The sequence below is a fragment of the Bacillus sp. CH_70 genome (assembly GCF_038007045.1).
GTDB lineage: Bacteria > Bacillota > Bacilli > Bacillales > Bacillaceae_G > Bacillus_A > Bacillus_A cereus.
This window is the reverse complement of sequence record NZ_JBBOWL010000001.1, coordinates 152,501-210,171: the sequence shown is the minus strand read 5'-3', so window position 1 is coordinate 210,171 and position 57,671 is coordinate 152,501. Positions and strand designations below refer to the sequence as shown.

The following is a 57,671-nucleotide window of genomic DNA, read 5'->3' as shown; positions in this document are numbered from 1 at the left end:
AGAAGACGTAAAAATACAACTAGCGGAGTATTTCACAAAATGACACGATTATCAAAAAAAATAGAGTAGGTTAAAACCTACTCTTTTATTACACCTTTATTTCGATAGTACACATCTTCTAATCCGATGTTATACTTCATGTTATTATCCGTCCACTCTGGCCCTAAATTCCCTGGCCATCCAGATGTATTCGCTATATATTTCAGTAATGCAAAATCAGTCAAACCTTTTTGCACCCCGCGCTTATATCCTTTCAGTAAATGCGGCATTGCAATTTGTGCATTTGTACGTGGATCTTTTAGCTCATCATCAGTTAAATGTTCTGGTGCAAGCCCGCCGCCGCGGTGCAGTTGAAACAATCCGAATGAAGTTCCATTATCTCCAACACTCCTTGGATTTAATCGACTTTCATGCTCAGCAATTGCAAGAGGTATCCATTCCGGAAGATTTACTTTCTTCGCTTCCTCTATAATGATTTGTTTCACCTGTTTTGCTTCTTCTGAATCAACATAGCTTGTTCCATTCACTAGCTTATCCATTCCTTCAGACTTTCCTTGGAAATATAAATATACTCCAAGAACAACTAAAAATCCTACAAAGAATTTCTTCACTACCTCTACCTCTTTCTCCGCTGAAATTTTTCCCCTTTCAGCCTTCCCTTTACAATTACCTACATTCTATTACTCTTTTATCATAGCAAATAACTATACATATTATCATCATGCTTTAGACCGATTTTGTGAAAAAACAGCTGGTAAATACGTGCAAAAATGTAACTTTCATAGACTATAACGCATTTATTGTATATAATTGTAAATTGAATTCTAAATATAAACTAGGAGAATAATAATATGAAAAAATGGCTGTTACTCTTATTTAGTTTACTACTATTAATTCCTGTCCCTATTTCCGCACAAAAAACTGAACAACCAAAAACCCTTATTTTATATAGTTCAAACGATGATCAAATTACAAGCGATATCCAAATACTTAATACACAAGTAGGGCATTTCACTAATAATATAACAATTAAAAACATAAAACAGTTAGCTGAAATAACTGATAAATCTTCGTATACACATGTTATTTACATGGGTGAAAAACAAGAAGAACTTTCTACTGAAGCAAAGGAATTTCTAGAAGGCTTCCCAGGACCATTACTAGTTTTAGGTCAAAATATAGAACAGTTATCTACTCGTTTTTCATTTATCACACTTAAAAATGAAGATATAAACTCTGATACAATTGAATATCCAACACGTAAACTAAAGAATATATTAGAAGAAGAAAGATCAATTAAACAACTTGATACAAACGGAACAATTCTCGCACATGCTTTAAGAGGAAATAATACTTATCCATTAATTGTACAGCAAAATAATTCTTATTATGTAGCTACTTCTAACCTCTTTGATTGGATATCTTATTATATTGGCGAAAGCCTATTTTCTTATTTTCAGCAAAAACCCGAAACCAATAAAAAATTAGCTTATTTACGTCTTGAGGATGTTCACCCAGCAGCAGATATAAATCAATTGAAAGAAATTGCTGAATTACTAAAAGAGAAGAAGATCCCTTACATGATCACTGTTATTCCTGTATATACAGATCCAGATACAGGTAAAACACTACATTTAAAAGATAAACCCGAACTAGTCGATCTTTTACGCTCTATGCAAGATGATGGCGCAGCGATTATTATGCATGGTTACACTCACCAATTTTATGATAGTGAAACTGGGGAAGGTTTTGAATTTTGGGACGTAAAGACGGATCAACCAATTCGCCAATCGAAACATGAAAAACCGAAGAGAAAAGATGAATTTCCAAATATAGAGTCATATAACCAATATGTAAAAAAAGGGGAAGAGTTTGAGGAAAAATATACGACAGATCATATCGAAAAGGGGATTCAAGAACTTGTAGATGCTAAACTATATCCTGTCGCCTTTGAAGCACCTCATTACACAATGTCTCAAAAAGGGTATGAAATATTATCAAGATACTTTTCAACTTATGTAGGACAACTACAGTTAAGTGATACAACTTGGAAATCCATGCACTCTCCAGCATATAGAAGTACACCATCATTTCTACATGGAATGAAATTAATGCCTGAAACAGTCGGTTTTATTGAAGAAGATAAGCCACAAGCTATTGCTAAAATGAAAGCAAATGCTTTATCCGTTGCTAAATTATCCGATGGGATTATTGGAGCATTCTATCATCCTTACTTAGGTGTGAAACCATTAAAAGAAGTGTTAAAGGATCTAGAGAGTATTCCAAATATAGAATGGATTGATTTACAAAAGGAAAAGAATGAAGTAAAAATGAAAGATATTCATATTACTACGAATAAAGACGGCATTCACGTTAAAAAACCAACAAGTGCAAATGACATAATTGATTATATAAAGCAATATGGCTTCTTCCTTATACTAGGATTCGTTATCATTGTCTTTCTTTTATTATTAAAACGTGCGAAAAAATTAGAATCCTAATACAAAACCACCGAGCGGAACGCTTGGTGGTTTTTTGTCATATATCAAACCGTGGCATTTTACTAAATAAATTCAACTTTTACTTTTTCCGTTACATGATTAAAACTATAATTCCCCTATCCTTTCAAATAAAATTGACTTGTATTTTCATATATTGTTTTTGCGACCTTATCAATGGATATGTTTTTTATAGAACTAATTTCCTTTAATACCTCTCGAATCATTCTTGGGTGCGTTATAACATCCTCTTGAAATTCCCACGGACCATCTGTTTCTACCATCATATATTCAAGCGGATAATACGAAACGATTTTTCTAATCTTCTCCTTATGTAAAACATCCGGTGTAATCGAAATATAATAACCATTTCTCATCATCCGTTTCATTGTTTCATCGCTTCCTTTAAACCAATGGAAGTGTGCACGTGAAACTTTATATTTCTCTAGCAAATCACATACAATGTCAGCATCTTCATAAACTGCGTGTAATACAATCGGCAAATTATACTTACTAGCTAGTTCTATAAATTTTTTCAATACAGCTATGTATGGATCTGCAGCAATTCTTTCATCTTCTTTTCTCAAATAATAGGGCAAACCTACTTCACCAATCGCAACAATTTCCTCTGCGTTCTGTTCAATAAGTTGATAAATCTGTTCACACTCTTCTTTATGAATCTGTTGCTCTGGATGAAACCCTATCGCTGGATATATAAAGGGATACTTCTTCGCTAAAGATAACGTTTCCTTACAAGATTGATAATTCATAGATACCGCAATAAGCCCCTTTATTTCTTTACTATTTTCCACCTCTTTTAGTAATCTGCTCTTCTCTTCATCCTTATATTGATCAACATGTATATGACTATCAATCCATTTCATCTTTATGCCCCCATAAAAAAAACAAGAAAGGACTTCCTTTCTTGTTTTAGCATCTATATTATTTAACAATTAAGTTTGTTATGATATCAAATAATCCAATACACACTACGGCAACAGTAAAGTAGCTACAGAAATCTTTAATTGGTAACTTCACTACTTCTTCTTTACGCATCCCATTTTTCTCCCTTCTTACTAGATCCCTAATTATTTTTCTATCTGTATCTATTATGCAAAAAATATGACAAATTTACTATCGAATTAACTTACGTAAACCTTACAATGTTGTAAGGTTTAAAAAAGATCCCCATCTTTATTCAGATGAGGATTATTAAAAATTAGTTGGTTTTTCATTCTTCATTACAAACAGAAAGTAATACATTGATACTTTCTAGTTACACTATATGAAAATTACTATCTTTTAACTATCGAATTACATTACAGAAGGCTTACATGTTTGTAAGTTATGTGTAATGTAATTCGATAGTTCTCCTTACTTATATTTCGTACAATAAAGTTAGAAAGTAAGCCAAATAAGAAGAACAATCACATAACCAAATTACATTGCTAGTAGCTACTCTTCTTATACCTTTCACCCATGCTACTACAATGTACCCCCTTCCCCTTTATATAACAAAAAAGCCTTAGTCTATATAGACTAAGGCTTTTTTGTTAACCTTAAAAATACCCTTACCCAGTATTTTTATTTTCGACAAAAAATAGCTGGGGGTATATTTCGCTATCTCACCGTTAAAAGTTTACTCTTCGCATTTATAGGAATATTTGCAACCTCAATCTCTTCAATGGACTCACCGTAACGCCCTTTTGCAAAAACCTTTAATGCTTCATCTCTCTTTAACATATGCTTAACCGTTTTCTTTATTTTCTGCTCTCTACCACGTTCATCGAATGCAATAAATTCATATTCATACCACTCATCACCGATATGCTGACCAATCGTATTCACAACCGTATAGTATTCTTTCGTCTTATAAAATGGATTATATTTATCGATAACCGGTCCAAGTTTCGTAGGCAGTAACATTACTACTATCACTATCATCGCTATTATAGTAGTGATGATTTTTTTCTTCATAATAAACATTCCTCCTCTGCAGGATATATATACATCCATTTTAAAAAGGGGGAATAAAATCTACTATTGAATCTCATTACATTACACTTACATTTTTGTAAGAATTAAAAAAGGTGAACGAATTTACTCGTTCACCTTTTAGCTCGCTTTAAAGCCACCGCCAAGTACATCACGTACATCATGTATAACAACGAAAGCATCTTCATCTACCCGGCTAATAACTTGTTTTAACTTAACAAGCTCTTGTTTATTAATAACAACATATAAAACTTCTTTATTTTTACCAGTATATCCGCCGCGCCCTTCTAATACAGTAACACCGCGTGTCATATTTTTCGTAATAGCTTCACGAATTAAATCTGGTTGATTCGAAATAATCGTAACAGCCGTTTTTGTGTCCATTCCTTCTACAATGAAATCAATCACCTTCGCTCCAATGAACACAGCCACAAGTGTATACATCGCCTTTTCTTGCCCTATTATAAATACAGAACCAGCAATTACAACAATATCAATAATTAGTACGCCTTTACCTACACTCCAACCTAAATATTGATTTGCTAACTGAGCTAAAATTGCTGATCCTCCCGATGTACCTCCGGCTTTGAACATACAGCCTAATCCAATACCCACAAATAAACCAGCAAATAAAGCTGCTAATAATGTATCACTATTTACATGATACTCAATATGTTCTGTAACGTATAAAAACAAAGATGTTTCTACAATCCCTAAAATTGTATAAATCATTGTTTTCTTATCAAAAAATTTATAACCAACAGCTAGTAAAATTGCATTTATAGCAAAGTTCACAATTCCTGGTGACCAATCAAATAAGTAGTACGTAACAACCGTTAAACCAATAATTCCACCTTCCGATAAACGGTTTGGAATTGCAAAGTAATTAATACCAATTGCGAATAATAATGAACCAATTGTAATTAGTGTTATTTCCTTTATACGTTGATTAACCATAGTTCATACCCTCCCCCCATTTGACATTGTATCACTATCTCCTAGAGGTTTAGAAGTGGTTTTTATTCCGCATTTTCCCTCTTAAAAATTGAAATATTATGTTTAAACAGAGGGTTGATTAATTATTCATATTTGCTCTAACTGCACGGACAAATCGCTCCACATTCCCTTTCTGAATATACTTAGCGCGAATGGTTTCATGACTACAAGTAAATTCAAAATACGGATGAAAATCTATGCTATCTATATGCAAATATGAATACTCTTTAAATGTTGAAGAATAGTACGGAAATTTCCCGTAAAAAAGGAGACGTCTAGTAGTGGCAACAAAAACCCCATGTTGATACGATAATATAAAATTATCCTTCTCAAATATCCCTACCACAAAAGCCAGAATCTTTTCATCATCATCTACATACTTTTTCATACTCGATAAAAGTTCATTCATGCATATTCCTCCAAATTCTATTCACTGCATTAACACTTGAAAAGAATCCATGGATTATTACAGACCGGTTTAACTCCTTTATAAAGTATGAAACGCGTTTCCTGTCAAAGATATTTCAAAAAAATAATCCGTTATGCGATTATACACATAACGGATTACGATTAAACTGTAGAGCGTTCCACAAGTTCGTATGGAATTTCCAGCTTTTCTTGTTCAGAACTCTCGTCATTCACTTTTCTATGCAACATTTCAAAAGCAGTTTTCCCTATCTCCTTTAAATTTTGATCAATAGTTGTCAATTGTAACACTTGCGAGATAGGTTGATTATCAAAGCCAATAATCGCTAAATCCTCAGGAACTTGAATCCCTAATTTTTCAACCTCTGTCATAACCCCAATCGCAACTTCATCACCTGCTACTATTAATGCTTCAGGAAGATCCTGCATCTCTTTTAACTTATGAGCCACTTTTACACCATCTTCTAGTGTAAAACATTCTGTAAAAATCCATTCTTCATTAACCTCTTCGTCTATAGATTGCAATTGCTGTTTATAAACATCAAAACGTTTTTGGCTACTTGGCCCTAATTTCCTTCCCGTGCAATAACCAATTTTTTTATAACCTTTCTCAATCAAATAATCCATTCCTAATTGAAAGGCCGCTGAATGATTCGTATATACACTTGAGATGTTTGAAATATCATTGTCTTCACAAGCAATTATTGCGCCGTAAGAAGCATACGGTTCTATCGTTTCCCAATCATTTGCACGTGAACAAATAATAAGACCATCCAATTGTTTTGTTTTTAACATATGTAAACTTTTCATTTCTTCTTTTTTATTATAATTCGTTTGGCAAAGTAGCACCCTGTAATTATGCGCTAACGCAGTCTCCATCATTCCGCTCACCATCGCATCAAAACACGGATGATTAATATACGGTAAAATCACACCAACAATATTCGTTTTTCCTTTTGATAAATGAACAGCATTTGCGTTTTGCGAGTAATTCAATTTCTCAACTATCTCTATAACCGCTTTCCTTTTTTCTTCACTTACATATGGGTGATCATTCAACACTCTCGAAACAGTCGTAACTGAAACTCCCGCCATCTTTGCAATATCTTTAATATTAGCCATACACTCACCTCTACCTTTAACTTAATGAATCTCATGAACATATGTCAAATCTTCTTATCATTACACCTTCATTCGTTTCTCTTACAAAAGTGTAATTTTTCTGTAAGCTAATTCGATAGTTACTTTCCGCAACATTTCATACAATTGAGTCAGAAACAGGGTAACAACTATTCGAAAAGGAGCGGATTAATATGCTGAACAAAATGAAAACGAACAATTTCTTAAATACAATGGGCATGGTATTTTCCGCTCTTATCGACGCAAAAGCTGTTGCTTCTACATTAAACAAGTAAGGAGAATATATTATGAATAACATCACTTTTAACAAATTAGATTTTTTAGGACTAGCTAGTGGCTCGCTTCTTCTTACTGCTTTTATTTACGCCGCTACGCTTGTATAACTTTGTGTCCCCTTTCCCCTTTATTATAAATAGTAATAGAAAAGACGACCGTCTATGCCCGGTCGTCTTTTCTTATTTTTGATTTGATTGCAAAGCTTCCTTTAACTCCTCAAACTTCTCATTTAATTGATCTGTCATCATTTTCATAGCGGTTTTTCGATCTATTTGTTCTCCAGCCTCAATTTGAATTGGATCTCCAAAAATCAATTGTGCCTTTTTCCCCTTTATTAATTCTTTTACACTTGATGGACCAACATAAGCTGCTGGTACTAACGGAACATTAGAACGCATCGCAATTGTCACAGCACCCGCTTTTAATGAAACATCTTCCGCTGATCTTGTTCCACTCGGAAAAATCCCTACTACCTTTCCTTCTTTTAATAAACGTGATGGAATTTTAAGTGTACTTGGTCCTGGATTCGCACGATCTACAGGGAATGCATTTACATTTTTAAAGAACCAATTTTTGAATTTCCCTTCAAATAATTCTTTTTTGGCCATGTAATGAATTTGAGTTGGATACATCCCTGTAGCTAACATTAATACATCCATAAAACTTGTATGTGTACATGCAACAACATACGGTCCACCTTCTGGTAGCTTTTCTCTTCCTTGTACTTCTACTTTCCCAGCTGTTTTAAATATATATTTCAACAAAAATGTAATTGGTTTATACATTTATTTCGTTCCTTTCTAAACATCCGAAGTATAATCATATTCTTACAATAATTATAACACTAAGTTTTAGGAGTTGGTAATAAAATTAAGGATGAATTGTTAAATTTCAATTCTTACAAAAGTGTAATTTTCTTGTAAGCTAATTCGATAGTTACTTCTTACTATATTTCATACAATTAAGTCAGAAACAGGGCAACAATTATTCGAAAAGGAGTGGATCAATATGATGAACAAAATGAAAACGAACAATTTCTTAAATACAATGGGCATGGTATTATCGGCTCTTTTCGATGCAAAAGCTGTTGCTTCTACATTAAACAAGTAAGGAGAATGTATTATGAATAACATTACTTTTAACAAATTAGATTTTTTAGGATTAGCTAGCGGCTCTCTTCTTCTTACTGCTTTCATTTACGCTGCTACGCTTGTATAACTTTGTGTCCCCTTTCCCCTTTATATAGAAAAAGACGACCGTCTATGCCCGGTCGTCTTTTTAATTTTTTCTTTCTTTCAATTCTTTTAAAAGCTGTATCAGCTCAGCTTGTTGTTTTATCTTTTTACGACCATTTCGATTAATTGCTGCAAGCTCACAGGCAACTCCGACGGCGAAGAAAAACAATAAACTTTCTAACATGTGAAATCCTCCATTTGCCTATTAAACAGCTTGACGTAATTGCTCTTCTTGTAAAACTCTCTTATTTATATTTTCTTCTTTTCTCTGACAAACGTTATTGCGAATAAGCGCTGCAATAACAAGTACAGTCCCTATAATATCAAACATTGTGATCTGATACCCTTGCATCATCATAATAACTAAAGTCGTAATTGGTACAAAATTAATAAATAAAATCCCATTAATGGATGATAAAATTTTCACACCATAGTTCCAAGCAAGTAGCGCTACAATACCTGGCAATGTCATCATAAATAACAAATCGTACTTCACAATAGAAATCGTTCCCATACTAGGAACTAAAACATATCCAAGCGACGTAATAATTACCGTTATAATTCCTGTAACAGTCGTACCGAATACACACGTCAACGTAGAATAACGTAATGTTGACCAATCACTACACGTTTGACCACCCATCGTATAAATAACCCAGCCTACAACACCAATAAATATAAATGCTAATGAGAACATATTATCTTTCAATGTTACAAAGAAACTCATGTCACCTTTTGTAATAACAAACACAGCTCCTACAAAAGCAATAACCATACTCGTTATCATATACTTCTTCGGTTTTATATGCTTATATCCCCATAAAATACAAATAGAAATCATCGGCATAAGTGATTCCATAATGGAAGCTACCATTACACCCGACTTACCCATTAACATTTGCCCTAAAAATATGAGGACATTATATACTGTAAATGCCATCGTTCCAAAAAAGACGAGTAACTTTCCTCTTCCCTCTAAACGAAATGCCTGTTTTCCTTCTTTCATTAACAACAATACAATCAGCATTATCGCCACTGCTCCATAACGAATAAGCGAAAAATAAAATGGATCTATGTATTCTAGCGCATGATCAGCAACTGGAAACATCGCTCCCCATGACATACTCGCAATTAAACACGCTAAAGCCCCTATTATCATTTGACCTCTTCTCACCGCAATCCCCCGTTTCTTTCTATTTGCACAAAGAGAATTGTAAAAGAAAAAATATATCACGTAAAATGATTCAAAATGATGTTAACTATCATTTATAATGATAGTTAACGTCAAGGGGGATTACAAAATGGAATTACGAGACTTACAAATCTTTAAAAGCGTTGCCGACCAGGGTAGTGTAAGTAGCGCAGCAAAGGAATTAAATTATGTACAATCAAATGTAACTGCACGTATTAAACAACTAGAAAACGAATTAAAAACCCCACTCTTTTACCGCCATAAACGAGGAATGACTTTAACAGCTGAAGGAAGAAAAATGCTCGTTTATGTTAGTAAAATTTTGCAAGATGTCGACGAACTAAAACAAGTATTTTTAGATAGTGAAACACCCTCCGGTATATTAAAAATCGGTACAGTAGAAACAGTAAGTACATTACCTACCATTTTATCTTCTTACTATAAAAGCTATCCGAATGTCGATTTATCATTACAAGCGGGTCTAACAGAAGAATTAATTAGAGAAGTACTTGATCATCAATTAGATGGTGCCTTTATATCAGGTCCTATTAAACATCCACTAATCGAACAATACGATGTTAGTACAGAAAAATTAGTGCTTGTAACACAAAATAAAGCTTTTCATATAGAAGAATTTACAACAACGCCTCTACTCGTTTTTAACCAAGGATGCGGATATCGTTCCAAACTAGAACGATGGCTGAAAGACGAAGGTTTGCTACCAAAAAGAATTATGGAATTCAATATATTAGAGACGATATTAAACAGCGTTGCACTCGGCCTCGGAATTACACTCGTACCACAGTCTGCTGTCCATCATCTTTCTAAAGCAGGTAAGGTACATTGTCATGCAATCCCTCAAAAATACGGCAGTATTTCAACGGTTTTCATACGCCGTAAAGATAGCTACATGACGAATTCAATGCGTAGTTTTTTAAAAACAATTGAAGAACATCATCATATCAATATGCTGTGAAAGACATTCTTACATGAATGTCTTTTTTTCTTACAAAAGTGTAAGTCTTTCGTAAGCTAATTCGATAGTTGCAAGTGGACATATTTCCTATAATTAAGACATAAGCAGGGCAACAACAATTCGAAAAGGAGCGGATACGCATGATGAACAATATGAAATCAAATAAATTTTTAAATACAATGGGCATGGTGCTATCCGCACTTGTCGATGCAAAAGCTGTTGCAACTACATTAAACAAATAAGGAGAGATTATAATGAACAACATTACTTTCAACAAATCAGACTTTATCGGACTTGCAAGTGGAGCTACTCTTCTTACGGCTTTCATTTATACACTTGCTCAAGGTCTTGTTTAACACTTTGTTTCCCCAAACCCCTTTATATATAGAAAAAGCTGCTCGTCTTATAGACAAGCAGCTTTTTAGTTTGTTTCATATATAATTTGACCTGTTTTCGTAATATCATATCCGCCAATCGCATTTAATTCATTATGAAATTCTTCCGATTGCAGAATGTCTTTCACGACTTCAATCAGCTCTTCATTTTCTTTATTCTTCAAAATTACTAAATCATACTGTTCTTTCATGATTGGAATAAAGTCCACATTTACAATTTGCGAAAACTTTTCTGAACCTACTCCTACATCAACTTTTCCATTTGCAACTTGCGTGGCAACACCCAGATGATTCGATTCTTCCCATTCATATCCACTAATATCAGCTTTATTTAATTTTTGGATTCGTAATTGTTCATCCACTAACACTCTAATACCAGAACCCTTTTCTCGATTTACAAACTTTATAGTGGATCCAGATATGTCGGCCCATGTCTTTATTTTCTTCGGATTTTCTTTTTGGACATAAAATCCTACATTTCTGGACAATAAATTAATCATAATACATGGCTGGCCTACTAAAATGCGTTTTACATAAGGAACATTATATGTACCCGTTTCACCATCAAACAAATGCAAACTAACGATACTTCCTTCTCCTTGATACATTTTCACTAAACTTGTTAAGCTACCTTGATACGCCCTTAAAACATTAGAACTTGGCAAACGATTTTCTATACGTTTAGCTAACATATCTAACGTTAGTTCTTGACCACTAATAATACACGTGTTCAAGATACTACTACCATCGTTTTTTACAGGAGTAACTTGTACCTTTCCTGTTTTCATTTGTTTTATATATTGATCTAAATCTGCTGCATCAATGCGCATCTGTCTACCAACTCTATAAGAAGGAAGTTCTCCTTTTTTAATTAAGTCGTATACAGTTAATTTTGATACTTTTAATCGCTTTGCTACTTCTTCCGTTGTGTAGGAATGATGATCCATAGACGATTCCTCACTTTCTTCTTTCATTGTAACAAAGAAAAGAATATTTCTCCTATTTTTTAAAAATAGATATATGTTCAAATTATATTCAATTATAACTAGTTATATTTAGTTATATTTAGTTATAATTAGATGTGTCAAAACGAAAGGGGATTTTTTTATGAATAAATTTACATTACGTTCGATTGGGGCACTTATACTTTCTTTTCTTCTTATATTTAGTGTTGCATGTACAAACGGAGATAAGAAAGAGAAATCAACTGCTAAAGAAGGAAAAGCAGTTGAACTTACTATCTCAGCTGCTGCAAGCTTACAAGATGCATTAAAAGAAATTGAAAAACAATATAAAGAAAAAGAACCAAATATTAAACTTTCTTTTAACTTCGGTGCTTCTGGAGCACTTCAACAACAAATTGAACAAGGTGCACCTGCTGATTTATTCTTCTCTGCTGCAGAAGATAAATTCCAAATCCTTGTAAAAAAAGGATTCATTAATGAAAAAGAAGGGAAAAATCTTCTTGGAAATGAACTAGTTCTAGTCATCCCTAAAGATAGTTCTCTTACAAAATTTCAAGATTTAAAAGATGAGAAAATCAAAAAAATCGCACTTGGTACACCTGAATCTGTACCTGCTGGCAAATATGCAAAGGCCTCTCTAACACACGAAAACCTTTGGAATGATGTTCAAAATAAAGTCGTATTTACAAAAGATGTTCGCCAAGTGTTAACATATGTAGAAACAGGAAATGTCAATGCTGGTATCGTATACAAAACAGATGCTCTCATTTCAGATAAAGTAAAAATTGGTGAAACAGCAGCAGCTACTTCTCATGAGCCAATCCACTATCCTTTAGGTGTTATAAAGGAATCTAAACATAAGAAAGAGGCGACTTCATTTTATGAGTATTTGCAGTCAAAAGATGCACAATCTATCTTTAAGAAATATGGATTTACAGTCCTGTCGTAATTACTATGAGCATTGATGCTATTATATCGCCTGTCTTTCTATCTTTAAGAGTAGCTGCGTGTGCCACTATTCTCGTTACAATTTTAGGGACGATTGTCGGGCGAGCACTAGCTCGCTCCTCATGGCGATATAAAGTACTATTAGAAACCATATTTTTATTACCAATGGTACTTCCACCAACTGTTATCGGCTTCTTTCTCATTATCATTTTTGGAAACAACAGCCCGATCGGAAGGTGGGTTGAATCATTATTTCAGCAGTCTATTATGTTCACATCTACCGCTGCGATCATCGCTTCTACAGTTGTTGCATTTCCGCTTATGTACCAATCAGCGAAAACAGGATTTTCTATCGCAAATGTACAAATTGAAGAAAGTGCTCGTGACCTTGGCGCAAGTGAATATCAAGTTTTTCTGCACGTTACACTTCCGCTCGCATTTCCTGCATTACTAAGCGGGATGATTTTGAGCTTTGTCCGCGCGCTCGGTGAGTTTGGTGCTACACTCATGTTTGCCGGGAATATCCCTGGTAAAACACAGACAATCCCGACTGCAATTTACATGGCCATTGACGCAAGTAATATGCAACTCGCCTGGACACTTGTGGTTATCACTATTAGTATGTCACTCCTATTTCTGCTATGTATTCAGCTTATTAACAAAAGAATTACTAACCCTTAAAGCAGCTTTTTTGGAAGCTGCTTCTTTATTTCTTAGGAAATAAAATATACCACCGGGAAATAACTGAATTTTACCTCTTATTTAAATATACATTTTATTTGAATTCACTTTCTAAAATAGGCAATTTCCTGTTATTATATGGAGGTGTTTCAAAAAATGAAGAAATGAAAACGCATTTATATCGTGAATTCTTCATCCTGTTTTAGCGATCGGTAATCTTCTACTCTATTAGTGGGGCATTACCGATCGTTAGAACGATATGTAACTATATTGGTATAGCAAACCGAAGGGAGTCTTGTAATGGACATTTTATTAGCGCTTCTTCCTGCAATTGCATGGGGAAACATCTTATTAGTAAGCGTAAAAATGGGCGGTGGTGCATATAGCCAAACGGTAGGTATGACAATCGGTGCTCTATTCTTCGCAACAATTATGTATGTATTTACTCAACCAGCTTTAACAATGACAGTCTTAATTGTTGGGTTTATTTCAGGTTTATTCTGGGCTTTAGGACAAGTAAACCAATTAAAAACAGTTGAAAAACTAGGTGTTTCAACTACCGTAACAATTTCTACTGGTATGCAACTTGTTGCAACTTCTATCTTTGGGGTTATCGCTTTCCGTGAGTGGACTACTACTACAACGATTATTCTGGGAACGATTGCAATCCTATTAATCGTAGTTGGTGTTGTATTCACATCACTAGATGATAAAGAAAATGCTCAGCCACCAGGACAATTGAAAAAAGGACTTCTTACTTTAATTGTTTCTACTTTCGGCTATCTTGTATATGTAATTATTATTCGTTGGTATAATATCGATGGTTGGTCTGCTATTTTACCACAAGCAGTTGGTATGTTTGTTGGTGCGGTTGTACTGACATCTAAACATAAACCATTTAACAAATATGCAATCCGTAATGCTTTATCTGGTTTACTATGGGGAACTGGAAACTTATTCTTACTTCTTTCATTACCACGTGTTGGAGTAGCAACAAGCTTCCCATTATCTCAAACTGGAATCGTTATCTCAACATTCGGTGCGATTGTATTCTTAGGTGAAAAGAAAACAAAACGTCAATTGATCTTTATTGCACTAGGTAGTGTTTTAATTATCGGCGGCGCTGTATTACTTGGTATGACAAAAGCTTAATCTTATATTCTATTAGTAAACCCCTGAAGCATATATGCTTCAGGGGTTTTTTAATTCTAATTATTTTCTATATATAATTATTTGTATGTTCTTGCCCCTTATAATTGCTCTTCCACTCTAGCAAACCAGCTACACATATAAAGAGATTAATAATAGCTAATATTAGCATGACGTATAAACCAGTAGAAATATAAATTACAATGCTAACTACGTTATATAAAATCCATAAATGCCAGTTTTCTAATATTTTTCGACTTAACATAAATTGAGCCACTAGTCCCAATACGGCATTTAAAGCGTCTAAATATGGACTTGTTGAATCTAAATAACGGACTTGATAATAACCCCAACCAATCCAAGCAACTAAAATAAAACTTATATAAAAAGTCCACCCTTTCAAATCTAAACGAACTGTTGCTTTTACTTCTCCCTCCCCACTTTGTGCAATCCAATAATACCAACCATATACATTAAATATAAATTGAAAAGCGGCTAATACTGCCATTGCATATAAACCTTGTGTAATAAAAATGTATAGAAATACCGCAACAGTAATCATGCCAAATAAAAAGTTGGATACTTTTTCTCTCGCTAATAACCAAACATTAATGATTCCCATAATTGATGCGAAAATTTCAATATAACTCGATTGAATATACAATCCAACTAATACACAAATAATACTAGAAACAAGTAAAAAAAGTGGACTTCTAACCATATTTATCTCTCCCCAGATGTGTAATAAATTCCCTATCACCAGTATAAGGAATAGTCCTTTCCTTTACCATGAATTTCCTCCTTCTCATTATCCATTCCATCTACGGTAAGTCTTTTCTTTTTACAAAATTCTCTTAAAGATGATATCGTTTTTATAACATATCTCTACTAGAAAGGAATAAAGGATATGCCTAACAAACATCGAATTTTATTTATTGGTGCTGGTCGTATGGCAGAAGCTATATTTTCCGGATTACTTAAAACAAGCAAAGAATACATCGAAGAAATTATCATCTCTAACCGAAGCAACGTAGAAAAGTTAGAACAATTACAAAGGCGATATAATGTGTCTATTACAACGGATTGGAAGCAGCATATTACATCTGTCGATACGGTTGTTTTAGCAATGCCACCTTCTGCTCATGAAGAATTATTAGCTGAGCTATCTCCGTTAATATCAAATCAACTTGTCGTAACAGTAGCAGCTGGCATTGGACCATCTTATTTAGAAGCTAGACTCCCAAAAGGCACACCTGTTGCTTGGATTATGCCTAATACAGCTGCTGAAATTGGAAAGTCTATCTCCTTATATACAATAGGACAATCAGTAGCCGAGATGCATCAAGAAACCCTGCAACTGCTTTTAAGAGGTATTGGTACTTCGCAACTTTGTACTGAGGAAGAAGTTCATCAGCTTACTGCAGTTACTGGAAGTGCACCAGCCTTCCTTTATTACTTTGCTGAAAGCTTAATTGAAGCAACAAAAAGTTATGGAGTCGATGAAGAAACCGCAAAACATCTTGTCATTCAAATGATTTCTGGCTCTGCTTCTATGCTCGAGCAAACGCAAAATCCAGCTAACCTCCGCGAACAAGTAACAACGCCAGGTGGTTCCACAGCTGAGGGTCTCAAAACTTTATACGAATATAATTTTTCAGAGGCAATTCAAAAAGCAGTAGAAGCAACAAACAAAAAAGCTAGGGGGAAATAATATGATTTTAACAAGTTTAAAAGATTATACAACATTACATAACGGTGTAAAAATGCCTTGGTTTGGTTTAGGTGTTTTTAAAGTAGAAAATGGTTCAGAAGTAATTGATTCTGTAAAAGCAGCAATTAAAAATGGCTACCGCAGCATCGATACTGCAGCAATCTATCAAAATGAAGAAGGCGTTGGACAAGCGATTCGTGAATCCGGTGTTTCACGTGAAGAATTATTTATTACCTCAAAAGTATGGAATAGCGATCAAGGATATGAAACAACACTTCAAGCATTTGAAACTACATTAGAGAAATTAGGTCTAGAATATTTAGATTTATATTTAGTACATTGGCCTGTAAAAGGGAAATATACTGAATCATGGAAAGCATTAGAAAAACTTTATAAAGATGGCCGTGTTCGCGCTATCGGTGTGAGTAATTTCCACATTCACCACTTACAAGACGTATTTGAAATTGCTGAAATTAAGCCAATGGTCAACCAAGTGGAATATCACCCACGTTTAGCACAAGAAGAGCTACATGCATTCTGTAAAGAACATAATATCCAGCTTGAAGCTTGGTCACCATTAATGCAAGGACAACTACTAGATAATCCAACGTTACAAGAAATTGCGACAAAATATAATAAATCAACTGCGCAAATTATTTTACGCTGGGATTTACAAAACGAAGTTGTAACAATCCCTAAATCAATTAAAGAACATCGCATTATTGAAAATGCAAACATCTTCGACTTTGAATTAAGTGCTGATGATATGAAAGCAATTCAAGCTTTAAATGAAGATCGTCGCGTTGGTCCAGATCCAGATAACTTTAACTTCTAGTAGAAAAACCACTGCCATATGCAGTGGTTTTTCCGTTTAAGAAAACTGAAAATTTAAACTATATTTCATTTGGTTGACACTTCATTATTCAAGGTATAAGATTTTGAATTATCAAAGAAACACAAAAATTAATAAAATTTATTCGTTTACTCATTGTATCAAGAGAGGTGGAGGGACTGGCCCTTTGAAACCTCGGCAGCAGGTTCATTTTGAATACTGTGCCACTTCCTGCAAGCTTTATGCTTGAAAGATAGAATGAGGGACTTCGTTTATATACGGGTGCATAACTTGTACGTAAAAATCCCTCTTTCTCAATATGAAAAGAGGGATTTTTTATTTTTCATTTCCCTCATCATCATCCAAACTTAATTATTTAGGAGGAAAATCAAATGAAAAAGAAGTTTGTACCCGGTATTGCATCAGTTGTAGGAGTAAGTATTTTATTAACTGGTTGCGGTAGTTATAAAAACGAAGCAAGCGGAGCAAATGCAAAAGACGAGGCACCTAGTAAACAGGTTTTAAACTTATCTTCACCTACTGAAATACGAACAATGGATACGGCTCGTGCTACAGATACTGATTCTGGTCAAGTAATGAGAAACGTATTTGAAGGTTTGTATAATCTTGGTGAAGGTAACAAACCTGTTCCTGGTGTTGCAAAATCTCATGAAGTAAGTGGCGATAAAACGAAATACACATTCCATTTGCGAGATTCAAAATGGTCAAACGGCACTCCTGTTACAGCGAAAGATTTTGTGTTCGCTTGGCAACGTGCCGTAGATCCAGCAACAGCCTCTGAATATGCATTTCTATTCTTTGATATTAAAAATGCAACAAAAATTAACAACAAAGAACTTCCAGCCGACCAACTTGGTGTAAAAGCAGTTGATGACCATACGTTTGAGGTAGAATTGGAGCGTCCTGTTCCGTATTTTATTAGCTTAACAGCGTTCCCAACATTTCTACCAATTAACGAGGAATTCTTTAAAGCACAAGGTGATAAGTACGCTTTAGAAGATAATACAATCTTGTACAATGGAGCTTTTACACTAAGCGATTGGAAGCACGAACAAAGCTTTAAATTTAAGAAGAACCCTACCTATTGGGATAAAGATACTGTCAAACTAGAAGAAATCAATTTTAACGTCGTAAAAGAAAAATCAACAGAAGTAAATTTATTCGAGTCAAAACAATTAGATCGTATAAAACTAACATCTGACTTCGTTGATAAATATAAAAAAGATGCTAACTTTAAAGAACGTCCAAATGTAGGCGTACAATTTTTACGCATGAATCAACAAAACAAAGTACTTCAAAACGTTTCTGCACGCCAAGCAATCGATCAAACAATTGATAGAAAATCCTTTGTAAATACGTTATTAAATGATGGCTCTACACCAACATTTGGTCTCGTTCCAAAAAACTTTGCAAAAGGACCTGAAGGAAAAGACTTCCGTACTGCAAACGGCGATTTAACAAAAGTTGATACAAAATCTGCACAAGAATTATGGAAAAAAGCTAAACAAGAGCTTGGTTCTGAAAAGATAACATTAGAATTATTAACGAGTGATGCTGACCTTGATAAGAAAACTGGTGAATTCTTAAAAGGGCAACTAGAAAAGAATCTAGATGGATTAACAGTAAATATAAAACCGCAACCGCGTAAGCAACAAGTTTCGCTTTTATTAAAAGGTGACTACGAAATCGGAATTGACGGCTGGAGCCCTGACTTTGCGGATCCAATTACATTCCTTGAGCTATTTACAACGAATAACCCTTATAACTTAGATCATTACTCTAATAAGGAATTCGATGAAACAATAGCAAAAGTGAAAACAACTTTAGCTGGTGATGAAAAAGCTCGCTGGGAAGCATTACTAGAATCCGAGAAAATATTATTTAAAGACTCTGTTATCGCTCCTCTTTACCAAAAAGGCGAATCTTATTTAGAACGTTCTTATGTGAAAGGAATTGTGCAAGTAGACTTTGCGGGTCAATTAAACTTCAAGTGGGCAAAAATTGAAAAATAAAGTAAAACCGTAATAAGTGGGGGTTCTTCATCCCCACTTATTATTAGCCCACACCAATTGTTTTTTTAGCAAAATATATTAAAAGTAGGTTCTCTCACACAAAAGAATCTACTTTTTTAATATATTATTCTAAGAAATTAACATTCTATTTTTATTATTGACATATAGTTCTTTCCAGTGTTAATATTCTAAATAATCAAAGAAACAAAATATTTCACCATCAAAATATAATGTCTACTAAGTTGAAACATATAACGATAGATTATAGCTCAACATGTATATACATATAGAACACCTGATTACCTATAAACAAATATTTATAATAGGTTCTATCTCCTTCTATAGCTACTTCAAGACATGGACATTATGACGTTACGAACAACACATTTAGGGAGGAACGAACAATGAAGAAAAAAGTTGTACCTGTTGTTGCATCTGTTTTAGGGGCAAGTCTATTACTAACTGCTTGCGGGGGAAATAAAGATAATGCAGGCGGAGCGAAAGCAAACGATAAAGTACCTGATAAACAAGCAATTAACTTATCATTCGCTTCAGAAATTCCAACAATGGATGTTGCAAAAGCAACGGATGGGGAATCCATGAATGTAATGCGCAATGTTTTTGAAGGTTTATATGCAATGGGAGAAGATAACAAACCGATTCCTGGTGTTGCTGAGTCGGTTGACATTAGTCCCGATAAAACAAAATATACATTCCATCTGCGTGATTCAAAATGGTCAAACGGTACTCCTGTTACAGCAAAGGACTTCGTCTTTGCTTGGCAACGTGCCGTAAATCCTGATACAGCAGCTGAATACGCATTCTTATTCTTCGATGTACAGAATGCGAAACAAATAAACCAAAAACAATTACCAATTGATCAACTAGGGGTCAAAGCTGTTGATGACAAAACGTTAGAAGTACAACTAGACCGTCCTGTTCCTTACTTCTTAAGCTTAACGACATTCTCAACATTCTTGCCAATTAATGAAGAGTACTTAAAGTCTCAGGGCGATAAATACGGTTTAGAAACAAATCATTTAATTTACAACGGTGCTTTCACATTAGATAACTGGAAACACGAACAAAGTTTCCAATTGAAGAAAAACCCTAACTATTGGGATGCTAAAACGGTAAAATTAGAAGAAATCAACTTCAATGTCGTTAAAGATAAGTCTACAGAAGTGAACTTATATGATTCAGGACAAATTGATCGCGTTGCTTTAACTGCAGAGTTTGTTGATAAATATAAGAGCGATCCAAACTTCAAGGAACGCGCTGAAGTCGGCATTCAATTCTTACGACTAAATCAGAAAAATGAAACATTAAAAAATCAACATGCACGCCTTGCTATTAACGGCGCAATGAATAAAAAGGCTTACGTAGAAACAATTTTAAATAACGGTGCTATTCCAGCTGAAGGAATGGTTCCTGCGAAATTTGCAAAGAGTCCAGAAGGCAATGACTTCCGTAAAGAAAATGGAAATCTAGTCAAGGATGATGTGAAAACAGCGAAAGAAAACTGGAAAAAAGCAAAACAAGAACTTGGTACTGACAAAGTAACAATCGAACTATTAACAAGTGACAATGCTTTAGCTAAAAAGACTGGTGAATATTTAAAAGGTGAATTAGAAAAAAACCTTGATGGATTAACAGTGAATTTAAAACCACAACCACGTAAACAACAGTTGAAACTACTATTAAGTGGTGACTATGAAATTGGTATTGACGGCTGGGGCCCTGACTTCGCTGATCCAATTACATTCTTAGATTTATTTACAACAGATAGTGCTTATAACTTCGATAAATACTCTAACAAAGAGTACGATGAGCTAATTCATAAAGTGAAAACAGATTTAGCTGGCGATGAAAAAGCACGCTTTGAAGCAATGAAGCAAGCTGAAAAAATTCTATTACAAGACGGCGCTGTCGCTCCTTTATACCAACAAGGTCGTTCTTACTTACAACGCTCTTTCATTAAAGGACTTGTAACGACTGACTTCGGCGGTGAATTTAACTACAAGTGGACAGAAGTTGCAAAATAACAAAAGTAAAAAGGTATCCTACGAAGGATACCTTTTTACTTTTATACAACTTTAACTACAAAGCTTCTTCTTCCCTTTACCATTCCTTTTATAGCTAAAGTCTTCACTGCTACTAATTGTGTAACCAATACAATAACTAATAATGAAATAATATTTCTCTCTAAACTAACTCCTCCGAATATTATCGTATAATAGCCATTTGCTGCATATGTTACTTGAAATGGTTTGATACGTTTTAGAAAGCATTTCAGTACCTCCCTCACAACTTCAATTTACCATATACATACAAATCATTTTTGATTTAAATTGCGGATGAGCCCTTGTGACTGCAGGATAATAATTTATTTTCAACACATACATAATTACATGTTTTTGGGAAAAACTTGTATAGAACGAATTTACATAAGGAGGAATTTATAATGAGAATTCTACTATCAGTTTTATTAGCTCTTATGCTAGTACCTGCATTAACAGGATGTAAAGCGCCTGCAAAAGAAGACACAACTTCTAATAAAAAGACGACTGAAGAAGCAAAAAATGAAGCTCCTGCAGATTTAAAACTAAACTTTAATGAATTTAGTTTAGATGCAGACTATCAAGATACGAAGAAAGACTACGAAGCTGATTATAAAAATGTAGCCGCTGATAAGAAAATGGAAGCAAAGCTTGAAGACCATAAAACAAATGCAAAGTTTACAGGTGACGAGGCTATTACAAAATTAAGCCCACTTCTACAAGAATTAAAATTTGATAAAGATACTCCTGACCAAGAAGTAATCGATCAAGTAGTGAACGTGTTCAAACTTGATAAAGACTACCAAAAATTCGATTTAGAAGTTGTCTTCTCTGATGGAACGAAAAAAGAATATAAAAGAGAAATAAAATAAAGAAGTAGGCAATTGCCTACTTCTTTATTTTTTAATTTTTGCGTATCTTAGTTCTGGACTAGAACCGATAATGAACTGAACACCAGATACTGATGGTTTTTGTAAATATGAAGCACTTGGGAAAATAATTGGGATTAATGGTGAATCTGTAAACATAATATCTTCCGCTTTATGCAATAAGTCAAAACGCTTATCTTCGTTTTGTTCAACTTTTGCTTCTTTTACTAAAGCGTCAAATTCTTTATTATGCCATTTTGCATAGTTATTCGGACCATCACCTGCATATAAATCTAGTTTAGTAATTGGATCTAATAAAGAGCCGCCCCATCCCATATAAGCTAATTGGAAATCACTTTGCTTGTATGTGTCGATGTAACTCTTCCACTCTTTATTTTCTAATTTAATATCTACGCCAAGATTTTTCTTAAACATTTCTTGCATTGCTTCTGCTACTTTTTTATGTTGTGTATCTGTAGTGAATTTTAATGTTACTTCAGGTAATGTAGACCACCCTTGTTCTTTCATACCTTCTTCTAATAATTTTTTCGCTTCTGATGGATCAAATTTAACGTAATCACCTTTTTCTTTACGGAAATCACGACCACTTTGTGTTTTTGCTCCTTCTGGAACGAATGCATATGCTTCTTGCGCATTATTTTTATACAGTTTTTCAACGATAAATTTACGATCAACTGCTAAAGAGAATGCTTTACGTACTTTCGCATTTGTAAACGGCTCTTTTTCTACGTTAAACGAATAAATATAAGATGAGAATCCTGCAACACGCTTATATTCTTTATTTCCTTTTTCTTTTTCAATCATCTCTTGTGGTAAACCACTTAGTAAATCTAATTCTTTTGATTTAAATAATTGATACGCTGTTTTAGAGTCTGGAATAATACGAAACTCAATTTCTTTTAATGTTACCTTTTTATCGTAGTATTCTTTATTTTTTTGTACTGTAATAGCCTGGTTATGCTTCCACTCTTTTAACTTGAATGGTCCATTCGTAATTAACTCTTTTGGATCTGTTTTTAATTTATTATTATCATCAATTGATTTTTTAGATAATGGAATGAATAATGAACTTGCTAATTTCTGTTTAATAGAAGCAACTGGATGTTCAAGAGTTACCTTTAATGTTTGAGGATCAACGACTTGAATGCCAACTTGTCCCTCTTCACCTTTTCCAGTATTATATGCCTCTGCCCCTTTAATGAAATACATTTCTGTCGCATTCATAGAACCCGTTTTCGGATTTAATAATCGCTTCCATGCAAATTCAAAATCATTTGCCGTAATAGGAGAACCATCTGACCATTTAATATCTTTCTTCAAATGGATTGTATATTCAGTTCCATCAGCATTTACTTCTTCTTTCTCTGCTAATTCATTTTGATATTTCCCATCACTATCTTGCGTATATAAACTTGAAAACAACTGCCCAATGATATAACCTGACGTGCTATCTGTTGCAATAGCAGAATCAAGTGTGTATGGATCACTACTAATATTCGTTACTAATCGATCGCCTTCTCCCTTACCAGCACTCGCCTTTTGCGTCTCTTTCTTACCGCAAGCGACCGAAGTAATCGCTAAAACAGTCATAATGATAAACAGTAAAAACTTCTTCATCCTACACTCTCCTTTAACCCGAAATTTTTGGTGTTGATGCTAACAATGTTTTTGTATAAGAATGTTGTGGATTACGGAACACTTCGTCCGTATTTCCAAATTCAACAAGTTCTCCTTTATATAAGACAGCCACTTTTTCACATAAATAGTGAACCATCGGCAAATCATGTGCGATAAATAAATATGTATAGCCTTGTTCCTTTTGAATTTTTTGCAGCAGATGTACAATTTGAATTTGCAATGAAACATCTAATGCTGAAATTGGTTCATCAAGAATCAATACTTCTGGCTCACACAATAACGCTCTTGCAATAGCAATTCGTTGACGTTGTCCTCCGCTAAATTCGTGCGGATAGCGATCGATATATCGTCTATCTAATCCCACACGTTCTAGCGCATCACCTGCTACTTTATCCTTTAATCCTTTATCACCTAAACCGAATGAAATATAACCTTCCGTTACGCTATCGCGTACTTTCCAGCGCGGATTTAATGCTGCTGTGGAATCTTGAAAAATGAACTGTACTTTCTGTAAGAAATCACGTTTATGAGCTGCCTTCAACTTGTGAACGACTTGACCGTTATAATCAATTTCACCAGACGTTGGGCTCTCGATCCCAGCTATGAGCTTACCAAGTGTTGTTTTTCCTGAACCACTTTCACCAATAATGCCAAGTGTTGTTCCTTTCGGAATAGAAAGTGATATGTCTTTTAACGCTGTGATTTCTTTACTTTTACTTCCATACGTTTTCTTTACTTGCTTTATAGTAATTAAATCTGTCGTCATGAGGCATTCACCTTCTCTTTTGATTTCGCTTTATTATGCTCTAGAACATGTTGCCAACAATGTGAACTATGCTCCTTAGAATATGTGGTTCTCTCTGGAAAACGATGAATACATTCTTTTATCGCTACTGGACAACGATTTACAAAAGGACAACCAAAGCTATTTAATGTTTCAATGGAAGGTGTCGTTCCTTCTATAGCACGTAATACCTTTTCAGAATCATCCATATTCGGAATTGCTTGTAGTAAGCTTTTTGTGTATGGATGTTTAGGGGAACCTATCACTTCCTCTATCGTTCCTTTTTCAACGACACGTCCCCCATACATAACAACTACTCGATCAGCTACTTCACGTACAAGTGCCAAATCATGTGTAATTAATAAAATACTCGTATTTTGTTTTTCTTTTCTTTCTTTTAATAGCCCCATAATTTGTTTCTGAATCGTTACATCTAACGCTGTTGTCGGCTCGTCTGCAATTACAAGCTTTGGGTGACAAGCAAACGCAATTGCTAAACAAATACGCTGCCTCATACCTCCGCTTAATTGATGTGGGTACTGTTCAAAGCGTTTCTCTGCTTCATGTATCCCTAAACCTGTTAACAAGTTAATCGCAATTTCCTTCGCTTCTCTTTTCGATTTTTTCCCATGTTGCAAAACTACTTCTGTAATTTGTTTGCCTACCTTCATCGTTGGGTTTAAAGATGAAAGCGGATCTTGAAATATAAAGGAAATATCTTTTCCGCGAATTTGATTCCATTCTGACTCTTGTAAATTCGTTAATTCCTTTGCTTGGAAAGCTATATTCCCATCATCGATATGAATTGATTCTTGATTCAAGCCGATAATGGATTGTGCTGTGACACTTTTTCCCGAACCACTTTCTCCTACAAGTGCAACTATTTCACCTTCGTTAATAGAAAAGGAAACATGTTTCACAATCGCTTGCTTACTATTCTCTTTTTCAACGGCTAACGTTACGTTTTCTAAAGATAAGATTTGTGCCATGTTTTTTCTCCTTTCGATTCCGTTTGACGATTTTTGGATCAATCGCATCTTGCAAACCATCACCAATTGCATTAAATGCGAACATAATGAGTGCAATCATGATTGCCGGGAAAAATAGCTGCCACCATTCTCCGCTCAATAATGTCCCGAGTGCATCATTCGTCATCGTCCCCCAACTTGCCGCTGGTGATTGTACTCCAAGTCCTATAAAGCTTAAAAATGATTCTGAAAAAATAGCTGCTGGAATTGTAAATGATAAATTTACGATAATAATCCCTGTTAAATTCGGAATTAAATGCCCATATATAATTTTCATATGTGATGTACCTAATCGCTCTGCTGCAATAACAAACTCTCGTTGTTTTAAAGACAATACTTGTGCTCGAATGAGACGAGCCATTCCAATCCATCCCGTTAATGCAAGGGCGATAATAATGGTGAAAAGACCTGGTTTCATAACAATTAATAGTAAAATAACAATTAATAAATATGGGATGCCGTATAATACTTCAATTCCTCTTATAATCCACTCATCAATTAACGTTCCAAGGCGATTACGCCCTCTCACATATCCACTAAATCCACCAATCAGTACACCAAGCCCTATATCGAGGGCAGCTGCTACTAATCCAACTGTTAGTGAAATCTTCCCACCAGCCCAAGTACGTGCCCAAATATCTCTCCCTAGATCATCTGTTCCAAACCAATGTTCACTACTCGGCGGTAAATTTGTTGCCTCTTTTACTTGTTCACTCGCAGTAAATGAAGTTAAACTTTCGCCAATAAGCGAGAAAACAATAATTAGCAATAACGTCACTGTTCCTAAAACTGCGATTGGATTCGATATAAACTTACGAAACACTTCTTTCTTTCTGCTAATCGTTTGCTGATTTTTATTTATCGTTAATTCTTTTTTCTCTTCTTTCGTTAATAACTGTTCATTAATTTCATAAGCTCCCATTTAAATATCCCCCCTCCTTATGTAATAGAACGAATACGCGGATCAACAATGCGGTGAATAATATCTGTAATGAAAATACAAGCAATTAATAATGCACTATAGAAAATCGTTGTTCCCATAATCACAGGATAGTCTCGGTTAAAAATACTATCTACGAAATATTTTCCTAGGCCAGGAATTGAAAAGATTTTTTCAATAACGAAAGTCCCTGTTAAAAGTCCCGCCATTAACGGTCCCACAAATGTAAGTACTGGAACAATCGCATTTCGAAGAGCATGTCTTATAATAATCTTCTTAATTGGTATACCTTTTGCTCTTGCTAGCTTAATATAATCACTCTGCAGTACTTCGATCATATTAGAACGAACAAACCTTGTAATAACTGCAATTGGCCCTAACGCTAATGCAAAGGATGGCAATACCGTATGTTCGAATGTTCCCCAAGAGGCTACTGGTAAAAACTCAAATTGGATAGCAAATACTTGTATAAATAGTGGTGCTAAAATAAAACTTGGAATAGAAATACCTAAAATTGCGAGCAAACTCACACTATAGTCAATTACTCTCCCATGATAGAGAGCAGCAAATGTCCCTGCCGCAATTCCTACTAACAATGAAATAACAAGTGCTTGTAGACCAATAATTGCTGATGGACCAAAGCCAGTTGTTATAATTTCTGATACACCTTGCCCGGTTGATTGAACAGATTCACCAAAATCAAAATGAACTACACCGTCTAAATAAGCAACATATTGATTCCATAACGGTTCATCAAGGTGATACTTCGCTCTCATGTTTTGGATCACTTCTTCAGGAAAGATTTTTGCATCTGATGAAAATGGATCTCCCGGAATAATATGCATAATTAGAAATGTCACTGTCGTAATAACCCATAGTGTAAACACCATAACCGATAATTTTTTAATTACATACACTTCAATAACCCCCTAAACACATGAATTTACTTTGTTTTATGGATGTACTTTTTCCATTACTTCCTTTTCTCTTTTTAGAATACAAAAAGCCTTGATCTTAAAAAATAAGATCAAGGCTTAACAAACAAAGGCCCATCACTTATCTTTCAAGACTTGCTTGCTGGAATTAGCACGGTGTTCCTATTACAGAACCCGCTGCTGAGGTGTCATAGGGCCAGTCCCTCTACCTCTCTGGATAAGTAAATTGCTATATTATTATTTGGTTCAAATTGTATATTTCGAATTATAATTCTGAAAAATTGAAAAGTCAATCAGATTGGATAAATTTAGAAAAATCAGTTTTTAATTCATTTATCGAAATTACAGGCTTATAATAAAAAGAAATAATGTTAAAGGAGTTATAAGATGGATCCCTTACTTCTTGCTACTATAGGATTATCCTTAACTATCGTTATACTTGTCATCATCGGCTCCTATAAACTCTTTATTAAAAAGAAACGTATTACTTCTTTTTATACTCCTTTCGATAATATTACCGGGCAAACTATTTCCGAATTTCACGAAGAACAGAAAATATTAGTATCTGAGGATGAAGACGGAGATGGCAAGAAGAAAAAATAACCCTGCACAGGCAAGGTTATTTTTTCGTTTCTGCTTGAAAACGTTTATAGTATGTCGATGCTGTTGCAAAATTAATTTCTATATCACGAATCAACGATGAATCTTCTTCTTTAGCTAACTTCTGTAATTTTTTCATCGCTTGTTCTGATTCATTCAAGAAACCAATATATACCTCATGTTCTTGCTCTTTCGACTTCGGAACACGAATTTCTTTACGTATATGATCAATATCTTCTAACATGCTCGTTGTTACCTTTTGCACGTCTTCTTTATATGTAGCATTCGTTATTTCCTTACCGCCCTTTTCTTTTGCCACTTCAAATAACTGCAGTGCTTTATTAATTTCTTTATTCATTTTTATATCGTATTTTTCATGTACTGCAAGGTATTCTTTCATCTCTTCTGTTTGTTCAGTAGATTGCTCTACCTTTTCTTTCGGTTCTTTCGTATCTTTATTTCCATTACATCCTGCTAGAAGGATCATACTTCCCATTACAGCAATACCCAAAACCTTCTTCATCTCTTCTTCTCCTTTTATCTACAGCTATTACTCATTATAGTTTCTTTTATCTCCACTTGTTATTATACCGAGAACGCCCTACTTTTTACACTTAAGACGACATCGTAATATATATACCAACATGTTTGTCACAGTATCGTCACTTTATACAAATAACTTTTGCAATGCTTTACTACATCACCTTACAAAACTGTAAGCACACATAAAGAACAAACCATGCTAGACTTACATATGCATAACGCAAACATATGTAAGGTTTTAAGGAGAATCATCTATGTACAACACAATGCCTTTTATGGGAGAAGATATTCGTGTCCTTATTCGCGAAAAATCACTTCATATCGAAAATACAGAGAGCCTTCGCCGCGTATTAAAGAAGAAGCATGCTCCATTTAAGTTAGCTCAATATTTAAAACAACAACATACAAATCAATTTCATACCGTGCTAAATATATCGGATAAATCATTAACAATCGAAATCATCGGTCATGTCTACATTGGAAACTTTGCAGATACCTTAAAGGAAATCCCACGTATACCGAAGATTGCTCCTATTATCGTTAAAAAAGCGTATAAAATTACTGACCATACCGATATTATCGACTGTGGGGAAAAAGAAGTCGATAGTAATCGCTGGGTGTGGGATAAACTTGCTGTTTTATATGATACGATCATGAATAATATGTATGAGGTATTTCAAAGAAATGAAAAAAAGAACTGATTCAAACATTCCCTTTGAATCAGTTCTTTTTTGTTAAGCCTCTAAATTTTGTCTTTGTTGCAGTTCAAACTGCTTCTCACTTCTTCTGGCCATAAATAGATAACATAATACTGCTCCTACTTCACAAAGCGCAATAACAACACCCATCGGTAACGCTGTATTACTCCCACCAATACCTACTAGCGGAGCGACAAGCGCTCCTGAAATGAACTGTAATAAGCCTAATAAAGCTGACGCTGTTCCTGCAGCTTGCTTCTGATTTCTCATCGCTAATGAGAACCCAGTTGTTGATACAACCCCGACACTTGATACAACAAGGAATAACGAACATAAAACACCGATTAAACCTATTCCTAGTACGATTGTCAGTAGTAAAGATAGGCCACCAACAGCTGCGATAATAATACCAGCAACAAATAATGTCTTCTCATTCACTTTCCCCGCTAAACGACCCGTTACCTGACTAGCAATAATAATACCGATGCCGTTAATCGCAAAGAATAAACTAAATTGCTGTGGTGATGCTCCGTATATGTTCTGCAACACAAATGGTGAGCCCGAAATGTATGCAAACATTGCCGCTGTTACTAATCCTTGTGACAATGCATATCCCATAAACAGACGGTCCTTTAACAATTTTCCGTACGTCGCCAAAGTCCCTGACAAACCACCCGTTTCTCTTTCTTCAGGAGGTAATGTTTCACGCAATACAAAAGTAGCTGAGATTAACATGAATACGCTAATTGCTCCAAGAACGATGAAAACACCGCGCCACGTTGTAAACTGTAATAATTGCCCCCCAATAATCGGTGCCAAAATAGGTGCTGCTCCGTTTACTAACATAAGCAGTGAGAAAAACTTCGTCATTTCAGAACCTGAGTACATATCACGTACCATTGCACGTGATATAACAATCCCGGCTGATCCTGAAGCTCCTTGTAGGAAGCGCAATAATACTAATGTCCAAATAGATGGCGCAACAGCACAAAGTAAAGAAGAAGCAACATAAATAATAAGAGCAATAATAAGTGGTTTGCGTCTTCCGTAAATATCGCTAATTGAGCCAACAAATAATTGTCCTACTGACAGCCCAAGCAAACAAGCTGTTAATGTAAGCTGCGCTAGGGATGCACCTGTTTGCAAATCATCCGTTAACTTCGGTAATGAAGGCAAATACATATCAATAGATAATGGCCCAATCGCCGTAAGTGTTCCTAATACAAGAATCATCCATAACCTGTTTGCCTTTACAGGTTTATATATTTCGTGATTAACTTCATTCACTTTTTCAATTCACCCTTTCCTATACACACTGAATCGTAACAATTATAGTTACATCATAAACATACGTCAAGTACAGCGCATTTTCCTCTTTCATAATGTAAAAAAAGCGATAGAAATTCTATCGCTTTACTTTTTCACATTGCTATTCGCAAATTTAGATACCGAGGCCATCGTCTCTCCTGTATCTAAATATGTAATTTGAATTGGGTCTCCTACTTCTGTAAACATAGCATACGGGAATTTCTTCACTGGTATCATAAATACCTTTTGTTCATTCTCTAAAAGTACGTACACGATTGTATTTTCACCTGATTTCTCTTTATATACACGTTGTACAATACCTTCTTTTTGCGCTTCTTTTCCTGTTGAGGTTGGTCTAAAGGTATCACCATTACCACTCATTACGTTTTTATAATTCTCAAGCGCTTCTTTCTGCGTCGAACCTGTCGCAAATATTTTTGCATTAGCAGCATATACAACTGTATGTGCACGTACTAGGCCTCCGTCATCAACAACCGGAATAATCCAAGCTGGTTTTCCGTATACGTTATAAATGACAGGCATTGTCCCATGCCATTTCTCTCTCTTAAAGGAATTATCCACTACTTCTGTAGCTGCTGAACCATCCATAATCCCCTTCACTTCTTTTCCATTATAGTAATATAGCTTGCCTGTGCGTGCATCTACTAATGAATAGCCTAGGGCTGAATCTACTCCTTCTTTTGGAGAAGTAAAGTCTGTAAAATAATACAGTGTTCCATCTTTACCAAAGATCGGGGTCACGCCTTCTTTCGTTCCCCACTCAGTCGGAATTTTCATATCTGTTTGTGAGAATTTCGTATTCCAAAATCCGTGAATATATTTACCAAAGTACGTATTTAACGTAGATGCAGTCTCATGATTTAATACACCATCAACAAATTTAGGTGCCTTTCCTTTATCATATCTTTTCACTTCACCTGTTTGTGCATCTACTACGACAACACCTTCTACCTCAAATCCAGATCTTCCTGAAATAAATTCACCATACGTCATTGTATAATATGGTTTTCCTTTATCATCAACCTCAAATTTAGGTTTTCCTTTAAAGATTAAATTTGGTTCTGCTTGCCTTACCACACGCTCTAAATTATTACCAAAAAACATGCTTGGCACATATTTCATTTTATAACCGAGGTGCAGTTTCGCTTCCGCATCAGGATTCGTACCTGACATCGTTACATACCCTGGAATTGTCTCAGCTTTACGCGCTTTAAAAAATCCTGAAACTTCAATCGGCGCTACATATAAAGCTTCGCCGTTTACCATTTGTGGCGTTAATTCTCCTAGCTCAAAATAAGCTACTTTCGGAATATCACCAAATACTTTTTTCATCTTATTCTCCGCTGTCTTTGGCGGCACTGTAAACGGCTGGTCATTTTCAGTAAATGGCTCTGAAATATCTTTCTCTATCTTAACAACAGAATCATATTTCTTTTGCGAGATTACTATATCGTGCAAATAACCAAAGTAGCCGTAACTTGCGAGTAAAATAAACATTAGAAGTCCTTTTAATGTACCTTCTAATTTCCCTATTTGATCTTGTGAAAATAAAACAAGCCCAATTAAAATTGCTACTGCAACAGAATAATGAGTAAGAATCGAGTCTACTCGATCATCAATTAGCCAAAAGTATTCATAGATTGCAATACCTATCCAAAATAAAACAGGAATAACTAAAATAGATGATTTCTTACCCTTTACAACCTTCTTATCTCCCTTCTTATCCACTGCTCGAAGCTTACTACTACTTCTTGTCCATGGAATCAAAAACAAAGTAAGAATAGCTAAAACTACAAATTTCATCAAAGGCACTGTCCCCTTTTCTTTTGTATTCCCTTTTAGTATAACAAATAAAGGGTATTAAGGTGAAAATAGGAATAGTTATATTTTTTTACTACTTAATACAATCCCGCTCACTACATATAGAATAGATGCAATATAAAAAATTGTACCAATCGTAAAGAAATCTACTAAATATCCCGTGGCAATAACCGCTACTGCTCCGCCAATGGATGTCCACACATGGTATTTTCCAATCTCATAACCAGCCTTTTCCTGCGCAACCTTTCGTGCTAATGAAGTCTTCTCAGTATTACGCTGCACAGCACCTAAAACTCCCATTACAATTTGAAGAATATACACATGCCATACTTCCGTGGCAATCGGAAAGCAAAGCATTAAGATTGCCATGGACCAAGCGTATATGATTAATAATTTTTTATCACCTACTTGATCAGATACCTTTCCCACTAGTGGATATACAAGTGCTGATGTTAAAGCAAATAAGCCATACGCCCAGCCAAATTGCGAGAAGCTATTTCCAACGTTTCGAAGTAATAATATATAAAAAGGAAATACCATACTTCCTGCCATCATGATAATACTTTGCGAAGCCACAAATCTTCTATATGTCATTTCGTATACTCCCTATAAAATAAATTAACAAATCTCTCTTCTGAATCTACTTCCTTCTTTTTCTTGAGAAATTCTTCAATACGAGGATATGCCCTTTTTAAATGCTCTTTCGTTGGATAAGAATAGTACGGCAAATAGTAACTACCGTTATGCTTTAAAGTAACATCAATCATCTTCCGGATGACATCCTCTGTTTTCTTTATCTCACTCTCTGAGCGTCCCTGGTTAATCAAAAGAACCAGCGCAAACATATCATCTTTCGCATAGGACAAAACTGCATTTTCATTCTTTTCCACGTAACGAATCGTAATGTTGAGTAAATTAAACTCTTCTTCATTTAATGCGTTACGTAAATCATCTATATACTCCGTGAAAGCATCTATAGGCACAAAGTATTCTTGTAACACTTCGGTCCTATTTGGATTTTCATATTCCATAAAAGCACTATCTGATCTCATAACATTATTACGCGTCTCATACTTTCCATCTGTACGTTCAAAATAACCTCTTTGTATATCCCAAAATGTATTCTTTCCCCAATCACTATAACGTGATAACCCAAGTAAAAATTTAGGTGCAGCTATAATATTTTCTTCCTTTAATTCACTGTACTCTTCTCTCATATTTTGATTTTGTGCCAAAGTATAATCCGTCACATACATCTCTTTTAAAAATGAATTTGGAGCAACAGAAATACGCGCTAAGTGCATACGAACATTCTCATCTCTTTTCACTTTCTCTTTGAAATAAGATGCGTATTCTTTATAATCTATCATTCTCGTGTGCATTTCATATAATTCATCATCTGTTAACTTCAGCGTCACATCTAAAATAACTCCAAATAAACCGTAACCCCCAATGACATATGGAAATAACTCTGCATTTTCTTCTCTACTTACATTACGTACCGTGCCATCTGCCATTAACAATCTAAATGAATCTACTGTATCAATTAGTGCCTCATGACGAATATCACGCCCATGTACATTTACACTTAATGAACCACCAACAGTAAAAATATTTTGAGACTGCATGACCTGTACTGCAAGGCCATATGGATTTATTTTCTTCTGAATATCATTCCACGTGACACCACTTTGAACTGTAATACGCTTCTTCTCTGGATCGAATTCTAATATTTTATTATATCCTTTCATATCGAGCATCGTGCCATTCGGATAATATGTCTGTCCCCCTTGGCTATGTTGCATGCCTGCAATGGAAATTTTCTCTCCTGAAACTTTTGCATCTCGCACTAATTTTATTAACGAGTGCTCTTCCGTAGCACTTTCAACACGTTTTATTTTTGTCGGAAGCAATTTACCTACATCACTCATAATAGGATGATCAATTTGTTTTTTATACGTATGTACAGACGTTGCAAGCAAAACCGTATATGCGACAATGACCACTACTATCTTTCTTTTTTTCAAAGGACACTCTCCTTATTAGCAACAAAAAGAGATACCCGTTCTTTCAGGTACCTCTCTTGACAGTGATTACTTTGCTGCTGGCAATTGTATTGGATCAAATTTATCATACGATGTAAACTTCGCATCCGTAATAATGTGCGCTTTATCCTCACCATTGCTACTCATAACCATATCTATCTTTGCTGATTCATATTTAAAATCTTTTGTAATAATATATTCTCCATCTATTTCTTCTATCTTTGCATTTTGGCCTTGTAGCATTTGTTTCTGCTTTTCATCCATACTAGCTAACATACTCTCTGTCTCTTGCCCTTTTAATGCAAACTTCAGCTTATAATTATCTCCACTTTTCTCCATCTTCACTTTATTTAAAATTTCCGATGGAATCTCTAAATTATCTACCATTCCTTGAGTTGCATTCATTCCGTTAGCATTTAATTGTTCCTCTGGTACAGACATCACTTCACCCGTATTAGGATTTTTCAACTGACCAGCAATTTTGCCACCCACATCATAAACAACAACCTCTGTACCAGAAACATTCATTTCAGAACGAGAATTTTTTTGCTTCGGCTCTAATTGCATTTTGGCCTTTATTACATTCATCTCTGTTCCTTCAGCCTTTATTCCCACATCATATGTCATCGTTACATTTTCTTCGTTTTTAAAAGCTTCATTCGCTTTATTGAAAACATCCTTCGCTGTTAATTCCTTTTCTTTCTGCACAGCTTCTTTTTTCGGCTCATCAGTCTTTTTTGTTTTCTCATTACTACACCCTACTCCTAGACCGACTGCAAGTACTAAACTTGAAATTAAAATAAATTTTTTCATAACGTCCCCTCCTTCCCAAAAATAATATCATCTCTTTTCCTATGAAATCTATATAATTCGTAATATTCTTCTTTAAATTTATTTCCTATATAGCAACATGTTTGAGAAAAAGTTTAAATATGATGTAAATAATAACAACTCATTTCAGGAGGTCATTATGAAAGCTATTATTTGCACAAAGTATGGACCACCTAATGTTCTCCAGCTTCAAAATATAGAAAAGCCTAAACCTAAGAAAAATGAAGTATTAGTTAAAATTCACGCAACAAGTGTATCGACTGGAGATTGTAGAATACGTGGCTTTAATAGCCCCCTCTTATTTTGGATTCCTATGCGGATCATATTAGGTTTCAGAAAACCGAGAAAACCTATACTTGGCGTAGAGTTATCCGGTGAAATCGAAGACATTGGATCAGATGTAACACAATTTAAAAAAGGAGATCCAGTTTTTGCATTAACAGAACTAAACCTTGGTGGTTATGCGGAATACACATGCGTGCATGAAAGTGGATTAATAGCATTAAAACCTACCAATGTGACATATGAAGAAGCTGCCGTTATTCCTTTTGGCGGAACTTCAGCATTGCACTTCCTTAGAAAAGGACAGATAAAAAAAGGGCAACGAGTACTTATATACGGCGCCTCTGGGTCAGTAGGGACAGCTGCCGTACAACTTGCGAAATACTTCGGGGCGACTGTCACAGCCATTTGTAGTAGTTCGAATTTCGATTTAGTAACAGCTTTAGGGGCAGACAACGTAATTGATTATATGAAAGAAGATTTTACTAAGCGGGGCGATCACTACGATATTATATTTGACGCAGTTGGAAAATATAAAAAGTCTCTTTGTACAGATGCATTAATGTCTAATGGAAAATATGTATCTGTGAACGGAATGATGGCAAAAGTCAGTAAAGAAGATATGAACCTACTAAAACAACTAGCTGAAACAGAAAAGCTAAAACCTGTTATTGATAGAACTTACCGATTAGAAGAAGTTGTAGAAGCCCATACGTATGTAGAAATGGGCCATAAGAAAGGAAATGTTTCGATTACCTTAAAATAAAATATATTCTGAAAATATCATTGACAATTCTTTTTGTAAGATTTACTATTAGTACCATATTCAAAACTACATACACATACTCTTATCAAGAGTGGCGGAGGGACTGGCCCGATGATGCCCGGCAACCGAGCTTATGACGTATAAGCTAAGGTGCTAATTCCTGCAAAACGAGTTTTCGTTTTGGAAGATAAGAGAGGAATCTATTTCGTCTATTCGGCACCTCTCTTATTTTTGGGAGGTGCTTTTTATTTTGGAACGTATATGAAGGGGGATTTATAGATGAAAAAGGTATTATTAAGCATTGTAAGCGGAGCAGTATTATTATTAGGCGCATGTAGCGCGAGTTCAGATAAAGAGGTAAAAGCATTAGACGAGAAAAAGATTACTGTCGGTGTAACAGGTGGGCCGCATGAACAAATTTTTGAAAAGGTAAAAGAAGTTGCAGCAAAAGATGGTCTGGAAATTGACATAAAAGTATTTAATGATTATGTAGCGCCAAACGTATCTTTAGATGAAAAAAGCCTTGATGTAAATAGCTACCAAACGAAATCGTATTTAGATGTATTTAAAGCTGAACGCAATATGAAATTAGCTGAAGTATTTTCAACAGTAACATTCCCTATGGGCGTATATTCTAAAGATATAAAAGATGTAAAAGACTTAAAAGAGGGCGATGCAATTGCTGTACCAAATGACCCAACGAATGAACTGCGAGCTTTAAAATTATTTGAAAAAGCAGGGGTTTTAAAAGTTGATCCAAAGGCTACAGAAAAAGCGACTGCAAAAGATGTAATTGAAAATCCAAAAAAATTAAAGATTGTCGAATTAGAGGCATCTCAATTACCAACGCAACTAAGTGAAGTGAACGCAGCTGCAATTAACACAAACTTTGCATTAGGTGCAAAATTAAGTCCGGCGAAAGATTCTATTTTCCGCGAAGGAAAAGATTCACCATATGTGAACTGGGTCGTTGTTCGTACTGAAAATAAAGATGATGCCGTTGTAAATAAATTAAAGAAAGCTTATCAATCTAAAGAAGTAAAAGAGTTTATCGAGAAAAAATTTGATGGTTCAGTTTTACCATCTTGGTAGGAGCTGACGATAATGATTGAATTAAAAAACATATCCAAAGTATTTTCAACAAAAAAAGGGACTGTTGAGGCTCTTAAGTCTACTTCCCTTAAAGTAGAAAAAGGCGAGGTATTTGGAATCATTGGGTATAGCGGCGCTGGTAAAAGCACATTGATTCGATGTGTAAATTTATTAGAAAAACCAACGACAGGAAATATCATTGTAAACGAACAAGACTTAACAACGTTATCGACAAAAGAACTAGCAAAAGCGAGACAAAAAATCGGAATGATCTTTCAAGGATTCAATTTACTTAAAACTGTTACCATCTATGAAAACATTGCATTACCTTTACGCCTTGCTGGCATTCCAAAAGCGGAAATTAAAAAAAGGGTAGAAAAATATTTACGCATTGTCGATCTTTTCAATCGAAAAGATGCTTATCCAAGTGAACTTTCTGGCGGTCAAAAACAGCGCGTTGCAATTGCACGTGCACTATCACATGAGCCTGAAGTGTTATTAAGTGATGAAGCAACGAGCGCTTTAGATCCAGAAACAACTGATTCTATTCTTGATTTGTTATTAAAGATTAACGAAGAAATTGGAATTACGATTTTACTCATTACACACGAAATGAACGTTATCCAACGTATATGCGACCGCGTTGCCGTTATGGAACATGGATCTGTAGTCGAAAGCGGGACTGTGAAAGATATTTTCACAAACCCACAACATGTAACAACGAAGAAATTTGTAAATAGCGCCTTTGCAGCTAAAATTCCAGAAGAGGTACAGAAAGAACTTCAGAATACTGGAGAAATTGTAACACTTTCATTTATTGGCACTACTTCAGGTGAACCTGCCTTAGCTGTTGCCACAAAACGTTTCCAAGTGTATCCGAATATTTTATCCGGTAATATTACGCAGTTAAAACATGAAGCATATGGGAAACTAGTCGTTCATATGCAAGGAGAACAAAATGAAATCCACCGTGCTTTATCATTTTTACAAGAACAAGGAATCATCGTAGAAGGAGGTAGAACAGATTATGGGAAACAAGTCCTTTTTGGATGAATGGGGTAAAGTCATATGGGAAGCCACAATTCAAACCTTTCAAATGACATCTATTTCATTACTCATCTCAATCCTTATTGCACTGCCACTTGGCGTCACACTTGTTTTAACGAGACCTGGTGGGCAGCGTGAAAATAAAATCATCTATCCTATTCTTAATACAATTATTAATATCATTCGCTCTCTTCCATTTATCATTCTATTATTCTTCATCTTACCTTTTACAAAGTTTCTAATGGGAACATCCATTGGCGTACAAGGTGTTATCGTACCGCTTGTCGTCTTCACAGCCCCTTATATCGCACGTTTAATGGAGACAGCTTTACTAGAAGTAGATCGCGGTGTCATTGAAGCCTACCAAGCGATGGGCATTTCTACTATAAAAATCATTTGGCACGTCATGGTTAAAGAAGCTCGTCCCTCCCTTGTACTTGGATCAACAATTGCAACGATTGGCTTAATCGGCGCAACAGCAATGGCTGGTCTTGTAGGTGCTGGCGGGCTAGGGGACTTAGCATATCGCTTCGGACATTTACGCTATGAACCTGAAGTAATGTATGCAACCGTCTTTATTCTAATTATCCTCGTTCAAGGATTACAGTCTTTAGGTAATGGGGTTGCACGAAGACTGAAGAAAGATTAAAAAAGAAGGTATCTCACCAGGGTGAGATACCTTCTTTTTATCTTTTAAATCCGCCTTCTGAATGAATAACTTGCCCCGTAATCCACTCAGCTTCTTCACTTACTAAAAATTTAATGAGTCTAGCTGCATCCTTTGGCTCACCAATTCTGCCAAAAGGAAACATTGGCTTTAACCCTTGTTTTATCTCTTCAGTCATCCATCCTGTATCGGTTGGTCCTGGATTAATTGCATTCACTGTTATTCCTAATTGAGCTACTTCTGCTGACAACGTACTAGTAAGAGCATCAATAGCTCCCTTCGTTGTCGCATAAGCTAGTTCTCCTGCCATAGGACCTTGAAATTGCCCCGAAGTCATATTAACAATTCTACCACCAGATTTCTTATCAAATCCTCGGGCAAATTGACTACTGAGCAATGTAGTCGCACGAATATTAACCATATAATGCTTATCTAATTCTTCAGCAGTCAACGTAGAGAAATCATTATTCGTAGAATATGCTGCATTATTAATTAATATATGAGGGTACCCTAATTGTTCAGTAACTTTATTTAAAAGCTCTTTCGGTGCATCATTCCGAGTTAAATCTAACTCCATGCTCAATACTCTAACACCTTTTTGTAATAGCTCTTCTTTTAATTGTATTTGTTCATTTTTATCAACGCCCCAAGGCATCTCTTTATCATAATCCGTCCAATACGTAAAAAATATATCGTATCCTGCTTCAGCTAATTCTTTACAAATCGCTGCTCCTATACCGTCTAGACGACTTACGCCTGTAACAACTGCTACTTTATTTTTTAATTGTTTCATCATATACTCCTCCAAGTTTAAAGGACGCATATTTTATATAAGAGATATAAATTTCCCCACCTAGACCTCTGTCCTTACAAAAGGGATGTACAAGCCAACTATGCAGTCCTTGCATGATTTACAAATAGCTAAATAAACCCTCACTTATGAGAGAAAAATTCATCTATCCAATTTCTAATCATTACAAGTTCATCCACATATCGAGTCCTTGTCTCCTTTCCATATATCTCTGTTTCTATCATACCAATATGATGTACTATTTCAAATGATAAAAAAATAAAAACCAATATTCCATTCCAAACTTCTATCGAATTTATTATATTATAATATAATAAATAATGGAAATAATCAGAAAAATACTGGTAAATATTGACTAACCTTCTTATAATAAAACGTGGGGCTAATGTGAGAATTTAGTTTTAAACAAATAGGGGGAAGAAATATGTCAAAAAAATTACTTTCTTTATTTTCTGCAGTAATCGTAGCAGCTTTTGTAATAACCGGCTGTGGTCAAAGCGATACGACAAATAAAGAACAAAAAGAGAATGCAACAAAAGAAAGCAAAACGGAAAAAACAGATACAACGAAAGAAAGTAAACCTACTGAAAAAAAATCCGAAGATAAAAAGCCTGAAAATACAGCTACTGGATCAAGCGACTACTCTAAGCTGATTTCCTATATGGAAAAAGAAACAGGTGGTAAAACAAAAGTTCTTTTTGAAAATAAAGAACCACAAGTCTATAAAGCTGAAGATGTTTCAGTATCAATGAATAGTTACACATTAGTTGAATTAAATGGATTCCATACAAACTTCGATATTCCGTTTAATCGTCAAACAGAAGGCGGAGTTATTCTTGTGAACTACAGCGTAAAAAATAGTTCAGCTAAAGATATTTATTATATGCCAGCATTGGACATGTCATTTACTGGCGCGCAGAAAGCATATAGTAACTATAAAGATTTAATTCCAAAAGAAGATCAGCTCCCAACTAAACTTGCTCCAACGAATGATTACTTAGTAAAAGCAGGAGAAACTATTTCTGGTTATATCGCTTATCCATTCGGAAAAGATGATCTAGCGAAAATTTCAAGTCTCTCAACAGTCTCAGTCACAGTCCCAACTGCACAAGCTAATAAAGGAAAATTTGATGCTCCAATCGGAAATCCTGGAAGCTTTTCATTAAGTTTAAACAAACAGGGTGCTGAAAAAGTTGCAACAGATAATACTTTCTACCAAGATAAAGCTACAGCTAATAACATGGGCGATAAAAAAATGTTAAAAGAGAAATCAAGTATTAATAACAACCAAGAATTAGGCGCTGTTAATGTTACATTAGACGGATACCAATTCACTCAATTCACACCAAATTCCGTCGAAGCTCCACGCTTTGCAAATTTTAAAAACGGTCTTGTTCTGTTAACAGTAAAATTCAAGCTTGATAACAAAGATGTTCAAGACGTTTCACTATCTCCTATAAGCTCTACATTAAGAGTGAATGATGGTACACAATATACGATTAATGAAGGTATGCTATTAAATTATGACTATAATGCTGCAGTTAAAACTGGAACATCTGGAGAGTTACTACAAGTATATATTTTAGATCAAGAGCAGTATGAAAAGATTTGGAAAGACAAAAGCTTTGAGATTGAGTTAGGACCTATGAGAAATAAAGAAGCTAAAGATATTTCACAAGGTAAAAAAGCTAAATTTACATTACCTAAATAATTTACTAAGTATATATTAGAAAAGGCATATAACATATGATTGTTATATGCCTTTTTCATTTTATAAAAACACCATTTTTGTTCACACTTTATCCGTTGTGAATCTTTTCACAATGGATATATAATAAACTTGTAAATACAATATTGGAGGGATTTCAATGATTATCAATTTTTTAAGAACTGATAAACGTGCTGCTTTCATATTATTACTTTTACGGCTTTACATAGGGTATAAATGGCTCGCTGCTGGGATAGGTAAAGTTTTCGGACAATCTTTTGATGCAAGTGGTTTTCTAAAGGGCGCTATCGCTCAAGCATCAGGTGACCATCCTGCAGTACAAAGTTGGTGGGCAGATTTTCTTCAACATTTTGTTCTTCCAAACGCAGACCTATTTAGCTTTTTAGTTCAATGGGGAGAAATTTTAGTAGGTCTAGGTTTAATTTTAGGCGGATTAACAAAAACAGCTGCATTTTTCGGAATCATAATGAATCTTTCATTTTTATTAAGCGGAACTGTTAGTGTAAACCCAAATCTGCTTATTTTAACTATGTTCATTTTAGTTGCAGGGCAAAACGCTGGACGTATTGGATTAGATGGCTATGTTTTCCCTAAACTTTTCCGTAAAAATAACCACGGAACATATAAATTAAGTAAAACTGCGTAGTAACAGTTTACTTTTAAAATATAAATAAGAAAAAGAGCCTGAGTATAGGCTCTTTTTCTTATTTATATTTTAAACTTTTAACGAGCCACGAAAACCTCTGGCAGCATAGTAAGAGTCTGCTCCATTGTGGTACACGAAAACATGTCCGAAGCGATAATCACAAAATAGAGCACCACCGAGTTCTCGAATATCTGAAGGTGTTTGTACCCAACTTGATGATTTCATGTCAAAATCCCCAAGTTGTTGCAATTCCCGATATTGTTCTTCCGTTAATAGTTCAATGCCCATAGCATTTGCAACATCAATAACATTATTTTCTGGTTTATGTTTTTTTCTTGATTCTAACGCTTCAAGATCATAACAAAGACTTCTGCGGCCTTTAGGACTCTCCTTTGAACAATCATAGAAAGTATATTCGTCCTTTTCTTCATCATAACCGACAACATCCGGCTCACCGCCAGTTACTTCCATTTCGTTAAGTGACCATAATTTTTCAGCATTAGCTTCTATCTTAGCTTCAACCTTAGCCCATTCAAGACCTTCATGGCGGTTCATATTTTTCTCAAAACGAGCTTGCAATACTTTCAATAACTCTTGACGTTTTTCTACTAGTAAGTCATTTTTATTTCCTGTCATATTAGTCCTCCCTGATGTGTGTACAGATATTAGTTTAAGTATATATTTTATAATAAATCATCTCAAGATGAAGACCGTTTCAGCCTTATGTCTTGTACAAACATCCATTATAAAGTTCTAAAACCCTCCATACTTTCTCCAAGAATATAGTGTGAAAACCACATCAAATTCTGCTTCATAATAGCTACATTCATTCCCGGCTGATTAGGACTATATGCCATTCCTTTAAATATAATTAATTCTGTATCCACTTCCATATCCATTAATCCTTGATATAGATCATATGCATTTGTAATTGGAATTCTTGCATCCTTTTCTCCATGCTGAATTAAGGTAGGCGTACAAGCTGATTCAATATACGTCATAGGTGATGTCTTCGTATATATCTCTGGATCATTCCATGGAGTATTTCCTAAATACATTCTAATAAAGTAAGGTATATCTGTATTTACATAATGGGTACTCCAGTTAGTGATTCCACCGCCAACTGAAATAGCTTTAAATCGACTACTAAATGTAGAACAGAAAGCTGATACATATCCACCGTTGCTCCATCCCATAACTCCTACTCTATCCTTGTCTACCATCCCTTTTTCTACTAGTTCATCCACTCCAGATATAACATCATCGTAGTCAGCAATCCCCTGTTTTCTATAGTTAGCTTTTAAAAATTCATTACCATAACCTGAACTTCCTCTGTAATTTGGTTCTAAAACGATAAAGCCTTTTTCAATAAACTGTTCAATCGGATATTTCTCATTGAAGCAGTCTGAAAATATCGGAAAAGACGCCCAAGCCGGACCGCCGTGAATTACTACTAATAAAGGATATTTTTTATTAGTATCAAACTCTACCGGCGTTGATAAAACACCTTCTATTTCAAGACCATCGCTACTTTTCCATGAGATGATTTCCCTGTTACTTCTAAGTTTCCCTTTGAAAAAGCTATTCTCATCCGTTATTTTTTTATCGTCTAAATAGATTTCAAAGGTTTCATTTGTTATTGCCTTATTGTAGGATATATATTTGCCATCCTTTGTTATAGAAGCATCCATTATAAAGCCATCTACTTTTTCGCTTAGTATTTCCACAGTTCCATCTTCAGCTAGCAACCCAATAAGATAATTCGTTTTATTCTGCCATCTAATTAAAATCCCTTTAGCTGTCCACTGTAATGGCATAACCGTACTATCAAAATCTGTTAAAGGTTGAATTAGCTCTCCATTATGAATATCATATATCTCTAACGTACTATCTTGTATATAGTTTCTATAGTAATCCCTCTCTCTTATGCTTGCTGAGTAACAAATTTTGCTGCCCTCTGGAGAAAAGCAAACACTCCCTCCCAACAATTTATCCACATTCAGCTTTTGTAGCTCTCCAGCTTTAATATGGAGTATGTATAGATCTCCATTTATATAATCTGCCATATTTGAGCTTGGTGTCGCCATAAATACAACCTTTTTACCATCATTTGAAATATCAAATTCATGGATATGAAAATCCTTACCATCAGTTAATCGATAAACAACTCTGTTCTCATGTTCATCTGTATCACTTTGTATCACCTTTTCTATTTCAATGTAATATAAACAATTATTCTGGTGTTCCTTACTTACATGATGGAAATCTCCATATAATTCCTTACGTTTCTTTATTTCCTCACATTCTTTTGACTGTGCAACATAATAAAAACCTTTGCCAGCAGGATCCCATTTGAATGTACTAATTCCTTCCTTCTCATCAGTAATTTGAACCTCGCTATAACTATCTAGCGACTTAACAAATATCTGATTTTTCCCATCACCAACTGGACTAAGATATGCGATACACTTAGCATCTGGAGACCATAATGGGTGTGTACTATCTATATCCCCATTTGATAATGGGTAACTCTGCTTCTTATCTTTTTCATATATCCATACATGATTCCTATATGTATTGTCTTTCCAATCAGCCGTCTTCTTTACAAATGCTACGTTTTTACCATCATCACTTATGTTTGTACTTGATAAGGTTGGTAATGAAATAATCTCTTCTATACTTAGATATGTTTTTTTAATCGTTTTCATCAATATCCCCCCCTGAAATGTCCATAAATCTCTCGTCTCTTTTTGTCGTAATCAAAGAAATTGTTCATGAATACTTAAAATAATAATGGAAAATTCAGATAAATAAAAGTGAATTTGATAAAGTAAAACTTTAATCTATAGGGTTCTATCCACTTACCAATTCTAGATGTTATTTTCCGACACAAAAATACCCCTTTAGATAAAATATCTAAAGGGGTACAAATTTGTAAATTTATTTTAAAGCTACAACTATATTTATTAACCTACCAATCTCCTACTCAACAGTAACAGACTTAGCTAAGTTACGTGGCTTATCAACGTCACACTCGCGGTGAAGTGCTGCGTAGTATGAGATAAGTTGTAATGGAATAACTGCTACTAGCGGTGCTAGTGCTTCGTGTACAGCTGGTAATACGAAGCTGTCACCTTCCATTTCTAAGCCTTTCATTGAGATGATACATGGGTTAGCACCGCGTGCTACTACTTCTTTCACGTTGCCGCGAATTCCAAGGTTTACGTGCTCTTGTGTAGCAAGTGCGATAACTGGTGTACCATTTTCGATTAAAGCGATTGTACCGTGTTTTAACTCTCCTCCAGCAAATCCTTCTGCTTGGATGTAAGAGATTTCTTTTAGTTTTAACGCACCTTCTAATCCTACGTAGAAGTCTACGCTACGTCCGATGAAGAAACAGTTACGCGTTGTCGCTAAAAATTGTTTTGCTAATGCGTCCATTTCTTCTTTTTGATCACAAAGTTCTATCATTGCATTTGCTACAAGTCCTAGTTCGTGTGTTAAATCGAAATCAAGAACTTCACCTTTTGCTTTAGCAATATCAGCTGCTAAAATTGAAAGTACTGCAAGCTGTGCTGTGTAAGCTTTCGTTGATGCAACTGCAATTTCTGGTCCAGCATATAACGGAAGTGTATAATCAGCTTCACGAGAAAGAGTAGAACCAGGCACGTTTGTAATTGTTAATGCTTTATGACCCATTTCATTTGTTTGTACAAGTACTGCACGGCTATCAGCAGTTTCACCACTTTGTGAAATGTAAATGAAGAATGGTCTTTCTGTTAATAATGGCATGTTGTAAGAGAATTCACTTGCTACATGCACTTCAACTGGCATTTTTGCAAACTTCTCGATAAATTGTTTTCCAACAAGACCTGCATGATAGCTCGTTCCACATGCAATGATGTAAATACGATCGCTATCTAAAATCGCATTGCGAATGTCTTGATTTAATTCAATCTCGCCATTTTCATCTTGATACTTTTGAATTATATTACGGATTACAAGTGGTTGCTCATCGATTTCTTTAAGCATGAAGTGAGGATATGTTCCCTTTTCAATATCACTTGCGTCTAATTCCGCTGTAAACGGTGCACGTTCAATCGTTTCACCTTGTAAGTTTTTAATTGTAATACTTTCTTTCGTTACGATTACGATTTCTTTATCCATTAACTCAATAAATTGATCTGTAACTTGTAACATCGCCATAGCGTCGCTTGCCACAACATTAAAGTTGTCACCAACACCTACTAATAGCGGGCTTTTGTTTTTAGCAACATAAATCATGTTTGGATTTTCAGCATCAAGTAATCCGATTGCATAAGAGCCATGTAAAAGAGATAGCGTATTACGGAACGCTTCTTCTACACTTAATCCTGTGCTCACTTGTTGTTCCATAAGCTGTACGATAATCTCTGTATCTGTTTCACTTACGAACGTTACATCTTGTAAATATTCCTTTTTCACTAATTCATAGTTTTCAATTACACCGTTATGAACTAGTGTAAAGCGTTTTGATGTACTTTGATGCGGATGCGCGTTTACTTTACTTGGAACACCGTGTGTAGCCCAGCGTGTGTGTCCGATACCTACGCTTGCTGCTACGTTCTCATCTACGATTTCACGAAGTTTTGCGATACGGCCTTTTTCTTTGTATACAACAACACCGTTCTCTGCTTGTACTGCAATACCTGCTGAATCATATCCACGATATTCTAGCTTTTCTAAACCTTTTAATAAAATTTCCTTTGCATCTTGCTCTCCAATAAATCCTACGATTCCACACATGTTTAGTCGCCGTTACAAATGCTTACACTGCTCTGCGAACATGTAACGACATAGTCCGATACCATTTTTATTTATACTAAAAAAACGGATTACATATTGCTAGCCCTGTAAGCTTGTAACGGCTTTCACCTTCCTCTCGATTGGGTTTAAGTCCGTATATACTTATACAGCTAGTTTTCATCCGTTCCTCTTCTCTCATCACACTTTCACCTTTGTCCACTAAGTCACCTTAATGATTTAAGTAAAAGTTTGCGGTTGTGATGAACAACCGGGAGTCATCCGCCGAAATCTCGATAAACCCCACCTCGTCAACTACACTATTTGTAGTTCTGGCGCTTTTATAATTTACAATATTTCCTTTGAGAAAAAGAACAAGACCATCTTATAACAAACATGGATAAACCGTCAATGAAATTTTTTTCATCGTCTATAAAACATATGAAAAAGGAGCACTTTTTGTGCTCCTTTTTCATATAAATTCAGCTAATTACTCAGCGCCAACTTCGGCTTTCACAACTTCTACAATGCGATGTACATATGCATCACAAACTTCTTGTGTTGGTGCTTCTGCCATTACACGAATAAGTGGCTCTGTTCCAGATGGACGAACAAGAATACGGCCATCACCGTTCATTTCTTCCTCTACAACACGAATAATTTCTTTAATTTTTTCATTTTCTAATGCTAATTTTTTATCTGTTACACGAACGTTTACTAGCAATTGTGGGAATTTCGTCATTTCTCCTGCAAGCTCAGATAATGGTTTTTTCGTCATTTTCATGATGTTTACAAGTTGAAGTGCACTTAACATTCCGTCACCAGTTGTAATGTAATCAAGTAAGATAATATGGCCTGATTGTTCTCCACCTAAGTTGTAACCACCGCGTTTCATCTCTTCCATTACATAGCGGTCACCAACTGCTGTTTTATCACTTGTAATATTGTTTGCTTCAAGTGCTTTGTAGAAACCTAAGTTACTCATAACAGTTGAAACAACTGTATTATGTTTTAATTGACCAGTTTCTTTCATGTACTTCGCACAAATAAACATAATTTGATCACCGTCAACGATGTTTCCTTTTTCGTCTACAGCAATTAAACGGTCGCCATCGCCATCAAAAGCAAGTCCGATATCCGCACCTTTTTCTTTTACCAATTCAGCTAAGCCTTCTGGATGTGTAGATCCTACACCCTCGTTAATATTCATACCGTTTGGAGAAGTTCCCATTGTTGAAATATCAGCTTCTAGGTCTGCAAATAAGTATGGAGCTAGAGAAGAAGTTGCACCATGTGCACAATCTAAAGCGATATGTAGGCCAGAGAAATCTTCTTCAACAGTTTGTTTAATGTACTGTAAATATTTTTGTCCACCTTCAAAGTAATCGCTCACTTGTCCAAGATTAGTACCTGTCGGACGTGGTAGTTCATCAACTTCTTTGTCTAATAAAGCTTCAATCTCAGCTTCTTGCTCATCTGTTAATTTAAAGCCGTCTGAACCAAAGAATTTAATACCGTTATCTTGTACTGGATTATGAGATGCAGAAATCATAACACCTGCTTGTGCATCTAGTGCTTTTGTTAAATAAGCAACACCCGGTGTAGAAATAACGCCAAGGCGCATTACTTCTGCTCCAGTTGATAATAGACCTGCTACTAAAGCTCCTTCTAACATATGGCCAGATACACGTGTATCACGACCGATAATTACTTTTGGACGATCTGTATCTTTTGTTAATACATAACCACCAAAACGCCCAATTTTGAAAGCTAATTCAGGTGTTAACTCCTTATTTGCAACTCCACGTACTCCATCTGTACCAAAATATTTACCCATTATGATTCGCTCCTTTTTCTTGCTCTTTTTGATTATGGTTATCTACCGTTGGTTCTTGACTATTTTCTTTATCTTGATTTTGATTATTTTCCTGTTCCGTTTCTTTTTCTTGATTGGATTCAGGATTTTTTGGCTTCTCATTTTGATTTTCTTGATTGGTGTTTGAATCCGGTTGTTGACCGTTACCCTGTACTTCTTTATCTGGTTTTTCTTTCTTTACAATAGTAACTTTAGCACTTTTTTGTTTTGGCTCTATTGAAATATTACCAGGACCACTCACTTGAATAGAAATATCTTTCGTCCCTGAAGATACATTTTGCAAATTAATTACCGCTGTGATTTGGGCAGCTGTTATTTTATCTACTATACTTGCTTCTCCTGAAATATCAACACTTATCTTTCCATCTTGCGGCGAAATTAGCTGAGCCGTAACATCTTTAGAAAGTCCATTTTTTTGGATTGGGATGCCATCAATCGTTTTTGTTTTCGTTTGTTTTGTTTTTTGCACTCCCACTGAAACCTTCACTTGATTCGGTTTTGCACTGGTTACACCCTTGGGTAATAAAACAGAGGCATCGAATGTTGTAGACTCTGTCAATTGACTAAGATCTACTTCGACCCCCTCTAGCGATTGTATATTATCCAAAATATCTTTTGGACCAGCTATCGTTACCTCTCTCGGCTCGACACTGATATTTGTAACTGCCAATCCTTCTGCTAAACTCCCCTTCTTCGTATACGTTACAGGAACAGTTTTTTCAGTATTATTGGCTGTAGTTTGCGTTGCCACATTCAACGTTACACTAATTTTAGATGGACTTGTTCTTACATTTAAACGTTTTCCTTCTTTATTGTATAATGTAACTTCGGGCGTTTTTGTAACAGTTTTATTAACACCTTTTAAATCAACATACGCTTTGGCAGATGAAATGCTTTCAATTTCTTCTTTCGTCCCAACTACCTCAACAGTATCCGGTTTAATGCTTGATTTTTCGAGAGTAGCCCCCGCTGGCATTTGATCCTCATTTGATAATTTCAAATCTACATGAACATATTTTCTCGCCTTTTCATGAAGAGTAACTTTAATTGTTGATGGCTGAACTGTTCCTTTCACATCGTCTGGAAGCCCGTTCGTTTTTAAAGAAATCTCATAAGTTCCTTTTGGACTATCTCGCAGATCAATTGGTATGTCAAATTGTTTTTTTGCTTTTGCTGTAGCAACTGATGCTTTTGGGCCTTCTAACTTCACCTTCACGCCCTCTGCTGGAATACCACTTACAATATATTTCTCCTCATCATACTTAAGATTAATCTCATAATTAGTTAATGTTTCTTTCGTATCATTTGCAAAAGGTAATATACCTGATGTCGTATTTTTCTCAGTTAACGTCGCTGACATAAAAAGCATACACGCCAATAGTAATGAGATCCCTTTTAAAAACCAATGATTCTCCATTAACTTATCCATGACGCTTTCTCCTCCAATTCCATAAAGACGAAGAAGTCGTTTTTTCGTTCCCACTAAATTCAGCTAATAACATATCCTTCAGCTGTTCTGTCTTCAAATCACGATGCAACTTACCATTTTTCGTTAAAGAAATTTGACCAGTTTCTTCAGACACAACTACTGTAATACTATCAGTAACTTCACTAACTCCCATTGCAGCACGATGTCTAGTTCCTAATTCTTTAGAAATAAACGGACTTTCTGATAATGGAAGATAGCATGCTGCTGCTTTAATTGTACTTCCTTGCATAATTACCGCTCCGTCATGAAGAGGTGTATTTGGAATAAAAATATTAATAAGTAATTCCGATGATACGTTTGCATTCAGCGGAATACCCGTTTCCACATAATCACCCATACCGGTCTCTTTTGACAAAGTAATTAATGCACCTATTCTACGTTTCCCCATATATTCGGTTGCTTTTGCTATCGCTGTTGCAACCATTTCAGGTTCATCATCCTCATGCGGTCCAACACGCGAAAATAAACTCCCGCGCCCTAGCTGCTCAAGTGCTCTTCGCAATTCTGGCTGAAAGATAATAATAACGGCTAAAAATCCCCATGTTAATACTTGTTCAGTTAGCCAAGATAACGTATGCAATTCAAGGAAAATACTAATCATCTTAACGACAATGATAACTGTAATCCCTTTTAAAAGTTGAACAGCTTTCGTCCCTCGGATTATGAGAATCAGCTTATATATAATAAACCATACAATGGCAATATCTAATGCCGTACTAAGATATTTCAAAATGGTCGTATCTTCAAAAGGCATGCTATCCCTTCCTCCTACTTACGAGCAATTCTATCCATATATTGAAATATTGTTTTATGCTCTATCTGTATGTATTTCCAACAACTAGTTAATTATACCATACATGAAACAAACGACAATTACAAACAACCCCCTTTAGCTCAAATTGGTAAGATGTCAAACATTTTTATCTTACAGTATAATATAAATCATTATTATACGCCTATTTTCAAATAAAAAAAGCAACTTCTCAGTTGCTTTTCTTACATTTATTTTAGTTTTTCACCGAATAAAGAACCCATTAAAGCAACTGCTGTTGTTGCCGTTCTATTTCTCTCATCTAAAATCGTATTTACCTCAACAAATTCAGCAGATGTGATAATATCCGCTTCTGCTAACATTTCCATCGCCAAGTGACTTTCACGATAAGATAGACCACCAATTACAGGCGTCCCAACACCTGGTGCATCATGAGGATCAAGACCATCTAAATCTAATGATAAGTGTACACCATCAGTATGAGATAAATATGCGATTGTTTCTTCCATAACAGCCGTCATCCCCATACGATCAATTTCATGCATTGAGAACACTTTAATACCTTCATTGCGAATGAAATCTTTTTCTCCTTCATCCAATGCACGCGCACCGATAATTACGACATTCTCTTTTTTCACCTTTGGATATGCTCCATATAAATCTACAAGTGAAGAATGTCCATAACCTAAACTTGCTGCAAGTGACATACCGTGAATATTTCCAGATGGTGAAGTTTCCTCTGTATTTAAATCACCGTGTGCATCATACCAAATAACACCTAAGTTTTTATAATGTTTTGCTACACCAGCTAATGTACCGATAGCAATACTATGGTCACCACCTAATACAAGTGGAAAACGACCTTCTTCTATAATATGATCCACCTTACTTGCTAATTCATTACATACAGTTGCAACTTGTGTAAGGTTTCTTAATTTTGTATTTTCATCTATCTCTTTTTCTCTCTCTATACGTATATCTCCCATATCTTTAACGTCATATCCAATTTCTTCAATTCTTTCAATTACCCCTGCATAACGGATTGCGCTCGGTCCCATATCAACGCCACGACGCATCTGCCCTAAATCCATTGGAACTCCAATAACTGAGATTTCTTTTTTCATAGATAGTATCCCCCTTCTGTGCCTTCACTAAATATTTTAAATCTTTTATATAGTCTGACTCAACTCGACATTTTTCTGTATGGATATACAAATTATTCACTTATATTCACGTTCAAAATCAAATTTCAAGACTATTCTATGTATAAAGTTAACTTAATGAAACAATCACAATCACTATTATTAAATAATAATAAAAAAACACCCCTACATTTAGAAGTGTTTTTCTGACGCTATTTTCCATACTGTTGCAATATTCTTCGTTGTCATTTCAATATTTTCTTCTGCTACTCTATATGCTTCTTCTAGTGTCATCGGTCTCGTTGTAATACTAAATACCGCATCTATTCCTTTCTCGTACACGGCTGAATAATCAGATGATACAGACCCTCCAATGGCAATTACAGGCACAGAAAAACGTTTCGCACGCCCCGCAACACCAACAGGAGCCTTCCCATATGCAGTTTGTTCATCTATTCTACCTTCACCAGTTATAATGAGGTCTGCATCTTCTATATGTTTATCGAAATTTGTATAATCCAATACAATTTCAATGCCCCTTCGCAAGTCTCCCTTTAGCACTGAAATAACAGCCGCCCCCATTCCTCCTGCTGCCCCTGCACCAGGTATTTCAGATACATCAGAAGATACATATCTTTTAAGGATATTCGCATAATGTTTTAAATTCTCATCTAGCTCTTTCATCATCTCTATATTCGCACCCTTTTGTCTCCCAAATACGAAAGATGCTCCCTGCATTCCGACTAATGGATTATCCACATCACATGCCGCTTCTATCTTTACCCCCTTTAAGCGTGGGTCCATTTGTGAAAAATCAATAGCAACAATCGAATGTAACGTACCTCCAGATGGATCTATTACTTCACCCTTATCATTTATAAATCTTACTCCTAAAGCTGCTAACATGCCTGCCCCACCATCATTTGTAGCACTTCCTCCAAGTCCTAAAATTATGTACTCCGCCCCTTGATTTAGCGCATGTAATATAAGTTCTCCTGTTCCTTTTGTCGTTGTAATAAGTGGGTTTCGCTTTTCAACTGGAACGTGCTGTAATCCTGATGCTGCTGCCATTTCAATAAACGCTGTCTTTTTATCTTTAGACACGCCATAAAAAGCTTGCACACTTTCTCTAAGCGGTCCTGTCACACTAATTGATATAATTCTCCCCCCTGTAGCATCAACAAGCGATTCAACCGTCCCTTCTCCTCCATCTCCAATTGGTATTTTCACATACTTTGCATTAGGAAAAATTGCTCTAAAACCTCTTTCAATAGCTTCACATACTTCTATAGCTTTTAGGCTTTCTTTATATGAATCAGATGCAATAACAACTTTCACAATTATCCCCCATCCCTTATTTTTACGTTTTCTTCATTTTAAACGATAAATATAAAAGTTGTCTTTTTAAACACAAAAAAGCTTACATCATATGATGTAAGCTTTTTCTATTTAGATGGAGCCTAGCGGGATCGAACCGCTGACCTCCTGCGTGCAAGGCAGGCGCTCTCCCAGCTGAGCTAAGGCCCCTTAGTAATAAAGCGGAAGACGGGATTCGAACCCGCGACCCCAACCTTGGCAAGGTTGTATTCTACCACTGAACTACTTCCGCGAAAATGGTGAGCCATGAAGGATTCGAACCTTCGACCCTCTGATTAAAAGTCAGATGCTCTACCAACTGAGCTAATGGCTCGTAAATGGCTGGGCTAGCTGGATTCGAACCAGCGCATGACGGAGTCAAAGTCCGTTGCCTTACCGCTTGGCTATAGCCCATTAATATTTACTAGTATGGTTATCTTCTCAAAAAAATAAACCCTTTCAGGTTATTTTTAAGAAAATGGTGGAGGGGGGCAGATTCGAACTGCCGAACCCGAAGGAGCGGATTTACAGTCCGCCGCGTTTAGCCACTTCGCTACCCCTCCGACATTTAAACATATATGGTGGAGGATGACGGGATCGAACCGCCGACCCCCTGCTTGTAAGGCAGGTGCTCTCCCAGCTGAGCTAATCCTCCAAAAGTGGTGACCCGTACGGGATTCGAACCCGTGTTACCGCCGTGAAAGGGCGGTGTCTTAACCACTTGACCAACGGGCCAAAAATTTAAAAACTTTTCCAAGCTTCCAACCGGGCTTGAACCGGTGACCTCTTCCTTACCATGGAAGTACTCTACCAGCTGAGCTATGGAAGCATAATGGCTCCGCAGGTAGGAATCGAACCTACGACCGATCGGTTAACAGCCGATAGCTCTACCGCTGAGCTACTGCGGAATAATACAAGCCTGGCAACGTCCTACTCTCACAGGGACAAGGTCCCAACTACCATCGGCGCTAGAGAGCTTAACTTCCGTGTTCGGTATGGGAACGGGTGTGACCTCTCTGCCATCATTACCAGACTGTATTCATTTAAGACAAGAATTATTGTAACTCATTTAACTTCTAAAGTCAACAAGTTTTTTATATTCTTTCAAAACTAGATAACATTGCTTCATATTATATGGTTAAGTCCTCGATCTATTAGTATTCGTCAGCTCCACATGTCACCATGCTTCCACCTCGAACCTATCAACCTGATCATCTTTCAGGGATCTTACTAGCTTACGCTATGGGAAATCTCATCTTGAGGGGGGCTTCATGCTTAGATGCTTTCAGCACTTATCCCTTCCGCACATAGCTACCCAGCTATGCCCTTGGCAGAACAACTGGTACACCAGCGGTGCGTCCATCCCGGTCCTCTCGTACTAAGGACAGCTCCTCTCAAATTTCCTACGCCCACGACGGATAGGGACCGAACTGTCTCACGACGTTCTGAACCCAGCTCGCGTACCGCTTTAATGGGCGAACAGCCCAACCCTTGGGACCGACTACAGCCCCAGGATGCGATGAGCCGACATCGAGGTGCCAAACCTCCCCGTCGATGTGGACTCTTGGGGGAGATAAGCCTGTTATCCCCGGGGTAGCTTTTATCCGTTGAGCGATGGCCCTTCCATGCGGAACCACCGGATCACTAAGCCCGACTTTCGTCCCTGCTCGACTTGTAGGTCTCGCAGTCAAGCTCCCTTATGCCTTTGCACTCTACGAATGATTTCCAACCATTCTGAGGGAACCTTTGGGCGCCTCCGTTACACTTTAGGAGGCGACCGCCCCAGTCAAACTGCCCACCTGACACTGTCTCCCGGGTCGATAAGACCCGTAGGTTAGAATTTCAATACAGTCAGGGCGGTATCCCACCAGCGCCTCCACCGAAGCTAGCGCTCCGGTTTCAATGGCTCCCGCCTATCCTGTACAAACTGTACCAAAATTCAATATCAGGCTACAGTAAAGCTCCACGGGGTCTTTCCGTCCTGTCGCGGGTAACCTGCATCTTCACAGGTACTATAATTTCACCGAGTCTCTGGTTGAGACAGTGCCCAAATCGTTACACCTTTCGTGCGGGTCGGAACTTACCCGACAAGGAATTTCGCTACCTTAGGACCGTTATAGTTACGGCCGCCGTTTACTGGGGCTTCAGTTCAGAGCTTCGCTTACGCTAACCCCTCTCCTTAACCTTCCAGCACCGGGCAGGTGTCACCCCCTATACTTCGCCTTACGGCTTCGCAGAGAGCTGTGTTTTTGCTAAACAGTCGCTTGGGCCTATTCACTGCGGCTTTCCGTTAAGAAAGCACCCCTTCTCCCGAAGTTACGGGGTCATTTTGCCGAGTTCCTTAACCAGAGTTCTCTCGCACACCTTAGGATTCTCTCCTCGCCTACCTGTGTCGGTTTGCGGTACAGGCACCTTTTATCTCGCTAGAAGCTTTTCTTGGCAGCGGGGAATCAAAGACTTCGCTCCATAAGGAGCTTCCCCATCACAGCTCAGCCTTCACGATAAGCGGATTTGCCTACTTATCAGCCTAACTGCTTGGACGTGCACAACCAATCGCACGCTTCTTCTATCCTTCTGCGTCCCTCCATTGCTCAAACGATAAAGAGGTGGTACAGGAATATCAACCTGTTGTCCATCGCCTACGCCTGTCGGCCTCGGCTTAGGTCCTGACTAACCCTGAGCGGACGAGCCTTCCTCAGGAAACCTTAGGCATTCGGTGGACGGGATTCTCACCCGTCTTTCGCTACTCATACCGGCATTCTCACTTCTAAGCGCTCCACCAGTCCTTCCGGTCTGACTTCACTGCACTTAGAACGCTCCCCTACCACTGATACCATTGGTATCAATTCGCAGCTTCGGTGGTGTATTTAGCCCCGGTACATTTTCGGCGCAGAGTCACTCGACTAGTGAGCTATTACGCACTCTTTAAATGGTGGCTGCTTCTAAGCCAACATCCTAGTTGTCTAAGCAACTCCACATCCTTTTCCACTTAATACACACTTTGGGACCTTAGCTGGCGATCTGGGCTGTTTCCCTCTTGACTACGGATCTTATCACTCGCAGTCTGACTCCTAAGGATAAGTCATTGGCATTCGGAGTTTGACTGAATTCGGTAATCCGATGAGGACCCCTAGTTCAATCAGTGCTCTACCTCCAAGACTCTTACACTTAAGGCTAGCCCTAAAGCTATTTCGGGGAGAACCAGCTATCTCCAGGTTCGATTGGAATTTCTCCGCTACCCACACCTCATCCCCGCACTTTTCAACGTGCGTGGGTTCGGGCCTCCATTCAGTGTTACCTGAACTTCACCCTGGACATGGGTAGATCACCTGGTTTCGGGTCTACGACCACGTACTAAACGCCCTATTCAGACTCGCTTTCGCTGCGGCTCCGCCTCTTCAGCTTAACCTTGCACGGGATCGTAACTCGCCGGTTCATTCTACAAAAGGCACGCCATCACCCATTAACGGGCTCTGACTATTTGTAGGCACACGGTTTCAGGATCTCTTTCACTCCCCTTCCGGGGTGCTTTTCACCTTTCCCTCACGGTACTGGTTCACTATCGATCACTAGGGAGTATTTAGCCTTGGGAGATGGTCCTCCCAGATTCCGACGGAATTTCAC

General features: G+C 36.2%; 53 protein-coding genes, 9 tRNA genes, 2 rRNA genes, 2 pseudogenes and 3 riboswitches (2 of these 69 running past the window's edge). Of the genes and pseudogenes, 22 read left to right on the top strand and 44 right to left on the bottom strand.

All coding sequences use genetic code 11. From position 1 onward, the window contains the following. A protein-coding gene (locus N2V79_RS01190; RefSeq protein ID WP_053565419.1) for a DUF4931 domain-containing protein crosses the window boundary here: on the top strand, positions 1-43 show its end. It extends 719 nt beyond the left edge of the window; the window shows 43 of its 762 coding nt (coding positions 720-762); its start codon lies beyond the left edge, outside the window; the stop codon is at positions 41-43. A gap of 34 nt (positions 44-77) precedes the next feature. Here the strand turns inward: N2V79_RS01190 and N2V79_RS01185 are convergent, their stop codons facing one another. Next, positions 78-611, bottom strand: a complete 534-nt coding sequence (locus tag N2V79_RS01185; protein WP_000713252.1) for a transglycosylase SLT domain-containing protein — start codon at positions 609-611, stop codon at positions 78-80. Positions 612-851: 240 nt separating this feature from the next. On the opposite strand from N2V79_RS01185, the gene N2V79_RS01180 reads away from it, so the two are divergent. After that, on the top strand, positions 852-2,501 hold the full coding sequence (locus tag N2V79_RS01180) for a DUF2334 domain-containing protein (RefSeq protein WP_053565420.1): 1,650 nt from the start codon (positions 852-854) through the stop codon (positions 2,499-2,501). Between the two features lie 116 nt (positions 2,502-2,617). On the opposite strand, the gene N2V79_RS01175 is transcribed toward N2V79_RS01180, so the two are convergent. From N2V79_RS01175 to N2V79_RS01155, 5 genes are all read right to left on the bottom strand, one after another. Next, positions 2,618-3,382, bottom strand: coding sequence for a TatD family hydrolase (locus N2V79_RS01175; protein WP_053565421.1), 765 nt, complete (start codon positions 3,380-3,382; stop codon positions 2,618-2,620). A 736-nt stretch (positions 3,383-4,118) separates the two neighbouring features. Continuing rightward, complete coding sequence (locus N2V79_RS01170; RefSeq protein ID WP_254490120.1) at positions 4,119-4,475, bottom strand: YxeA family protein; 357 nt, start codon at positions 4,473-4,475, stop codon at positions 4,119-4,121. Between the two features lie 138 nt (positions 4,476-4,613). Next, complete coding sequence (locus N2V79_RS01165) at positions 4,614-5,450, bottom strand: YitT family protein (protein ID WP_000248045.1); 837 nt, start codon at positions 5,448-5,450, stop codon at positions 4,614-4,616. 118 nt (positions 5,451-5,568) lie between these two features. Beyond that, positions 5,569-5,898 carry a PH domain-containing protein gene (locus N2V79_RS01160; RefSeq protein ID WP_001004245.1) on the bottom strand — a complete coding sequence of 110 codons (330 nt, stop codon included), beginning with the start codon at positions 5,896-5,898 and terminating at the stop codon, positions 5,569-5,571. A 161-nt stretch (positions 5,899-6,059) separates the two neighbouring features. Continuing rightward, the gene (locus tag N2V79_RS01155) at positions 6,060-7,037 is read right to left on the bottom strand and encodes a LacI family DNA-binding transcriptional regulator (RefSeq protein WP_001273903.1); all 978 of its coding nucleotides are present in this window, start codon (positions 7,035-7,037) and stop codon (positions 6,060-6,062) included. Between the two features lie 305 nt (positions 7,038-7,342). Here N2V79_RS01155 and N2V79_RS01150 point away from each other — a divergent pair, with 305 nt between their 5' ends. Continuing rightward, entirely contained in the window at positions 7,343-7,438 is a 96-nt protein-coding gene (locus N2V79_RS01150; RefSeq protein WP_001060007.1) for a DUF3948 family protein, read from the top strand. A gap of 72 nt (positions 7,439-7,510) precedes the next feature. On the opposite strand, the gene N2V79_RS01145 is transcribed toward N2V79_RS01150, so the two are convergent. Next, entirely contained in the window at positions 7,511-8,116 is a 606-nt protein-coding gene (locus tag N2V79_RS01145; protein WP_000277778.1) for a lysophospholipid acyltransferase family protein, read from the bottom strand. Between the two features lie 337 nt (positions 8,117-8,453). Between N2V79_RS01145 and N2V79_RS01140 the strand changes: the two genes are divergently transcribed. Continuing rightward, positions 8,454-8,549, top strand: coding sequence for a DUF3948 family protein (locus N2V79_RS01140; RefSeq protein WP_001060007.1), 96 nt, complete (start codon positions 8,454-8,456; stop codon positions 8,547-8,549). A 60-nt stretch (positions 8,550-8,609) separates the two neighbouring features. On the opposite strand, the gene N2V79_RS01135 is transcribed toward N2V79_RS01140, so the two are convergent. Beyond that, complete coding sequence (locus tag N2V79_RS01135) at positions 8,610-8,750, bottom strand: YrzO family protein (RefSeq protein WP_000894065.1); 141 nt, start codon at positions 8,748-8,750, stop codon at positions 8,610-8,612. Between the two features lie 21 nt (positions 8,751-8,771). Next, a complete protein-coding gene (locus N2V79_RS01130; protein ID WP_340719524.1) occupies positions 8,772-9,740 on the bottom strand; it encodes a DMT family transporter in 969 nt (322 codons plus the stop codon). 127 nt (positions 9,741-9,867) lie between these two features. On the opposite strand from N2V79_RS01130, the gene N2V79_RS01125 reads away from it, so the two are divergent. Both N2V79_RS01125 and N2V79_RS01120 read left to right on the top strand, forming a co-directional pair. Further along, complete coding sequence (locus N2V79_RS01125; RefSeq protein WP_053565422.1) at positions 9,868-10,734, top strand: LysR family transcriptional regulator; 867 nt, start codon at positions 9,868-9,870, stop codon at positions 10,732-10,734. Between the two features lie 254 nt (positions 10,735-10,988). Next, positions 10,989-11,090, top strand: a complete 102-nt coding sequence (locus N2V79_RS01120) for a DUF3948 family protein (RefSeq protein ID WP_001060018.1) — start codon at positions 10,989-10,991, stop codon at positions 11,088-11,090. Between the two features lie 65 nt (positions 11,091-11,155). On the opposite strand, the gene N2V79_RS01115 is transcribed toward N2V79_RS01120, so the two are convergent. After that, the gene (locus tag N2V79_RS01115; RefSeq protein WP_340719523.1) at positions 11,156-12,076 is read right to left on the bottom strand and encodes a substrate-binding domain-containing protein; all 921 of its coding nucleotides are present in this window, start codon (positions 12,074-12,076) and stop codon (positions 11,156-11,158) included. 160 nt (positions 12,077-12,236) lie between these two features. On the opposite strand from N2V79_RS01115, the gene modA reads away from it, so the two are divergent. The 3 genes from modA to N2V79_RS01100 all read left to right on the top strand — a co-directional run bounded on the left by modA (position 12,237) and on the right by N2V79_RS01100 (position 14,875). After that, complete coding sequence (modA, locus tag N2V79_RS01110) at positions 12,237-13,043, top strand: molybdate ABC transporter substrate-binding protein (RefSeq protein WP_053565423.1); 807 nt, start codon at positions 12,237-12,239, stop codon at positions 13,041-13,043. A gap of 5 nt (positions 13,044-13,048) precedes the next feature. Continuing rightward, a complete protein-coding gene (gene modB / locus N2V79_RS01105; RefSeq protein ID WP_002152004.1) occupies positions 13,049-13,723 on the top strand; it encodes a molybdate ABC transporter permease subunit in 675 nt (224 codons plus the stop codon). A 300-nt stretch (positions 13,724-14,023) separates the two neighbouring features. Beyond that, entirely contained in the window at positions 14,024-14,875 is an 852-nt protein-coding gene (locus N2V79_RS01100; protein ID WP_000353546.1) for a GRP family sugar transporter, read from the top strand. Positions 14,876-14,942: 67 nt separating this feature from the next. Here the strand turns inward: N2V79_RS01100 and pnuC are convergent, their stop codons facing one another. After that, the gene (pnuC, locus tag N2V79_RS01095) at positions 14,943-15,593 is read right to left on the bottom strand and encodes a nicotinamide riboside transporter PnuC (protein WP_053565424.1); all 651 of its coding nucleotides are present in this window, start codon (positions 15,591-15,593) and stop codon (positions 14,943-14,945) included. 186 nt (positions 15,594-15,779) lie between these two features. Between pnuC and proC the strand changes: the two genes are divergently transcribed. The 4 genes from proC (at position 15,780) to N2V79_RS01075 (ending at position 21,493) form a co-directional block, all read left to right on the top strand. Then, on the top strand, positions 15,780-16,583 hold the full coding sequence (gene proC / locus N2V79_RS01090) for a pyrroline-5-carboxylate reductase (protein WP_053565425.1): 804 nt from the start codon (positions 15,780-15,782) through the stop codon (positions 16,581-16,583). A 4-nt stretch (positions 16,584-16,587) separates the two neighbouring features. Continuing rightward, positions 16,588-17,418 carry an aldo/keto reductase gene (locus N2V79_RS01085; protein WP_179118706.1) on the top strand — a complete coding sequence of 277 codons (831 nt, stop codon included), beginning with the start codon at positions 16,588-16,590 and terminating at the stop codon, positions 17,416-17,418. A 152-nt stretch (positions 17,419-17,570) separates the two neighbouring features. Then, positions 17,571-17,675, top strand: a riboswitch (SAM riboswitch). Between the two features lie 132 nt (positions 17,676-17,807). Next, positions 17,808-19,448, top strand: coding sequence for a peptide ABC transporter substrate-binding protein (locus tag N2V79_RS01080; protein WP_053565427.1), 1,641 nt, complete (start codon positions 17,808-17,810; stop codon positions 19,446-19,448). A 404-nt stretch (positions 19,449-19,852) separates the two neighbouring features. Next, positions 19,853-21,493, top strand: coding sequence for a peptide ABC transporter substrate-binding protein (locus N2V79_RS01075; RefSeq protein ID WP_000731063.1), 1,641 nt, complete (start codon positions 19,853-19,855; stop codon positions 21,491-21,493). 41 nt (positions 21,494-21,534) lie between these two features. On the opposite strand, the pseudogene N2V79_RS01070 reads toward N2V79_RS01075, so the two are convergent. Then, a pseudogene (locus N2V79_RS01070) lies at positions 21,535-21,739 on the bottom strand (hypothetical protein). 173 nt (positions 21,740-21,912) lie between these two features. Between N2V79_RS01070 and N2V79_RS01065 the strand changes: the two are divergent. After that, a complete protein-coding gene (locus N2V79_RS01065) occupies positions 21,913-22,380 on the top strand; it encodes a YusW family protein (protein ID WP_001221557.1) in 468 nt (155 codons plus the stop codon). A gap of 24 nt (positions 22,381-22,404) precedes the next feature. On the opposite strand, the gene N2V79_RS01060 is transcribed toward N2V79_RS01065, so the two are convergent. Genes N2V79_RS01060 through N2V79_RS01040 form a run of 5 tightly spaced genes read right to left on the bottom strand, consistent with a single transcriptional unit; the run spans position 22,405 to position 27,705 of the window. Next, positions 22,405-24,015 (bottom strand): peptide ABC transporter substrate-binding protein, encoded by a 1,611-nt coding sequence (locus tag N2V79_RS01060; protein WP_053565430.1) that lies wholly within the window; start codon positions 24,013-24,015, stop codon positions 22,405-22,407. Positions 24,016-24,028: 13 nt separating this feature from the next. After that, the gene (locus N2V79_RS01055) at positions 24,029-24,802 is read right to left on the bottom strand and encodes an ABC transporter ATP-binding protein (RefSeq protein ID WP_065212376.1); all 774 of its coding nucleotides are present in this window, start codon (positions 24,800-24,802) and stop codon (positions 24,029-24,031) included. Next, a complete protein-coding gene (locus N2V79_RS01050) occupies positions 24,799-25,809 on the bottom strand; it encodes an ABC transporter ATP-binding protein (RefSeq protein WP_053565432.1) in 1,011 nt (336 codons plus the stop codon). Before N2V79_RS01050 ends, N2V79_RS01055 begins: the two co-directional genes overlap by 4 nt. Continuing rightward, entirely contained in the window at positions 25,766-26,770 is a 1,005-nt protein-coding gene (locus N2V79_RS01045; RefSeq protein WP_016083992.1) for an ABC transporter permease, read from the bottom strand. The genes N2V79_RS01050 and N2V79_RS01045 overlap by 44 nt, the downstream gene beginning before the upstream one ends. Before the next feature lie 17 nt (positions 26,771-26,787). Next, entirely contained in the window at positions 26,788-27,705 is a 918-nt protein-coding gene (locus tag N2V79_RS01040; RefSeq protein ID WP_000289326.1) for an ABC transporter permease, read from the bottom strand. Positions 27,706-27,841: 136 nt separating this feature from the next. Then, positions 27,842-27,947, bottom strand: a riboswitch (SAM riboswitch). Positions 27,948-28,110: 163 nt separating this feature from the next. Here N2V79_RS01040 and N2V79_RS01035 point away from each other — a divergent pair. After that, positions 28,111-28,326: a DUF3951 domain-containing protein gene (locus N2V79_RS01035; RefSeq protein WP_064531593.1), complete on the top strand. Its 216-nt coding sequence runs from the start codon at positions 28,111-28,113 to the stop codon at positions 28,324-28,326. A 16-nt stretch (positions 28,327-28,342) separates the two neighbouring features. Here N2V79_RS01035 and N2V79_RS01030 read toward each other — a convergent pair whose 3' ends face one another. Then, a complete protein-coding gene (locus N2V79_RS01030) occupies positions 28,343-28,846 on the bottom strand; it encodes a hypothetical protein (protein WP_000756522.1) in 504 nt (167 codons plus the stop codon). Positions 28,847-29,120: 274 nt separating this feature from the next. Between N2V79_RS01030 and N2V79_RS01025 the strand changes: the two genes are divergently transcribed. Further along, on the top strand, positions 29,121-29,567 hold the full coding sequence (locus N2V79_RS01025) for a hypothetical protein (protein WP_000282869.1): 447 nt from the start codon (positions 29,121-29,123) through the stop codon (positions 29,565-29,567). Between the two features lie 33 nt (positions 29,568-29,600). Here the strand turns inward: N2V79_RS01025 and N2V79_RS01020 are convergent, their stop codons facing one another. The 5 genes from N2V79_RS01020 to N2V79_RS01000 form a co-directional block, all read right to left on the bottom strand. Beyond that, on the bottom strand, positions 29,601-30,860 hold the full coding sequence (locus N2V79_RS01020; protein WP_223266695.1) for a multidrug effflux MFS transporter: 1,260 nt from the start codon (positions 30,858-30,860) through the stop codon (positions 29,601-29,603). A 117-nt stretch (positions 30,861-30,977) separates the two neighbouring features. Next, positions 30,978-32,696, bottom strand: a complete 1,719-nt coding sequence (locus N2V79_RS01015) for a DUF3981 domain-containing protein (protein ID WP_064531591.1) — start codon at positions 32,694-32,696, stop codon at positions 30,978-30,980. Between the two features lie 78 nt (positions 32,697-32,774). After that, positions 32,775-33,308: an MFS transporter gene (locus N2V79_RS01010; protein WP_000222367.1), complete on the bottom strand. Its 534-nt coding sequence runs from the start codon at positions 33,306-33,308 to the stop codon at positions 32,775-32,777. Next, positions 33,305-34,741, bottom strand: a complete 1,437-nt coding sequence (locus tag N2V79_RS01005) for an FAD-binding oxidoreductase (RefSeq protein WP_064531589.1) — start codon at positions 34,739-34,741, stop codon at positions 33,305-33,307. Before N2V79_RS01005 ends, N2V79_RS01010 begins: the two co-directional genes overlap by 4 nt. Before the next feature lie 66 nt (positions 34,742-34,807). Next, positions 34,808-35,572: a DUF6612 family protein gene (locus tag N2V79_RS01000; protein WP_000713524.1), complete on the bottom strand. Its 765-nt coding sequence runs from the start codon at positions 35,570-35,572 to the stop codon at positions 34,808-34,810. A 157-nt stretch (positions 35,573-35,729) separates the two neighbouring features. Between N2V79_RS01000 and N2V79_RS00995 the strand changes: the two genes are divergently transcribed. The 4 genes from N2V79_RS00995 to N2V79_RS00980 all read left to right on the top strand — a co-directional run bounded on the left by N2V79_RS00995 (position 35,730) and on the right by N2V79_RS00980 (position 39,426). After that, on the top strand, positions 35,730-36,638 hold the full coding sequence (locus N2V79_RS00995; RefSeq protein WP_200458789.1) for an NAD(P)-dependent alcohol dehydrogenase: 909 nt from the start codon (positions 35,730-35,732) through the stop codon (positions 36,636-36,638). Between the two features lie 79 nt (positions 36,639-36,717). Beyond that, positions 36,718-36,832: riboswitch (SAM riboswitch) on the top strand. An 85-nt stretch (positions 36,833-36,917) separates the two neighbouring features. Then, positions 36,918-37,730 (top strand): MetQ/NlpA family ABC transporter substrate-binding protein, encoded by an 813-nt coding sequence (locus N2V79_RS00990; RefSeq protein ID WP_088022858.1) that lies wholly within the window; start codon positions 36,918-36,920, stop codon positions 37,728-37,730. Between the two features lie 12 nt (positions 37,731-37,742). Further along, entirely contained in the window at positions 37,743-38,783 is a 1,041-nt protein-coding gene (locus N2V79_RS00985; protein ID WP_016084002.1) for a methionine ABC transporter ATP-binding protein, read from the top strand. Further along, positions 38,758-39,426, top strand: coding sequence for a methionine ABC transporter permease (locus tag N2V79_RS00980; RefSeq protein ID WP_340719522.1), 669 nt, complete (start codon positions 38,758-38,760; stop codon positions 39,424-39,426). Before N2V79_RS00985 ends, N2V79_RS00980 begins: the two co-directional genes overlap by 26 nt. A gap of 37 nt (positions 39,427-39,463) precedes the next feature. Here the strand turns inward: N2V79_RS00980 and N2V79_RS00975 are convergent, their stop codons facing one another. Then, on the bottom strand, positions 39,464-40,240 hold the full coding sequence (locus tag N2V79_RS00975) for an SDR family oxidoreductase (RefSeq protein ID WP_340719521.1): 777 nt from the start codon (positions 40,238-40,240) through the stop codon (positions 39,464-39,466). Between the two features lie 439 nt (positions 40,241-40,679). Here N2V79_RS00975 and N2V79_RS00970 point away from each other — a divergent pair, with 439 nt between their 5' ends. Together N2V79_RS00970 and N2V79_RS00965 are read left to right on the top strand one after the other, a co-directional pair. Further along, positions 40,680-41,966 carry a DUF5068 domain-containing protein gene (locus tag N2V79_RS00970; RefSeq protein WP_053565442.1) on the top strand — a complete coding sequence of 429 codons (1,287 nt, stop codon included), beginning with the start codon at positions 40,680-40,682 and terminating at the stop codon, positions 41,964-41,966. Positions 41,967-42,123: 157 nt separating this feature from the next. After that, entirely contained in the window at positions 42,124-42,630 is a 507-nt protein-coding gene (locus N2V79_RS00965) for a DoxX family membrane protein (RefSeq protein ID WP_064531583.1), read from the top strand. 69 nt (positions 42,631-42,699) lie between these two features. Here the strand turns inward: N2V79_RS00965 and N2V79_RS00960 are convergent, their stop codons facing one another. The 20 genes and pseudogenes from N2V79_RS00960 to N2V79_RS00865 all read right to left on the bottom strand — a co-directional run. Then, on the bottom strand, positions 42,700-43,266 hold the full coding sequence (locus N2V79_RS00960; RefSeq protein ID WP_000147403.1) for a DUF4256 domain-containing protein: 567 nt from the start codon (positions 43,264-43,266) through the stop codon (positions 42,700-42,702). Positions 43,267-43,373: 107 nt separating this feature from the next. Continuing rightward, complete coding sequence (locus tag N2V79_RS00955) at positions 43,374-45,338, bottom strand: S9 family peptidase (RefSeq protein WP_200458787.1); 1,965 nt, start codon at positions 45,336-45,338, stop codon at positions 43,374-43,376. Positions 45,339-45,612: 274 nt separating this feature from the next. Next, positions 45,613-47,415, bottom strand: a complete 1,803-nt coding sequence (gene glmS, locus N2V79_RS00950) for a glutamine--fructose-6-phosphate transaminase (isomerizing) (RefSeq protein ID WP_000334155.1) — start codon at positions 47,413-47,415, stop codon at positions 45,613-45,615. 12 nt (positions 47,416-47,427) lie between these two features. Continuing rightward, positions 47,428-47,614: pseudogene (locus N2V79_RS00945) on the bottom strand (hypothetical protein). Between the two features lie 288 nt (positions 47,615-47,902). After that, a complete protein-coding gene (gene glmM / locus N2V79_RS00940) occupies positions 47,903-49,249 on the bottom strand; it encodes a phosphoglucosamine mutase (RefSeq protein ID WP_000521476.1) in 1,347 nt (448 codons plus the stop codon). Continuing rightward, entirely contained in the window at positions 49,242-50,717 is a 1,476-nt protein-coding gene (locus tag N2V79_RS00935) for a CdaR family protein (protein WP_340719520.1), read from the bottom strand. Before N2V79_RS00935 ends, glmM begins: the two co-directional genes overlap by 8 nt. Beyond that, positions 50,710-51,531, bottom strand: coding sequence for a diadenylate cyclase CdaA (cdaA, locus tag N2V79_RS00930; RefSeq protein ID WP_001115694.1), 822 nt, complete (start codon positions 51,529-51,531; stop codon positions 50,710-50,712). Before cdaA ends, N2V79_RS00935 begins: the two co-directional genes overlap by 8 nt. Before the next feature lie 248 nt (positions 51,532-51,779). Further along, positions 51,780-52,673, bottom strand: coding sequence for an arginase (rocF, locus tag N2V79_RS00925; protein WP_000711574.1), 894 nt, complete (start codon positions 52,671-52,673; stop codon positions 51,780-51,782). Between the two features lie 210 nt (positions 52,674-52,883). Then, on the bottom strand, positions 52,884-54,029 hold the full coding sequence (locus tag N2V79_RS00920; protein ID WP_086422769.1) for a glycerate kinase: 1,146 nt from the start codon (positions 54,027-54,029) through the stop codon (positions 52,884-52,886). Between the two features lie 116 nt (positions 54,030-54,145). Next, a tRNA-Ala gene (locus tag N2V79_RS00915) sits at positions 54,146-54,218 on the bottom strand. A 10-nt stretch (positions 54,219-54,228) separates the two neighbouring features. After that, a tRNA-Gly gene (locus N2V79_RS00910) sits at positions 54,229-54,300 on the bottom strand. A 5-nt stretch (positions 54,301-54,305) separates the two neighbouring features. Then, positions 54,306-54,381, bottom strand: a tRNA-Lys gene (locus N2V79_RS00905). A gap of 5 nt (positions 54,382-54,386) precedes the next feature. Further along, positions 54,387-54,461 (bottom strand) — tRNA-Gln (locus N2V79_RS00900). A 65-nt stretch (positions 54,462-54,526) separates the two neighbouring features. Further along, positions 54,527-54,610 (bottom strand) — tRNA-Tyr (locus N2V79_RS00895). Between the two features lie 16 nt (positions 54,611-54,626). Continuing rightward, a tRNA-Val gene (locus tag N2V79_RS00890) sits at positions 54,627-54,702 on the bottom strand. A 5-nt stretch (positions 54,703-54,707) separates the two neighbouring features. Next, positions 54,708-54,782: transfer RNA gene (locus tag N2V79_RS00885), tRNA-Glu, on the bottom strand. Positions 54,783-54,803: 21 nt separating this feature from the next. Then, positions 54,804-54,876: transfer RNA gene (locus tag N2V79_RS00880), tRNA-Thr, on the bottom strand. A 4-nt stretch (positions 54,877-54,880) separates the two neighbouring features. Next, positions 54,881-54,955 (bottom strand) — tRNA-Asn (locus N2V79_RS00875). 9 nt (positions 54,956-54,964) lie between these two features. Next, a 5S ribosomal RNA gene (gene rrf / locus N2V79_RS00870) occupies positions 54,965-55,080 on the bottom strand. 101 nt (positions 55,081-55,181) lie between these two features. Then, positions 55,182-57,671, bottom strand: a 23S ribosomal RNA gene (locus N2V79_RS00865) (it continues 432 nt past the right edge of the window).

Bases quoted from the DNA above. Each gene is read 5' to 3' on its own strand.
- N2V79_RS01180 (WP_053565420.1), top strand. From the start codon at position 852: ATGAAAAAATGGCTGTTACTCTTATTTAGTTTACTACTATTAATTCCT.
- N2V79_RS01175 (WP_053565421.1), bottom strand. From the start codon at position 3,382: ATGAAATGGATTGATAGTCATATACATGTTGATCAATATAAGGATGAA.
- N2V79_RS01170 (WP_254490120.1), bottom strand. From the start codon at position 4,475: ATGAAGAAAAAAATCATCACTACTATAATAGCGATGATAGTGATAGTA.
- N2V79_RS01165 (WP_000248045.1), bottom strand. From the start codon at position 5,450: ATGGTTAATCAACGTATAAAGGAAATAACACTAATTACAATTGGTTCA.
- N2V79_RS01160 (WP_001004245.1), bottom strand. From the start codon at position 5,898: ATGAATGAACTTTTATCGAGTATGAAAAAGTATGTAGATGATGATGAA.
- N2V79_RS01155 (WP_001273903.1), bottom strand. From the start codon at position 7,037: ATGGCTAATATTAAAGATATTGCAAAGATGGCGGGAGTTTCAGTTACG.
- N2V79_RS01150 (WP_001060007.1), top strand. From the start codon at position 7,343: ATGAATAACATCACTTTTAACAAATTAGATTTTTTAGGACTAGCTAGT.
- N2V79_RS01145 (WP_000277778.1), bottom strand. From the start codon at position 8,116: ATGTATAAACCAATTACATTTTTGTTGAAATATATATTTAAAACAGCT.
- N2V79_RS01140 (WP_001060007.1), top strand. From the start codon at position 8,454: ATGAATAACATTACTTTTAACAAATTAGATTTTTTAGGATTAGCTAGC.
- N2V79_RS01135 (WP_000894065.1), bottom strand. From the start codon at position 8,750: ATGTTAGAAAGTTTATTGTTTTTCTTCGCCGTCGGAGTTGCCTGTGAG.
- N2V79_RS01125 (WP_053565422.1), top strand. From the start codon at position 9,868: ATGGAATTACGAGACTTACAAATCTTTAAAAGCGTTGCCGACCAGGGT.
- N2V79_RS01120 (WP_001060018.1), top strand. From the start codon at position 10,989: ATGAACAACATTACTTTCAACAAATCAGACTTTATCGGACTTGCAAGT.
- N2V79_RS01115 (WP_340719523.1), bottom strand. From the start codon at position 12,076: ATGGATCATCATTCCTACACAACGGAAGAAGTAGCAAAGCGATTAAAA.
- modA (WP_053565423.1), top strand. From the start codon at position 12,237: ATGAATAAATTTACATTACGTTCGATTGGGGCACTTATACTTTCTTTT.
- modB (WP_002152004.1), top strand. From the start codon at position 13,049: ATGAGCATTGATGCTATTATATCGCCTGTCTTTCTATCTTTAAGAGTA.
- N2V79_RS01100 (WP_000353546.1), top strand. From the start codon at position 14,024: ATGGACATTTTATTAGCGCTTCTTCCTGCAATTGCATGGGGAAACATC.
- pnuC (WP_053565424.1), bottom strand. From the start codon at position 15,593: ATGGTTAGAAGTCCACTTTTTTTACTTGTTTCTAGTATTATTTGTGTA.
- proC (WP_053565425.1), top strand. From the start codon at position 15,780: ATGCCTAACAAACATCGAATTTTATTTATTGGTGCTGGTCGTATGGCA.
- N2V79_RS01080 (WP_053565427.1), top strand. From the start codon at position 17,808: ATGAAAAAGAAGTTTGTACCCGGTATTGCATCAGTTGTAGGAGTAAGT.
- N2V79_RS01075 (WP_000731063.1), top strand. From the start codon at position 19,853: ATGAAGAAAAAAGTTGTACCTGTTGTTGCATCTGTTTTAGGGGCAAGT.
- N2V79_RS01065 (WP_001221557.1), top strand. From the start codon at position 21,913: ATGAGAATTCTACTATCAGTTTTATTAGCTCTTATGCTAGTACCTGCA.
- N2V79_RS01060 (WP_053565430.1), bottom strand. From the start codon at position 24,015: ATGAAGAAGTTTTTACTGTTTATCATTATGACTGTTTTAGCGATTACT.
- N2V79_RS01055 (WP_065212376.1), bottom strand. From the start codon at position 24,802: ATGACGACAGATTTAATTACTATAAAGCAAGTAAAGAAAACGTATGGA.
- N2V79_RS01050 (WP_053565432.1), bottom strand. From the start codon at position 25,809: ATGGCACAAATCTTATCTTTAGAAAACGTAACGTTAGCCGTTGAAAAA.
- N2V79_RS01045 (WP_016083992.1), bottom strand. From the start codon at position 26,770: ATGGGAGCTTATGAAATTAATGAACAGTTATTAACGAAAGAAGAGAAA.
- N2V79_RS01035 (WP_064531593.1), top strand. From the start codon at position 28,111: ATGGATCCCTTACTTCTTGCTACTATAGGATTATCCTTAACTATCGTT.
- N2V79_RS01030 (WP_000756522.1), bottom strand. From the start codon at position 28,846: ATGAAGAAGGTTTTGGGTATTGCTGTAATGGGAAGTATGATCCTTCTA.
- N2V79_RS01025 (WP_000282869.1), top strand. From the start codon at position 29,121: ATGTACAACACAATGCCTTTTATGGGAGAAGATATTCGTGTCCTTATT.
- N2V79_RS01015 (WP_064531591.1), bottom strand. From the start codon at position 32,696: ATGAAATTTGTAGTTTTAGCTATTCTTACTTTGTTTTTGATTCCATGG.
- N2V79_RS01010 (WP_000222367.1), bottom strand. From the start codon at position 33,308: ATGACATATAGAAGATTTGTGGCTTCGCAAAGTATTATCATGATGGCA.
- N2V79_RS01000 (WP_000713524.1), bottom strand. From the start codon at position 35,572: ATGAAAAAATTTATTTTAATTTCAAGTTTAGTACTTGCAGTCGGTCTA.
- N2V79_RS00995 (WP_200458789.1), top strand. From the start codon at position 35,730: ATGAAAGCTATTATTTGCACAAAGTATGGACCACCTAATGTTCTCCAG.
- N2V79_RS00990 (WP_088022858.1), top strand. From the start codon at position 36,918: ATGAAAAAGGTATTATTAAGCATTGTAAGCGGAGCAGTATTATTATTA.
- N2V79_RS00985 (WP_016084002.1), top strand. From the start codon at position 37,743: ATGATTGAATTAAAAAACATATCCAAAGTATTTTCAACAAAAAAAGGG.
- N2V79_RS00980 (WP_340719522.1), top strand. From the start codon at position 38,758: ATGGGAAACAAGTCCTTTTTGGATGAATGGGGTAAAGTCATATGGGAA.
- N2V79_RS00975 (WP_340719521.1), bottom strand. From the start codon at position 40,240: ATGATGAAACAATTAAAAAATAAAGTAGCAGTTGTTACAGGCGTAAGT.
- N2V79_RS00970 (WP_053565442.1), top strand. From the start codon at position 40,680: ATGTCAAAAAAATTACTTTCTTTATTTTCTGCAGTAATCGTAGCAGCT.
- N2V79_RS00965 (WP_064531583.1), top strand. From the start codon at position 42,124: ATGATTATCAATTTTTTAAGAACTGATAAACGTGCTGCTTTCATATTA.
- N2V79_RS00960 (WP_000147403.1), bottom strand. From the start codon at position 43,266: ATGACAGGAAATAAAAATGACTTACTAGTAGAAAAACGTCAAGAGTTA.
- N2V79_RS00955 (WP_200458787.1), bottom strand. From the start codon at position 45,338: ATGAAAACGATTAAAAAAACATATCTAAGTATAGAAGAGATTATTTCA.
- glmS (WP_000334155.1), bottom strand. From the start codon at position 47,415: ATGTGTGGAATCGTAGGATTTATTGGAGAGCAAGATGCAAAGGAAATT.
- glmM (WP_000521476.1), bottom strand. From the start codon at position 49,249: ATGGGTAAATATTTTGGTACAGATGGAGTACGTGGAGTTGCAAATAAG.
- N2V79_RS00935 (WP_340719520.1), bottom strand. From the start codon at position 50,717: ATGGATAAGTTAATGGAGAATCATTGGTTTTTAAAAGGGATCTCATTA.
- cdaA (WP_001115694.1), bottom strand. From the start codon at position 51,531: ATGCCTTTTGAAGATACGACCATTTTGAAATATCTTAGTACGGCATTA.
- rocF (WP_000711574.1), bottom strand. From the start codon at position 52,673: ATGAAAAAAGAAATCTCAGTTATTGGAGTTCCAATGGATTTAGGGCAG.